89 protein-coding genes and 4 pseudogenes (1 of these 93 cut by a window edge) are annotated in these 47,532 nt (G+C 46.9%); 41 read left to right on the forward strand and 52 right to left on the reverse strand.

The window, feature by feature from the left end; all coding sequences use genetic code 11:
• The 3 genes in view from ahcY to JCM11216_RS18035 are tightly spaced (at most 59 nt apart) and all read left to right on the forward strand, a layout consistent with a single transcriptional unit that may run on beyond the window.
• Positions 1–502, forward strand: the end of a protein-coding gene (gene ahcY, locus JCM11216_RS08045; RefSeq protein ID WP_054853876.1) for an adenosylhomocysteinase. The gene continues 818 nt to the left of window position 1, outside the view; only the last 502 of its 1,320 coding nucleotides appear in the window; the start codon falls outside the window, past its left edge; its stop codon occupies positions 500–502.
• Positions 503–561: 59 nt separating this feature from the next.
• Positions 562–1,158 carry a hypothetical protein gene (locus JCM11216_RS08050; protein ID WP_243675771.1) on the forward strand — a complete coding sequence of 199 codons (597 nt, stop codon included), beginning with the start codon at positions 562–564 and terminating at the stop codon, positions 1,156–1,158.
• On the forward strand, positions 1,140–1,367 hold the full coding sequence (locus JCM11216_RS18035; RefSeq protein WP_243675772.1) for a helix-turn-helix domain-containing protein: 228 nt from the start codon (positions 1,140–1,142) through the stop codon (positions 1,365–1,367). The genes JCM11216_RS08050 and JCM11216_RS18035 overlap by 19 nt, the downstream gene beginning before the upstream one ends.
• On the opposite strand, the gene JCM11216_RS08055 is transcribed toward JCM11216_RS18035, so the two are convergent.
• Entirely contained in the window at positions 1,348–1,758 is a 411-nt protein-coding gene (locus JCM11216_RS08055) for a hypothetical protein (protein ID WP_243675773.1), read from the reverse strand. The two genes, JCM11216_RS18035 and JCM11216_RS08055, sit on opposite strands and share 20 nt — an antisense overlap.
• Positions 1,759–1,875: 117 nt before the next feature.
• On the opposite strand from JCM11216_RS08055, the gene JCM11216_RS08060 reads away from it, so the two are divergent.
• The 4 genes and pseudogenes from JCM11216_RS08060 to sucD all read left to right on the forward strand — a co-directional run bounded on the left by JCM11216_RS08060 (position 1,876) and on the right by sucD (position 4,204).
• Positions 1,876–2,112, forward strand: a complete 237-nt coding sequence (locus JCM11216_RS08060; RefSeq protein WP_054853877.1) for a hypothetical protein — start codon at positions 1,876–1,878, stop codon at positions 2,110–2,112.
• Between the two features lie 62 nt (positions 2,113–2,174).
• A pseudogene (locus tag JCM11216_RS18040) lies at positions 2,175–2,702 on the forward strand (ADP-forming succinate--CoA ligase subunit beta); the annotation flags it as partial.
• A 267-nt stretch (positions 2,703–2,969) separates the two neighbouring features.
• Complete coding sequence (locus tag JCM11216_RS18045; RefSeq protein WP_243675811.1) at positions 2,970–3,311, forward strand: hypothetical protein; 342 nt, start codon at positions 2,970–2,972, stop codon at positions 3,309–3,311.
• Between the two features lie 5 nt (positions 3,312–3,316).
• Positions 3,317–4,204: a succinate--CoA ligase subunit alpha gene (gene sucD / locus JCM11216_RS08070; RefSeq protein ID WP_054853933.1), complete on the forward strand. Its 888-nt coding sequence runs from the start codon at positions 3,317–3,319 to the stop codon at positions 4,202–4,204.
• A 28-nt stretch (positions 4,205–4,232) separates the two neighbouring features.
• Here sucD and JCM11216_RS18050 read toward each other — a convergent pair whose 3' ends face one another.
• From JCM11216_RS18050 to JCM11216_RS08125, 12 genes are all read right to left on the reverse strand, one after another.
• Positions 4,233–4,430 (reverse strand): hypothetical protein, encoded by a 198-nt coding sequence (locus tag JCM11216_RS18050; protein WP_243675774.1) that lies wholly within the window; start codon positions 4,428–4,430, stop codon positions 4,233–4,235.
• Positions 4,431–4,478: 48 nt separating this feature from the next.
• Positions 4,479–4,835, reverse strand: a complete 357-nt coding sequence (locus tag JCM11216_RS18055; RefSeq protein ID WP_243675775.1) for a helix-turn-helix domain-containing protein — start codon at positions 4,833–4,835, stop codon at positions 4,479–4,481.
• A 62-nt stretch (positions 4,836–4,897) separates the two neighbouring features.
• A complete protein-coding gene (locus tag JCM11216_RS08080; RefSeq protein ID WP_054853878.1) occupies positions 4,898–5,485 on the reverse strand; it encodes an NADH-quinone oxidoreductase subunit I in 588 nt (195 codons plus the stop codon).
• Positions 5,486–5,678: 193 nt separating this feature from the next.
• Positions 5,679–6,203, reverse strand: coding sequence for a hypothetical protein (locus JCM11216_RS08085; RefSeq protein WP_054853879.1), 525 nt, complete (start codon positions 6,201–6,203; stop codon positions 5,679–5,681).
• 63 nt (positions 6,204–6,266) lie between these two features.
• The gene (locus JCM11216_RS08090; RefSeq protein WP_054853880.1) at positions 6,267–6,677 is read right to left on the reverse strand and encodes a hypothetical protein; all 411 of its coding nucleotides are present in this window, start codon (positions 6,675–6,677) and stop codon (positions 6,267–6,269) included.
• A gap of 22 nt (positions 6,678–6,699) precedes the next feature.
• On the reverse strand, positions 6,700–7,020 hold the full coding sequence (locus JCM11216_RS08095) for a hypothetical protein (protein WP_054853881.1): 321 nt from the start codon (positions 7,018–7,020) through the stop codon (positions 6,700–6,702).
• A gap of 214 nt (positions 7,021–7,234) precedes the next feature.
• Positions 7,235–7,858 carry an ACT domain-containing protein gene (locus JCM11216_RS08100; protein ID WP_054853882.1) on the reverse strand — a complete coding sequence of 208 codons (624 nt, stop codon included), beginning with the start codon at positions 7,856–7,858 and terminating at the stop codon, positions 7,235–7,237.
• 171 nt (positions 7,859–8,029) lie between these two features.
• Complete coding sequence (locus JCM11216_RS08105; protein WP_054853883.1) at positions 8,030–8,938, reverse strand: hypothetical protein; 909 nt, start codon at positions 8,936–8,938, stop codon at positions 8,030–8,032.
• A 72-nt stretch (positions 8,939–9,010) separates the two neighbouring features.
• Entirely contained in the window at positions 9,011–9,448 is a 438-nt protein-coding gene (locus tag JCM11216_RS08110; protein ID WP_243675776.1) for a hypothetical protein, read from the reverse strand.
• Entirely contained in the window at positions 9,408–9,860 is a 453-nt protein-coding gene (locus JCM11216_RS08115; protein ID WP_054853885.1) for a hypothetical protein, read from the reverse strand. The genes JCM11216_RS08110 and JCM11216_RS08115 overlap by 41 nt, the downstream gene beginning before the upstream one ends.
• Before the next feature lie 54 nt (positions 9,861–9,914).
• Positions 9,915–10,385, reverse strand: coding sequence for a hypothetical protein (locus tag JCM11216_RS08120; protein WP_054853934.1), 471 nt, complete (start codon positions 10,383–10,385; stop codon positions 9,915–9,917).
• Positions 10,386–10,454: 69 nt separating this feature from the next.
• Positions 10,455–10,985, reverse strand: coding sequence for a hypothetical protein (locus JCM11216_RS08125; RefSeq protein WP_054853886.1), 531 nt, complete (start codon positions 10,983–10,985; stop codon positions 10,455–10,457).
• A gap of 774 nt (positions 10,986–11,759) precedes the next feature.
• Here JCM11216_RS08125 and JCM11216_RS08130 point away from each other — a divergent pair.
• The 3 genes and pseudogenes from JCM11216_RS08130 (at position 11,760) to JCM11216_RS08140 (ending at position 13,823) form a co-directional block, all read left to right on the forward strand.
• A pseudogene (locus JCM11216_RS08130) lies at positions 11,760–12,813 on the forward strand (type II/IV secretion system ATPase subunit).
• Between the two features lie 112 nt (positions 12,814–12,925).
• Positions 12,926–13,309: a hypothetical protein gene (locus JCM11216_RS08135; RefSeq protein ID WP_054853887.1), complete on the forward strand. Its 384-nt coding sequence runs from the start codon at positions 12,926–12,928 to the stop codon at positions 13,307–13,309.
• Positions 13,310–13,355: 46 nt separating this feature from the next.
• Positions 13,356–13,823 (forward strand): type II secretion system F family protein, encoded by a 468-nt coding sequence (locus tag JCM11216_RS08140; protein ID WP_054853888.1) that lies wholly within the window; start codon positions 13,356–13,358, stop codon positions 13,821–13,823.
• A gap of 160 nt (positions 13,824–13,983) precedes the next feature.
• On the opposite strand, the gene JCM11216_RS08145 is transcribed toward JCM11216_RS08140, so the two are convergent.
• Positions 13,984–14,310 carry a hypothetical protein gene (locus JCM11216_RS08145; RefSeq protein WP_054853889.1) on the reverse strand — a complete coding sequence of 109 codons (327 nt, stop codon included), beginning with the start codon at positions 14,308–14,310 and terminating at the stop codon, positions 13,984–13,986.
• Between the two features lie 259 nt (positions 14,311–14,569).
• Here JCM11216_RS08145 and JCM11216_RS08150 point away from each other — a divergent pair, with 259 nt between their 5' ends.
• The 15 genes from JCM11216_RS08150 to JCM11216_RS18080 all read left to right on the forward strand — a co-directional run bounded on the left by JCM11216_RS08150 (position 14,570) and on the right by JCM11216_RS18080 (position 21,958).
• Complete coding sequence (locus tag JCM11216_RS08150) at positions 14,570–15,169, forward strand: hypothetical protein (RefSeq protein WP_054853890.1); 600 nt, start codon at positions 14,570–14,572, stop codon at positions 15,167–15,169.
• Between the two features lie 16 nt (positions 15,170–15,185).
• A complete protein-coding gene (locus tag JCM11216_RS08155) occupies positions 15,186–15,515 on the forward strand; it encodes a hypothetical protein (protein ID WP_054853891.1) in 330 nt (109 codons plus the stop codon).
• The gene (locus JCM11216_RS08160; protein WP_243675777.1) at positions 15,472–15,981 is read left to right on the forward strand and encodes a hypothetical protein; all 510 of its coding nucleotides are present in this window, start codon (positions 15,472–15,474) and stop codon (positions 15,979–15,981) included. The genes JCM11216_RS08155 and JCM11216_RS08160 overlap by 44 nt, the downstream gene beginning before the upstream one ends.
• 3 nt (positions 15,982–15,984) lie before the next feature.
• Entirely contained in the window at positions 15,985–16,365 is a 381-nt protein-coding gene (locus tag JCM11216_RS08165; RefSeq protein WP_243675778.1) for a hypothetical protein, read from the forward strand.
• Positions 16,334–16,585 (forward strand): hypothetical protein, encoded by a 252-nt coding sequence (locus JCM11216_RS18060; RefSeq protein WP_243675779.1) that lies wholly within the window; start codon positions 16,334–16,336, stop codon positions 16,583–16,585. Before JCM11216_RS08165 ends, JCM11216_RS18060 begins: the two co-directional genes overlap by 32 nt.
• Positions 16,489–16,764, forward strand: a complete 276-nt coding sequence (locus JCM11216_RS08170; protein WP_054853894.1) for a hypothetical protein — start codon at positions 16,489–16,491, stop codon at positions 16,762–16,764. Before JCM11216_RS18060 ends, JCM11216_RS08170 begins: the two co-directional genes overlap by 97 nt.
• Entirely contained in the window at positions 16,751–17,185 is a 435-nt protein-coding gene (locus JCM11216_RS18065) for a hypothetical protein (protein ID WP_243675780.1), read from the forward strand. Before JCM11216_RS08170 ends, JCM11216_RS18065 begins: the two co-directional genes overlap by 14 nt.
• A gap of 141 nt (positions 17,186–17,326) precedes the next feature.
• The gene (locus tag JCM11216_RS08185) at positions 17,327–17,791 is read left to right on the forward strand and encodes a hypothetical protein (RefSeq protein ID WP_054853897.1); all 465 of its coding nucleotides are present in this window, start codon (positions 17,327–17,329) and stop codon (positions 17,789–17,791) included.
• Positions 17,792–17,992: 201 nt separating this feature from the next.
• Entirely contained in the window at positions 17,993–18,157 is a 165-nt protein-coding gene (locus JCM11216_RS18070; RefSeq protein ID WP_243675781.1) for a hypothetical protein, read from the forward strand.
• 869 nt (positions 18,158–19,026) lie between these two features.
• On the forward strand, positions 19,027–20,304 hold the full coding sequence (locus JCM11216_RS08190; protein WP_243675812.1) for a glycosyltransferase family 2 protein: 1,278 nt from the start codon (positions 19,027–19,029) through the stop codon (positions 20,302–20,304).
• Positions 20,274–20,522: a hypothetical protein gene (locus JCM11216_RS08195; protein WP_054853899.1), complete on the forward strand. Its 249-nt coding sequence runs from the start codon at positions 20,274–20,276 to the stop codon at positions 20,520–20,522. The genes JCM11216_RS08190 and JCM11216_RS08195 overlap by 31 nt, the downstream gene beginning before the upstream one ends.
• Before the next feature lie 157 nt (positions 20,523–20,679).
• Entirely contained in the window at positions 20,680–21,264 is a 585-nt protein-coding gene (locus JCM11216_RS08200) for a PaREP1 family protein (RefSeq protein ID WP_054853900.1), read from the forward strand.
• Positions 21,265–21,275: 11 nt separating this feature from the next.
• Positions 21,276–21,536 carry an AbrB/MazE/SpoVT family DNA-binding domain-containing protein gene (locus tag JCM11216_RS08205; RefSeq protein WP_054853901.1) on the forward strand — a complete coding sequence of 87 codons (261 nt, stop codon included), beginning with the start codon at positions 21,276–21,278 and terminating at the stop codon, positions 21,534–21,536.
• 22 nt (positions 21,537–21,558) lie between these two features.
• Complete coding sequence (locus JCM11216_RS18075; RefSeq protein ID WP_243675782.1) at positions 21,559–21,810, forward strand: hypothetical protein; 252 nt, start codon at positions 21,559–21,561, stop codon at positions 21,808–21,810.
• Positions 21,764–21,958: a hypothetical protein gene (locus tag JCM11216_RS18080; RefSeq protein WP_243675783.1), complete on the forward strand. Its 195-nt coding sequence runs from the start codon at positions 21,764–21,766 to the stop codon at positions 21,956–21,958. The genes JCM11216_RS18075 and JCM11216_RS18080 overlap by 47 nt, the downstream gene beginning before the upstream one ends.
• Before the next feature lie 36 nt (positions 21,959–21,994).
• Here JCM11216_RS18080 and JCM11216_RS08215 read toward each other — a convergent pair whose 3' ends face one another.
• The 7 genes from JCM11216_RS08215 to JCM11216_RS18090 form a co-directional block, all read right to left on the reverse strand.
• On the reverse strand, positions 21,995–22,195 hold the full coding sequence (locus JCM11216_RS08215) for a hypothetical protein (RefSeq protein WP_243675784.1): 201 nt from the start codon (positions 22,193–22,195) through the stop codon (positions 21,995–21,997).
• Between the two features lie 28 nt (positions 22,196–22,223).
• On the reverse strand, positions 22,224–22,967 hold the full coding sequence (locus JCM11216_RS08220; protein WP_243675785.1) for an ATP-binding protein: 744 nt from the start codon (positions 22,965–22,967) through the stop codon (positions 22,224–22,226).
• The gene (locus JCM11216_RS18085; RefSeq protein ID WP_243675786.1) at positions 22,901–23,239 is read right to left on the reverse strand and encodes a hypothetical protein; all 339 of its coding nucleotides are present in this window, start codon (positions 23,237–23,239) and stop codon (positions 22,901–22,903) included. Before JCM11216_RS18085 ends, JCM11216_RS08220 begins: the two co-directional genes overlap by 67 nt.
• Before the next feature lie 112 nt (positions 23,240–23,351).
• The gene (locus JCM11216_RS08225; RefSeq protein WP_054853902.1) at positions 23,352–24,206 is read right to left on the reverse strand and encodes an ATP-binding protein; all 855 of its coding nucleotides are present in this window, start codon (positions 24,204–24,206) and stop codon (positions 23,352–23,354) included.
• A complete protein-coding gene (locus JCM11216_RS08230; RefSeq protein WP_054853903.1) occupies positions 24,169–24,501 on the reverse strand; it encodes a hypothetical protein in 333 nt (110 codons plus the stop codon). The genes JCM11216_RS08225 and JCM11216_RS08230 overlap by 38 nt, the downstream gene beginning before the upstream one ends.
• 121 nt (positions 24,502–24,622) lie before the next feature.
• Positions 24,623–25,189: a hypothetical protein gene (locus tag JCM11216_RS08235; protein ID WP_243675787.1), complete on the reverse strand. Its 567-nt coding sequence runs from the start codon at positions 25,187–25,189 to the stop codon at positions 24,623–24,625.
• Between the two features lie 13 nt (positions 25,190–25,202).
• Entirely contained in the window at positions 25,203–25,385 is a 183-nt protein-coding gene (locus JCM11216_RS18090) for a hypothetical protein (protein ID WP_243675788.1), read from the reverse strand.
• Between the two features lie 91 nt (positions 25,386–25,476).
• Between JCM11216_RS18090 and JCM11216_RS08240 the strand changes: the two genes are divergently transcribed.
• Entirely contained in the window at positions 25,477–25,884 is a 408-nt protein-coding gene (locus JCM11216_RS08240; RefSeq protein WP_054853935.1) for a hypothetical protein, read from the forward strand.
• On the opposite strand, the gene JCM11216_RS18095 is transcribed toward JCM11216_RS08240, so the two are convergent.
• Positions 25,870–26,160, reverse strand: coding sequence for a hypothetical protein (locus tag JCM11216_RS18095; RefSeq protein ID WP_243675789.1), 291 nt, complete (start codon positions 26,158–26,160; stop codon positions 25,870–25,872). The genes JCM11216_RS08240 and JCM11216_RS18095 overlap by 15 nt on opposite strands.
• A complete protein-coding gene (locus JCM11216_RS18100) occupies positions 26,091–26,480 on the reverse strand; it encodes a hypothetical protein (RefSeq protein WP_243675790.1) in 390 nt (129 codons plus the stop codon). Before JCM11216_RS18100 ends, JCM11216_RS18095 begins: the two co-directional genes overlap by 70 nt.
• A gap of 119 nt (positions 26,481–26,599) precedes the next feature.
• On the opposite strand from JCM11216_RS18100, the gene JCM11216_RS08250 reads away from it, so the two are divergent.
• From JCM11216_RS08250 to JCM11216_RS08260, 3 genes and pseudogenes are all read left to right on the forward strand, one after another.
• Positions 26,600–26,914, forward strand: coding sequence for a hypothetical protein (locus JCM11216_RS08250; protein WP_243675791.1), 315 nt, complete (start codon positions 26,600–26,602; stop codon positions 26,912–26,914).
• A gap of 59 nt (positions 26,915–26,973) precedes the next feature.
• Positions 26,974–27,417 carry a hypothetical protein gene (locus tag JCM11216_RS08255; protein ID WP_054853905.1) on the forward strand — a complete coding sequence of 148 codons (444 nt, stop codon included), beginning with the start codon at positions 26,974–26,976 and terminating at the stop codon, positions 27,415–27,417.
• 72 nt (positions 27,418–27,489) lie between these two features.
• Positions 27,490–28,001 (forward strand): annotated as a pseudogene (locus tag JCM11216_RS08260) (nucleotidyltransferase family protein).
• On the opposite strand, the gene JCM11216_RS08265 reads toward JCM11216_RS08260, so the two are convergent.
• The gene (locus tag JCM11216_RS08265) at positions 27,960–28,415 is read right to left on the reverse strand and encodes a hypothetical protein (RefSeq protein WP_054853906.1); all 456 of its coding nucleotides are present in this window, start codon (positions 28,413–28,415) and stop codon (positions 27,960–27,962) included. The pseudogene JCM11216_RS08260 and the gene JCM11216_RS08265 overlap by 42 nt on opposite strands.
• Positions 28,416–28,520: 105 nt before the next feature.
• On the opposite strand from JCM11216_RS08265, the gene JCM11216_RS08270 reads away from it, so the two are divergent.
• Positions 28,521–28,754, forward strand: a complete 234-nt coding sequence (locus JCM11216_RS08270; RefSeq protein WP_054853907.1) for a retropepsin-like aspartic protease — start codon at positions 28,521–28,523, stop codon at positions 28,752–28,754.
• Between the two features lie 656 nt (positions 28,755–29,410).
• Here JCM11216_RS08270 and JCM11216_RS18105 read toward each other — a convergent pair.
• The 13 genes from JCM11216_RS18105 to JCM11216_RS18150 form a co-directional block, all read right to left on the reverse strand.
• The gene (locus JCM11216_RS18105) at positions 29,411–29,515 is read right to left on the reverse strand and encodes a hypothetical protein (protein ID WP_243675813.1); all 105 of its coding nucleotides are present in this window, start codon (positions 29,513–29,515) and stop codon (positions 29,411–29,413) included.
• A 20-nt stretch (positions 29,516–29,535) separates the two neighbouring features.
• Positions 29,536–29,742: a hypothetical protein gene (locus JCM11216_RS18110; RefSeq protein ID WP_243675792.1), complete on the reverse strand. Its 207-nt coding sequence runs from the start codon at positions 29,740–29,742 to the stop codon at positions 29,536–29,538.
• Positions 29,711–30,235 carry a hypothetical protein gene (locus JCM11216_RS18115; protein WP_243675793.1) on the reverse strand — a complete coding sequence of 175 codons (525 nt, stop codon included), beginning with the start codon at positions 30,233–30,235 and terminating at the stop codon, positions 29,711–29,713. Before JCM11216_RS18115 ends, JCM11216_RS18110 begins: the two co-directional genes overlap by 32 nt.
• Positions 30,211–30,375, reverse strand: coding sequence for a hypothetical protein (locus tag JCM11216_RS18120; protein WP_243675794.1), 165 nt, complete (start codon positions 30,373–30,375; stop codon positions 30,211–30,213). The genes JCM11216_RS18115 and JCM11216_RS18120 overlap by 25 nt, the downstream gene beginning before the upstream one ends.
• 151 nt (positions 30,376–30,526) lie before the next feature.
• Positions 30,527–31,042 carry a hypothetical protein gene (locus JCM11216_RS08280; protein ID WP_054853908.1) on the reverse strand — a complete coding sequence of 172 codons (516 nt, stop codon included), beginning with the start codon at positions 31,040–31,042 and terminating at the stop codon, positions 30,527–30,529.
• 115 nt (positions 31,043–31,157) lie between these two features.
• The gene (locus tag JCM11216_RS08285; RefSeq protein WP_054853909.1) at positions 31,158–31,499 is read right to left on the reverse strand and encodes a hypothetical protein; all 342 of its coding nucleotides are present in this window, start codon (positions 31,497–31,499) and stop codon (positions 31,158–31,160) included.
• A gap of 2 nt (positions 31,500–31,501) precedes the next feature.
• On the reverse strand, positions 31,502–31,804 hold the full coding sequence (locus JCM11216_RS08290) for a winged helix-turn-helix domain-containing protein (protein ID WP_054853910.1): 303 nt from the start codon (positions 31,802–31,804) through the stop codon (positions 31,502–31,504).
• A gap of 8 nt (positions 31,805–31,812) precedes the next feature.
• On the reverse strand, positions 31,813–31,989 hold the full coding sequence (locus tag JCM11216_RS18125; RefSeq protein ID WP_243675795.1) for a hypothetical protein: 177 nt from the start codon (positions 31,987–31,989) through the stop codon (positions 31,813–31,815).
• Positions 31,983–32,153: a hypothetical protein gene (locus JCM11216_RS18130; RefSeq protein WP_243675796.1), complete on the reverse strand. Its 171-nt coding sequence runs from the start codon at positions 32,151–32,153 to the stop codon at positions 31,983–31,985. Before JCM11216_RS18130 ends, JCM11216_RS18125 begins: the two co-directional genes overlap by 7 nt.
• Before the next feature lie 11 nt (positions 32,154–32,164).
• A complete protein-coding gene (locus tag JCM11216_RS18135) occupies positions 32,165–32,554 on the reverse strand; it encodes a hypothetical protein (protein ID WP_243675797.1) in 390 nt (129 codons plus the stop codon).
• Positions 32,541–33,041, reverse strand: coding sequence for an AAA family ATPase (locus tag JCM11216_RS18140; protein ID WP_243675814.1), 501 nt, complete (start codon positions 33,039–33,041; stop codon positions 32,541–32,543). Before JCM11216_RS18140 ends, JCM11216_RS18135 begins: the two co-directional genes overlap by 14 nt.
• Positions 33,001–33,165 (reverse strand): hypothetical protein, encoded by a 165-nt coding sequence (locus tag JCM11216_RS18145; protein WP_243675798.1) that lies wholly within the window; start codon positions 33,163–33,165, stop codon positions 33,001–33,003. Before JCM11216_RS18145 ends, JCM11216_RS18140 begins: the two co-directional genes overlap by 41 nt.
• A complete protein-coding gene (locus JCM11216_RS18150) occupies positions 33,162–33,404 on the reverse strand; it encodes an ATP-binding cassette domain-containing protein (RefSeq protein WP_243675799.1) in 243 nt (80 codons plus the stop codon). Before JCM11216_RS18150 ends, JCM11216_RS18145 begins: the two co-directional genes overlap by 4 nt.
• A 152-nt stretch (positions 33,405–33,556) precedes the next feature.
• Between JCM11216_RS18150 and JCM11216_RS18155 the strand changes: the two are divergent.
• Positions 33,557–34,200, forward strand: a pseudogene (locus JCM11216_RS18155) (adenosylcobinamide amidohydrolase).
• Here the strand turns inward: JCM11216_RS18155 and JCM11216_RS08315 are convergent.
• On the reverse strand, positions 34,162–34,923 hold the full coding sequence (locus JCM11216_RS08315; protein ID WP_243675800.1) for a transposase: 762 nt from the start codon (positions 34,921–34,923) through the stop codon (positions 34,162–34,164). The pseudogene JCM11216_RS18155 and the gene JCM11216_RS08315 sit on opposite strands and share 39 nt — an antisense overlap.
• A gap of 81 nt (positions 34,924–35,004) precedes the next feature.
• On the opposite strand from JCM11216_RS08315, the gene JCM11216_RS08320 reads away from it, so the two are divergent.
• From JCM11216_RS08320 to JCM11216_RS08335, 4 genes are all read left to right on the forward strand, one after another.
• Positions 35,005–35,655: a hypothetical protein gene (locus JCM11216_RS08320; RefSeq protein WP_243675801.1), complete on the forward strand. Its 651-nt coding sequence runs from the start codon at positions 35,005–35,007 to the stop codon at positions 35,653–35,655.
• A gap of 32 nt (positions 35,656–35,687) precedes the next feature.
• On the forward strand, positions 35,688–36,209 hold the full coding sequence (locus JCM11216_RS08325; RefSeq protein WP_054853915.1) for a hypothetical protein: 522 nt from the start codon (positions 35,688–35,690) through the stop codon (positions 36,207–36,209).
• A gap of 308 nt (positions 36,210–36,517) precedes the next feature.
• Entirely contained in the window at positions 36,518–36,796 is a 279-nt protein-coding gene (locus tag JCM11216_RS18160; RefSeq protein ID WP_243675802.1) for a hypothetical protein, read from the forward strand.
• Positions 36,797–36,894: 98 nt separating this feature from the next.
• A complete protein-coding gene (locus JCM11216_RS08335; protein WP_054853917.1) occupies positions 36,895–37,233 on the forward strand; it encodes a hypothetical protein in 339 nt (112 codons plus the stop codon).
• Between the two features lie 142 nt (positions 37,234–37,375).
• Here the strand turns inward: JCM11216_RS08335 and JCM11216_RS08340 are convergent, their stop codons facing one another.
• The 9 genes from JCM11216_RS08340 to JCM11216_RS08380 all read right to left on the reverse strand — a co-directional run bounded on the left by JCM11216_RS08340 (position 37,376) and on the right by JCM11216_RS08380 (position 41,473).
• On the reverse strand, positions 37,376–37,699 hold the full coding sequence (locus JCM11216_RS08340; RefSeq protein ID WP_054853918.1) for a hypothetical protein: 324 nt from the start codon (positions 37,697–37,699) through the stop codon (positions 37,376–37,378).
• Positions 37,700–37,751: 52 nt separating this feature from the next.
• Complete coding sequence (locus tag JCM11216_RS08345; protein WP_054853919.1) at positions 37,752–38,018, reverse strand: hypothetical protein; 267 nt, start codon at positions 38,016–38,018, stop codon at positions 37,752–37,754.
• Positions 38,019–38,050: 32 nt separating this feature from the next.
• Positions 38,051–38,557, reverse strand: a complete 507-nt coding sequence (locus tag JCM11216_RS08350; RefSeq protein ID WP_054853920.1) for a hypothetical protein — start codon at positions 38,555–38,557, stop codon at positions 38,051–38,053.
• A gap of 152 nt (positions 38,558–38,709) precedes the next feature.
• Positions 38,710–39,372 carry a DNA-processing protein DprA gene (locus tag JCM11216_RS08355; protein WP_243675803.1) on the reverse strand — a complete coding sequence of 221 codons (663 nt, stop codon included), beginning with the start codon at positions 39,370–39,372 and terminating at the stop codon, positions 38,710–38,712.
• Positions 39,332–39,967 carry a hypothetical protein gene (locus JCM11216_RS08360; RefSeq protein WP_054853922.1) on the reverse strand — a complete coding sequence of 212 codons (636 nt, stop codon included), beginning with the start codon at positions 39,965–39,967 and terminating at the stop codon, positions 39,332–39,334. The genes JCM11216_RS08355 and JCM11216_RS08360 overlap by 41 nt, the downstream gene beginning before the upstream one ends.
• Positions 39,967–40,491 (reverse strand): hypothetical protein, encoded by a 525-nt coding sequence (locus JCM11216_RS08365; RefSeq protein ID WP_054853923.1) that lies wholly within the window; start codon positions 40,489–40,491, stop codon positions 39,967–39,969. Before JCM11216_RS08365 ends, JCM11216_RS08360 begins: the two co-directional genes overlap by 1 nt.
• 76 nt (positions 40,492–40,567) lie before the next feature.
• A complete protein-coding gene (locus tag JCM11216_RS08370) occupies positions 40,568–40,807 on the reverse strand; it encodes a hypothetical protein (RefSeq protein ID WP_054853924.1) in 240 nt (79 codons plus the stop codon).
• Between the two features lie 2 nt (positions 40,808–40,809).
• A complete protein-coding gene (locus tag JCM11216_RS08375; RefSeq protein WP_054853925.1) occupies positions 40,810–41,151 on the reverse strand; it encodes a hypothetical protein in 342 nt (113 codons plus the stop codon).
• Positions 41,141–41,473 carry a ribbon-helix-helix protein, CopG family gene (locus JCM11216_RS08380; RefSeq protein ID WP_054853926.1) on the reverse strand — a complete coding sequence of 111 codons (333 nt, stop codon included), beginning with the start codon at positions 41,471–41,473 and terminating at the stop codon, positions 41,141–41,143. Before JCM11216_RS08380 ends, JCM11216_RS08375 begins: the two co-directional genes overlap by 11 nt.
• Before the next feature lie 580 nt (positions 41,474–42,053).
• Between JCM11216_RS08380 and JCM11216_RS08385 the strand changes: the two genes are divergently transcribed.
• From JCM11216_RS08385 to JCM11216_RS18170, 3 genes are read left to right on the forward strand one after another with little or no spacing between them, the layout of a single operon-like run.
• Positions 42,054–42,482, forward strand: coding sequence for a hypothetical protein (locus tag JCM11216_RS08385; protein ID WP_243675804.1), 429 nt, complete (start codon positions 42,054–42,056; stop codon positions 42,480–42,482).
• A 47-nt stretch (positions 42,483–42,529) separates the two neighbouring features.
• Entirely contained in the window at positions 42,530–42,949 is a 420-nt protein-coding gene (locus JCM11216_RS18165; protein WP_243675805.1) for a hypothetical protein, read from the forward strand.
• Positions 42,895–43,134 (forward strand): hypothetical protein, encoded by a 240-nt coding sequence (locus JCM11216_RS18170; protein ID WP_243675806.1) that lies wholly within the window; start codon positions 42,895–42,897, stop codon positions 43,132–43,134. Before JCM11216_RS18165 ends, JCM11216_RS18170 begins: the two co-directional genes overlap by 55 nt.
• Positions 43,135–43,284: 150 nt before the next feature.
• Here JCM11216_RS18170 and JCM11216_RS08395 read toward each other — a convergent pair whose 3' ends face one another.
• From JCM11216_RS08395 to JCM11216_RS18175, 5 genes are all read right to left on the reverse strand, one after another.
• Positions 43,285–43,704 (reverse strand): hypothetical protein, encoded by a 420-nt coding sequence (locus tag JCM11216_RS08395; protein WP_243675807.1) that lies wholly within the window; start codon positions 43,702–43,704, stop codon positions 43,285–43,287.
• A gap of 237 nt (positions 43,705–43,941) precedes the next feature.
• The gene (locus JCM11216_RS08400) at positions 43,942–44,331 is read right to left on the reverse strand and encodes a hypothetical protein (RefSeq protein WP_054853927.1); all 390 of its coding nucleotides are present in this window, start codon (positions 44,329–44,331) and stop codon (positions 43,942–43,944) included.
• A gap of 33 nt (positions 44,332–44,364) precedes the next feature.
• Positions 44,365–44,721, reverse strand: a complete 357-nt coding sequence (locus JCM11216_RS08405) for a hypothetical protein (RefSeq protein WP_054853928.1) — start codon at positions 44,719–44,721, stop codon at positions 44,365–44,367.
• A gap of 157 nt (positions 44,722–44,878) precedes the next feature.
• Positions 44,879–45,715 (reverse strand): ATPase domain-containing protein, encoded by an 837-nt coding sequence (locus JCM11216_RS08410; RefSeq protein WP_243675808.1) that lies wholly within the window; start codon positions 45,713–45,715, stop codon positions 44,879–44,881.
• Positions 45,676–45,873 (reverse strand): hypothetical protein, encoded by a 198-nt coding sequence (locus tag JCM11216_RS18175; RefSeq protein WP_243675809.1) that lies wholly within the window; start codon positions 45,871–45,873, stop codon positions 45,676–45,678. The genes JCM11216_RS08410 and JCM11216_RS18175 overlap by 40 nt, the downstream gene beginning before the upstream one ends.
• 48 nt (positions 45,874–45,921) lie before the next feature.
• Between JCM11216_RS18175 and JCM11216_RS08415 the strand changes: the two genes are divergently transcribed.
• From JCM11216_RS08415 to JCM11216_RS08425, 3 genes are read left to right on the forward strand one after another with little or no spacing between them, the layout of a single operon-like run.
• Complete coding sequence (locus tag JCM11216_RS08415) at positions 45,922–46,788, forward strand: hypothetical protein (protein ID WP_054853929.1); 867 nt, start codon at positions 45,922–45,924, stop codon at positions 46,786–46,788.
• The gene (locus JCM11216_RS08420; RefSeq protein WP_054853930.1) at positions 46,758–47,147 is read left to right on the forward strand and encodes a hypothetical protein; all 390 of its coding nucleotides are present in this window, start codon (positions 46,758–46,760) and stop codon (positions 47,145–47,147) included. The genes JCM11216_RS08415 and JCM11216_RS08420 overlap by 31 nt, the downstream gene beginning before the upstream one ends.
• Positions 47,093–47,503: a hypothetical protein gene (locus JCM11216_RS08425; protein WP_243675810.1), complete on the forward strand. Its 411-nt coding sequence runs from the start codon at positions 47,093–47,095 to the stop codon at positions 47,501–47,503. The genes JCM11216_RS08420 and JCM11216_RS08425 overlap by 55 nt, the downstream gene beginning before the upstream one ends.
• The last annotated feature ends 29 nt before the right edge of the window (positions 47,504–47,532 follow it).

Here is a 47,532-nt window from a genome sequence, read left to right on the forward strand (position 1 = left end):
CATGCCGATGAGCGAGGCCGCGGAGGTCGGTGACATATTCATAACGGCCACTGGCGACATAAACGCAATAACCCTGGACCACATACTCAAGATGAGGGATGGGGCTGTCCTGGCCAATGCAGGTCACTTCAATGTGGAGATTGACGTGGCGGGCCTCGAGAGGGTTGCGGCTGAGAAGAGGAGGATTAGGGATTACGTGGTTGAGTATAGGTTACCAAACGGTAAGAGGGTCTACCTACTTGCTGAGGGTAGGCTCGTTAACCTAGTGGCCGCTGAGGGCCATCCGAGCGAGGTCATGGACATGTCCTTCAGCAACCAAGCACTTGCCGCCGAGTACATAGTAAGGAATAGGGGTAAGTTACAACTCGGTGTTCATAAGCTACCTGATGAACTCGACATGGAGGTTGCAAGGCTTAAGCTTGAGACCATGGGCATAAGGATTGACCAACTGACCGAGGAACAGAGACGTTACATAACCAGTTGGGGGGGTCTTGGCACTTAATCATTATCGCTACCAAGGAAAATCTTTTAGAGTAGTAAATTCTGTAGTATAAAACTACTATGGTAATGCCATTAATGCTCATCTGGATAATAACGCTATATAGTAATGGTACATCGGTTGTGAACTTAAACACAACCTTAGTCGGCGAGTTCGTGACGCTGCAATTACCCGTTCAGCCTCAATCATACGTTATGGTCCTTGTCAATGGCTCAGCAACGGCATACATGATAAACGGTACATCAATAATAATACCTGTACTGGGAACCGCCAATGTGTCGGTAGAATACGTACCAAAGGTATTCGTAAAGAACAACTTCGTTGGGATAAACGTTAGTAACTCCACGGTAGAGATTATTGTCCCAAGCAATATACTAATTGCAAACATGACACTATCAATAATCAACATGAACATGACGAATAACGAATTAATAATAACTGCTAGGGGGGGACCTGGCGAGTTTCTATACACCATAATGCCGACACCAATATCGACACCGCCAAAGCACGCGCCAATAGTAACAACTCATTTGTATAATTACGGAATCATCATAGCGATCATCATAGCAATTATAGCGATTTCATCCATATTCTATGCACTAATGAGAAAACGTGAAGGGGGGGAGAGGGGGGGGAGGTCGTGTCCACGGCTGCCTTGAATCTTAACGAATACGAAAAGGCCATACTGAATTATTTGAGGTCCAGGGGGGGTGGTTCTGCCTTTGAGATCGATATCTCCAAGGATCTTGGCATACCGAGGACGACCGTGTGGAGGAGCGTCAGGAGACTTGAGGGCCTAGGCCTTGTTAAGATCACTAAGGTTGAGGGTAAGAACATGGTTATGTTAATCAAGGATTCACAATACTAATTAACCTGGCAATTTCAAGGAATGAAGAGACGATTTCCTTAATGAAGCCATTGTCGATTCCTTGAGTGGTCTCACTGAATTCGTTAATCCACGATGTAAATCCCTTAATGAGCAGGGCTGCTGCCGTAGTTAATGATAGCGTTAGGCTTGATAAATCTCCATCACTCACCGCATTCCTTAATAAATCAGTGGGATTGTCATTCACTGGCTCGTTGCTCATTAACTTAATTAGACCAAGGCTTACGCAGTAAAGTGCGTGGAGCTTTGACGCCCGCCTTAGCGTATCCCCGGTTAATTCCGTAGATTCGGACACGGTGTACATGAACTCCTCATGCAGCAGCTCCGCGGTTGATAATACATAGTCCCTATTACCGGCCTTGAATGCCGCCATTAAGGCATTAACAATATCATTAATTTTAATTCCCTAATTAACTCATTCATTGTGGTCATTAAAAATAATCCTCATTGGCAGTAAATAAAAATTAAGGCGCTCTAATAATTGGCTGGGATGGAAAAGCTTGAGGATAAGATAAGGGCGTACATAATTAGGTATATGGACCCAAGCAGGTTTGGAGGTAGGGTTATTCTTATTCACGGTAACGATACTAGGGAATTCCCAGATATAAGTAAGGCAAGGGCTGTAGCCTTCTCCATGCCCGGAATATCGATAATAATCGCTGTACCTAGGAAGGAAGAGGCCGATGAAGCATTCATAAGATTCATAATGCTCAATAAGGAGACTTAGTAGTCCTTAATCACTTTATATAGTGCAAATACTTAAATTAAGGTTAGTTTGCGTAAATTAGCGTGAGGCTCCTCGAATACAAAGGCAAGGAGTTGCTGAATAGGTATGGCGTTAAGATACCCAGGGGGGGCGCCATAGTCAAGAGTCTCGACGACATTAAGGTACTCAACACCCTTAAGTTCCCATTGTTTGCAAAGTCCCAAGTACCCTTTGCAGGTAGGGCCAAGATGGGCCTAGTGAGGAGGGTCGACACCATTAAGGATGCGGAGAACGCGGCCAGGGATTACTTGGGTAAGGTTATTCAGGACTACCCGATTAGGAAGGTGCTGTTTGAGGAGGGGGGGTTAACGTGGCCAAGGAACTTTACGTATCCATAACCCTGGACAGGGAGAACAGGGGGGGTTACCTAATGCTGGCGTCCACGGAGGGCGGCATCGATATAGAGGAAGTCGCGAAGAAAAGCCCTGAGAAGATAATTAGGCTTTACATAGATGATTACGAGGGACTAAGGGACTACATGATCAGGGGGAGTAGCCCAAAAACTCGGCCTAGAGGGATCTGCGGCGCAGGACTTCGTGACCGTGGCCAAGGCCATGTATAGGGTATTCACCGAATACGATGCAGAGCTTGTGGAGATAAACCCACTGGCGCTCACAACCGATGGCCAGTTAATAGCCCTTGATGTTAAGGTCATGATAGATGACAACTCACTGTTTAGGCATCCAGACATCAGTGTTGAGGATAGTGATTACACAATGGAGGAGCTCGAGGCCAGGAAGTACGGACTACACTACGTGGAGTTGACGGGCTATGTGGGGGGGATCATGGCCAACGGCGCGGGCCTGACGATGGCGACCATGGATTTAGTCAAGGAGTATGGTCATGAGCCGGCCGATTTCCTCGACGTTGGCGGCGGTGCAAGTAAGGATTCGGTTAAGGAGGGATTGAAAATGCTATTAACTGATGATAGGATAAAGGCTGTTTTAATAAACATATTCGGTGGAATAACGAGGTGCGACGAGGTTGCCAGGGGCGTTGTTGAGGCACTGAATGAAGTCAAGACCAATAAGCCAATCTTCATTAGGCTAAAGGGCACTAATGAGGAGGAGGGCAGGAAGATACTGGCTGAGGTAGGACTTAAAACCTATGAGACTGCGGAGGAGGCAATGGAGGCGTTATCAAAGGCTATAAAGAGGTGATGGGCATGGCAATACTCGTTAATGAGAACACGAAGGTCCTGGTCCAGGGAATAACGGGTAGGGAGGGATCAAGGCATACGGAGTATATGCTTCAATACGGTACAAAGGTGGTGGCTGGAGTCACGCCGGGTAGGGGTGGTCAGACCGTTCATGGCGTACCTGTATTCGATACAGTCGAGGAGGCACTTAGGAAGTTCCCTGACATAAATACGTCAATAATCTTCGTGCCAGCCCAATTTGCGGCTGACTCGGTATACGAAGCAATCGATGCAGGCATCAAGCTAATAGTAATAATCACAGAGCATATACCAATACACGACGCCCTAAGGTTCGTGAACTACGCAAAGAGGAAGGGCGTGACCATAATAGGCCCCCCCAACTGCCCAGGAGTTGTAAGCCCACTGAGGTCTAAGGTCGGCATATTACCAAACCACATATACACCAAGTCGGGGGGGCCGGTCGGTATTGTGTCCAGGAGTGGAACATTAACCTACGAAATATCTTACCACCTAACCCAGGCAGGGATTGGGCAGTCAACGGTCGTGGGCATTGGCGGTGACCCAATAATCGGCACAGACACACTCGAGGTAGTGAAGATGTTTGAGGAGGACCCAGAGACGAAGTACATAGTGGTCATCGGCGAGATAGGCGGGACAATGGAGGAGAGATTGGCTAAGTACATAGGGTCTGGGAAGGTCACGAAACCCGTGGTGGCCTACATATCGGGCAGGACAGCACCGCCAGGTAAGAGGATGGGGGGGCATGCTGGAGCCATTGTTAGCATGGGAATGGGCTCCTACGAAAGCAAGGTTAAGGCATTCCAAGAGGTTAATGTGCCCGTGGCCAGAACACCCACCGAGGTTGTTAAACTAATCAAGCAGTACATACGTTAAAATCATAATAAACAAACTTCAATAAAAATCATGCTGAATCACTATTATTTACGTGAAGATCAATATAATCATTAAGGAGGATCTTAACTAGGCCCTCATTAATTATCGTACTAATCAACTCGAGGTAAGCATCGGCAGGCGTCACGGACTTGATCGTAACACCAAGAGACCTACTAATACTCCTAATATTACTGGTGCACTCCTGAAGCATTGGGCACTCGGGCAAGCCCTCGGTGACTCCTTACCATTAATAATCACAAGACCAGCCCTCTGATCAACAATTGCCCCCCTTATCATTGAGAACCTCGAGAACCGCATAATCACCGAACTCCCTAACCCTATAAACAAGGAATATTGTAGCGGCCAGGTAATAACCACCATCCTTCCTAACCAACCAACCACGCCTAATGAGGGCGTTTAAGTACCTGAAGACCTTGGCCCTGGGCATGTTCAACCTCCTAATAAGCTCCGTAGGACTAGCCACACCAAAGGCAATGAGCTTGAGGAGCTTAGCCCTATCAAGCTGAACACCAAAGTCAAAGTTATACTCACTAAGTATGCGAATACCACCACTAATGACGCTGGGGGGGAACTTGGGAACCCTAATACCAACCCTAACCTTAATACTCATCAATAGAAGAAGGCAAAACCAAAGTATTAACCATTACCCCCAGGTATAAATCAAGGCACTGATTATGCCGATGATTCGGCCGTGGCGGTAGCACCGCCAGACTGCTCAATAACCTTATCAAGCTCCTCGAGCCTCTTCTTGATCTCATCCTTGGGAAGGGCTATCTTCAGTAACTTACCATCCTTAATCTCATACTTAATAACCCTCTCAGACTCATCAAAGACGTACTCAGGGGGCCTAGCCATGTCCTCGGGCTTGAACTTAACTTCATCAAAGTCAACATAGGCGATGTCATGAATAGGCGTGGGGATCAAGGCACCGACTGGGCACGCATCAACACAGAAGTGGCACAGTATGCACTCGGTATACCTAATACCTGGGTAGAACTTACCATTGGGAGCCCTATACATTTGGATGGCATTCACGGGACAGGCCCAGGCACACTGGAAACAGCTTATGCACTTCTTAATATCCAGCATTATCCAACCCCCCCTAAACCTCTCAGGAACCCACCTGACCTCGCGTGGGTACTGTATCGTGAGTCTATTTGGCTCCACGACCTCCTTAAACCCCGTGATTAATGCCTTCGCGTGGTAAATAATGTCTTCGGCAAGGGTTCCCCCCCTTGGTTGTTTTATCTTTATGACCACGTTGCCTTATTACGCCCTTAAGTATTTTAAGCTTTATGGTGAATCCTATTATATAGACCCTGACTATTACAGTGCGCTAATGAATTATGATTATTTTTAATTACCATGAAGAAATTAATTAAAATATCTCGGTAGAACTTAAATAATATACTAAAAACTAATGGTTTTTATTTTTAAGTTTATAATTCATGCCTTAGCCCGTCGATACATTGATTACTATTTGTGTTGAGTTAACAATACAGATGTATGGCGTTATCTGAACTATGTCAATTGGCCTACCCTCGAGCAGTAAATCCACCCACTTATACACGGGCAGTCCACAAATGCTGAAGGTGTAGAAGGCATTGGGTGGCAGTAGGACTGGGTATACTAGTACCATGTGCGCATAGCCAATGGGTAGGTACCTAAAGAAGTTATTCGGAGCGAATTGCCTCAGCACTCCGGTGTAGTAAAGTAGGACTTGTTGATACTCACTGGGTGTGTAGCCTAGGAATAGGGTGCCCATGACTAGGTCCTCCTGCATTTCATAAAGTGCGAACGTGGCGTTCTTACCAATTGTTTGAAACTCATACTCAAGGCCAAGTAATGGTTCGCCCGTCTCATTAATAATTTCGCGTGCACCAGGAGGCGCTAATTCAAGGTAGCCCCCAGCTCTGTTCTGTGGTTTGGAAGGTGAAGTGTGGGTTGATTGTTGATGTGAGGCCAGGCCCTGAGTCATCAATTACAATCAAGTGTGAATCATTGAATATCTGTATTGCGTAGTATGACAGCAGTATTGTACCTACGCCACCGGCACTAGACCCTGCAAGGACCACCTGCTTCCAGGGTCCCTGGCTGCCGCCCACCTCATCGCCATTATTGCATCGACAAAACCAACGTGGTAAGTCGTCACGCAATCCATCATGCCGTTAATGCCAATGCCGCAGTACTCCATGACCCTATCCCCAGAGAACACATCGCCTGTGTCGTATGGTATGAACACGTATGTCCAGTTCCTAAAGGGATTTAATGGGTTGCTCCTGTTGAATATTCCTGTATATGCGAAGAGGTCGACCCAGATGTTTGGGTATGTGGCGTTCATGGTTAATACGGTACTGACACCAAGCACCGGGTACCAACAGGTGTAGTAGTCTGTGCATGCACCACCGGGTTCCAGGAAGACGAGGAGTTTGTCCTCAGTGCCCCTACTCACGAGTATGTAAGTCCTACTACCATTACCAGCTGGCTGGGTATGGGAGCCAAATCAAGGTCCACTGGGTTCCCTGGCTTGGGTAATTGATGGGTAGGCTACTCAGGCTTGGCATGCCGGCTAATGACGCATTGAATGGGTTTGCATAGTATGGTATTAGGATTATCCTAAGATCTGTTGTGCAGTTGAGAGGCATGTAGTTGCATTCGTAGGGGGGGGTTATGGTTAAGGATTGGAGCGTGTAGATTGATTGAAGTGCGTGGGCGCCATGGGCTTGAGCAATTATTATCATTATTGCTAGTATTGATAACACAGTGAGAGCCCTATAGATTCTGTAGTACATCATAAGTGTTAATTCACGCTTTGTCTTTTAAACTTTATCTATATTTATCCTAAATAGTAGGTAATTAATAAAAGATCTATTCCTCATGGGTAAATATTATTGCCTAGCAATCCATATCAAAGTCACTAGAGTGCATGTTAACGTGGTTATCGAAATAACTACATAAATTATGTATATAGGCTAGGCAATAAGCATGCCGTGAATAAACGCCGATCAATTATGCAAGCTCAATGCTCTCAACAGGTCTTGCCACAGCCCTATATACATTATTAACCCTCTCAATACCAATATAATGTAATTTCGCTAGCGCTGTATTAATTAGTCCGTGTATGTAGCCCTCTGTGAAGGCTGTGTTGAGTTCTTCGTCGAATGGGTTTGTAAATTCGATCCTTATCTCACCTCTCGTTATCTCCATGTTTTTGTATATTAATCTATTGTATGCCGTGGCTGTGTATAGGTAGGTTTCTATTGTTGTTATTGGGTCTCCAATCGGTATATCCGTAACTACGGCCTTTGCGTATTCATAGCCGAGTCTGTAGAGCATTCTTTCTACTTCTTTGGTACCCATCTGTTGTAATACTGCCTTGAGCGACATGAGGAAATGTCTTTGTGAGAATGCGAGTGGTGTTATTGATCCGTTGAGTACCTCCAGCGGTTCTACGTCCCTGACCGTGCTCAGGTCATGTATTATCTCATTTATGTGATCCTCTATGTTTATCATTAGGGTGTATGAGTTTCCGATTATGTTCCTTATGTTAATGCCATGTTTTAGTAATAATGCCGCTATTTCATTAAGTATTCCGGGCCTGTCCCTGATCACCTTTATTAATAGCCAAGGCATTATTTCTACTTGTTATCTTCCTAGATATAAACCTTAGTATAATATTATTAAAAATACCTACACATGCATTAGCCAACGTTATTTATTATTTATACTTTTAACCGGGCGTTATTATTATCAAAAGTAAAAGGGAAGAGAGCACACCAGCCCCCCCACGCTGTGTGGGTCCTACTACCCAATGCATATGTAATCCCAGTATGCCTGCCCCTGGGATTGAGGAGTATTTGGCAGGTATATTCCGAAGCCCACGTATTGGTAATCCGTATTACCACCAACGTAATTAGCCACATTAAGTGAGTAGCCAGTCCACGCGCCCGTGGGTATTTGACCCCCAAAAATGTTGTATAATTTATAATATTGATTGCCTCCACTTGACACCGTCAGGCTCTCCACCGCACTATCTATATTACCTACGGCCGAGGAGCTGGGGGGGCTTTGCGTCCCCACTTGCCAGTAGACGACTACTGCGTAGTGGTTGTTCGTTATCACGAAGAAGAAGGGTATGGCGCCTGTGGTGAATTGTTCAGGGTATACATAGACCGATGCGTCTGGGTAATTACCAACCTTAATACTCATCAGGTGGAATACGTTGTAGTAGTACATGATTGTGTACCCATTTGGTGGTGTAGCTGTTGCCATGGCATAGGTGTATATTGGGTTGGGAAGACCATCTATCATGCTATTCTGAAGCGCCTCATCGCCGTAACTAAGCCCTAGACCAGCTCTAGGATAAACATAGCTCTGTAGCCAGTTTGTTGTTGCGTTTCCTATGTACCCGAACGCCATGTTCTGGCACGTGGTTGGTAATGATGATGTGGTTGTGGATGTTGGTGATTGCTGCACGCTTATTTGTACCGTGGGTACGGTCTCCGTATAATTATTCACAAGTACTGTCACTGGTATTGATATGGTTCCAGTACTCGTTATACTGACCGGGATTGATATTGCCGCTACACCGCTTGGCGGCATTATTGTGCTATTGACCATGGTATTCCCATTCACGTTTGCCATTACCGTGGCGTTCACCCACCCTGTGGAATTATTCGTAAGTAAAACAATGACATTAACGGTACTTGACACCCCCCTGATAAACGATGGATGGCGCTATTACACTGACCTCTATTGGTCCTCTGTAGAGGTTTATGCCCGGCGTTAAGCCGCGCTCGTTGGTACTAGCACCACTAGGTTACCCACCCCCCCTCCATTTACTAACGTGCTCGGTACCGTTACGTACACCACGCCATCATTAATCACGTAACTGCAGTACTGCATGTACTGTACACCGCCTATGTCATACTTACATATGGCCTCTGCATTACTAAGTGGCGCAGCGCCGCTTAGCTTCATGGTGATTACGTAATTACCACCCACAGTATTGAAGCCGTTCAATGAGGCACTCACCTCGGTACCTCTAAGGGATTGCAATGACTCTTTCTCCTCAGCCACGTACTTACTGAAGCCGTTGAGTACGGAGTAGATTACGGCAAGTGATACAATGATTATCATGATTATTATGGCCATTACGTAAAGCTCCCCCCCCAAGCCCCCCCTACTGCCCAAGCCCCCCCTCCTCGGCCGTGAACCCATCACAGGAGACCACCTTAACCAAGTAATTAGTATTATATGGGATATTTAAGTTTGAGTAATTGAGCATAAGCACCTGGCCAGGGCCCAGCCTAGCCAGTGGGTTCGTTATGCAGTTGCTTGCCACGGCCACTTGGTACGCAGTCGATTCATTAAGTATGTACACGCCGGATATCCCGCATTGCTTGTCACCGTAATTGTATAGGGCTATGCTTATTGATGTTATTGAGGAGCCCGTGGTGTTAAATGCCGTGCTCATTATCGAGAACTCGCAGGAACTACTAAACATATTCGCAAGTGAGTAACCGAGGGATTCCAAGTAACCGTAGAAGTACCCGAAGATCAATAGGCTCAGGGCCACGGCTATGACCAGCAGTATTGTTGCGCCCACGACCTCACTAATGCCGAGGGAGGCCATGGGAGATCACTTATGGCGTGATTTTGATTTAAAGTGCTTAATGTATTCACTTGACTATGATGATGCCACCACGGATGTCGTGTACTTAGTGCCTTCTGACGTGACAAATAGTAATTCATAAGTTGTTCCAGAACTTATGCTGCATCCTGTTGTTGAGGTTATTGTTACCTCCCTCGTTGTTCCAGGGCTTATTTGAACGGGGGTAAATCCTGTTGAGTTTACCAATTCACATATCAAACCGCCATTTGTCGAATTTAATAGGTAAATGCCCGTTATTGTTACTGTTACTGAGCCTGTGTTTTGGACGTAGGCCGTTAATCCACTAGTTGCTGATAGGCTTGCTGCGACTACCTGGAATTGTTCTGGTGTTGCCATTGAGCTTACCTTACTTGTTGTTGCGGATAAGTACCCACTGAACCACATGTAGAGTAGTACTGCAGCTACCACGGTAATGACTATCAACAGTATGGCTGCGACGATTGGCTCTATACCCACGCTCTTCCTATTATTTCTATTTCTGGCCATCAATTCCCTATTTATTTTCAATCTTTTATAAATCTTTCTCTTAATTATGGTTATACGTTTACTTAAGTTTCATGTCATGCCTAGGTATATTGTTAAGTACATTATGTAATTCATCAATGTGAGTGTTATTATCAATATGGACGCATGCAGCAAGCCAACAATTGATCTTCCATAGACGATCCTCCCAACTATCACGCCGGCAATTATGGATTGGATTACACCGCTCATTACTATTATTGATGAGAATAGCTGGGTGTCGATGGTGGATATTGTTGGCGCTGTGATTGTGCCCGTCGATGTGGTTATCGTTATCCTGCTTATGCTCGGCATCATTAGGTAGATAATTATTCCAGCGAGTACTATGTATATTGCCATGACCACGTAAATCAGGGCTAGGTAGGGCTTAACCTGGTTTGCCCTTTCTAGGTAATAACTTACTAGGTCTTCAAAGGATTTGTAAGCCGTATCTAGCGTTTCCTGAAGTTTCGCCCCCCCTGATTTTACAGCGGTGTCGAGTATTACGGCCAACATTGCCAGATAGTTATTACCGAGTTCTTTAGATGCCCTGGTTAGGTCCTCCCTCATCGTTGTTATGCCCATGCTCTCCTTCCTAATGGACTCGGCTATTATCCTGCCAAGCCTACCTTACCAGCCCTGGCGAGCGTTTCAGCAATGCCGCTTAGGGGGGGTTGGCCCGAGCTTAAGCCATCCCTTAGCACCCTGATTACGGCGGGCATGTCCATGAGTATCTCGTTATTTACTCGCCACAGCCTATACTCGGTGATCGATAGTGGCAGTAACTCGATGGCGATGGCTATGGCAGTTAACGTGACCCCCCCAGTATGCCGTAGGGTATTGGAACGCTTAGTGCTAATTTACCGATGCTGACTTGGACGTAGGTCTTTGGTAATAACACGTATGATAATGCAATCGTGATGGCCACAACCCCTATAGTTACTAACCGCAGTGTTACTTCCTTACGCATATTAATGCCTTCCAGGAATGCATTTGCTTCAAATTATAAAACTAAACTTTTAAAATTTAAAAATTTATAGCCTAAAGTTTAGGAATTATACTGTGGATAATAAGGGTGCTGAATTAATTGATGAATATGAGATTGTTAAGGGATTGATTGGTGTACTCATTGTTAGGGACAGAATTACTGGGCTCTATTTATATAACGTGGTTGAGCCGGTACTTAGCGATGGTGCAGGCAGAGTGCTTGCGAGGGCCAGGGAATTGCTCAGGATGAGTAGTTCATTACCTGGTGATGATAGTGTCGAGAGTTATTTGAAATCACTGGTTGACGAGGCAATGAGTAGATTAAGGGTTAGGTTAAGTGATGATGAGTTGAGGAACGTCATGTATTACCTAATGCGGGATACGGTGGGTTATGGTAAAATTGACCCATTGGTTAGGGATGACTATATTGAGGATGTTAATATTAATGGTCCAAATAAGCCCGTCTATGTGTGGCATAGTAGGTATGAGCACTTAAGGACTAATATTGTCCTTAGCAATGAGGAGTTGAATAGCCTCGTTGTGAAGATTAGCCAGAGGGTTGGTAAGAACGTTAGCTCCGCATACCCAATACTAGAGGGATTACTACCCGAGGGCCTCAGGGTTGAGCTTGGGCTTAGGGATGTCTCGCCCCACGGGCCCATAGTGACCATTAGGAAGTTTAGGGCTAATCCCATAACCATCATTGACTTAGTAACTGACGGTGTCATTAGAGCCGAGGCCTTAGCGACCCTATGGTTTATGCTTGAGAATGGCATTAGCATGGTCATCATTGGACCAACAGGTGCGGGTAAGACCACATTACTCAATGCGTTGCTGTTCCTCATAAGGCCTGAGGCTAGGATAGTGACGATTGAGGACACCAGGGAGATTAACATACCCCCATGAGCAGTGGGTACCACTGGTTGTTAGGGAGTCTGAGACGCCCAATGTGCAGAGTGTCACGGCATATGACCTAGTCAAGGTCTCAATGAGGATTAGGCCTGATTACCTGGTCGTCGGTGAGTTGAGGGGTGAGGAGGCCTACGTCTTCTTCCAGGGACTGGCCAGTGGGCATACCGGCCTTGCCACGATACATGCCAGCTCATTAAACGCGGCCGTGAGGAGGCTGTTGTCTAAGCCCATGAGTGTTCCTCCAGCCCTGATACCCCCCCTGGCCAACATATTCATATTAATTAATAGGGTGAGGGTTGGCGATAGGATTGCCAGGCGTGTCATGGATATCAGTGAGCTATTGGATGTGATGAAGGGCGGCCTAAGGGTTAACACCCTGTTTAGGTGGAGCAGGGATAAGGATGAACTTGTCAGGTTAGGTGATAGTGCCTTGATCGCTGATCTCGTGAGGATGGGTAGGATACCCCCCAGGAGGAGGTTGATAAGGAGCTTAGGAGGAGGACCGAGATTGTGACTGCCATGGCTAAGTACGGGTTTAGGTCACCCGACGCAGTGTTTAGGGTCACTAGGAATTACTACGTGGATCCAGAGAGGACCTATAGGACCGTGATTAGTGGTGAATTGCCTTGATTAATCCGTTGGCTGCCTATAGGCGTTGGGTGTATGATTACGTCAATAGGCTTTATTTGCTTAGCGGTTACGACTTCAATAGGGACTTCACGGTTGCGGTAGTCATGTACGCGCCGATGATTATTGTTACGTTAATTGCGGCCTTCGTACTCGCACCAATAAGTGTGGTAAGGAGCCTACTGCTCCTTGCAGTAATTGTATTACTCGTTGATTACTTATCAGTGCTTATTTACGCTAATGCAAAGGTCTATGTAAGGTCAAGCCATTTCGAGAGGTATCTATCAAATACACTTATGGTTATGATACCACTAATAGCCAGTGGTTTAACGCTCGAGGAATTAATAAGTACCCTGCCAATATTGAGAGAGACCCATACATAGCCAGGGAGTTTAGGTTAATACTCAGGGATACCAGGGAGGGGGGGGTATGGACGTACTAACCGCGCTTAGGGTGAGCCTTAACAGGGTGCCGTCAAGGACCTACAGCGAGATCTTCAGCCTTATAGCCGAGACCTACCTAATCAGCGCTAACTTAGCCGATATACTGATGCTCAAGCTCGAGTACCTAGTCAGGAATAAGTACAATAGGTTGAGGAGCGCGACCCAGGCGCTTGGTCTGTTCATGGAGATTTACCTGGTCATAGCACTGCTCCTACCAATACTGCTCGTGCTCATTGTAATTACCCTATCACCGTTAGGACCCATATACCTAGGGCCAATAACCCTAAGCCCAACACTCGCCCTACTAATAATGACACTCATATACTCGCCAGTGATGGGGGTACGTAATGTACATACTAATCGACTCCACGATATCCTCAATAGAATAACTAAACAGCCTTTACCTGATCGGACCCTATATAAATTAAATAAAATTAAGATAATACTATATTGACTATATTGAATATGATATCCCACTTCCAAAATGTTATAAATAATGAATCAAAAAGAGTTGTCAATTCATTAATAATGTAAAATGATCAATACATTGGTAATAAAATGTAAAACATTATTTTAAGGTTAAATTTCAATCTCTCTTAATACGGCATATAAAATCATGCTGAGTTAACAAGTTCGGTTTCAGACGCCCTCACAGTCCTCGGCCTTATCTGAAGTATCTCAATTTGATCCATGGGCCTAATTCCGTATAACTCCCTGACCCTCCTTGGTATCGTAAACTGCCTACTAACCGTATGCCTAGTCCTAAGCAACAATACATTCCTCAACTCAATAACAAATCCATTGAATGAAATCACTATATCCGCGTACTTAGCCCTCTCAATGCCGAGGGCCCTAACTAAACTTGCGGGAATGAGGACTTGATTATTCATGTAAATCCTGGCCCTGTAGGGAAGATTATTAATAGGTAATCCTCTACTCATATAATTAAATTCAACTCCAAAAATAAAAAGAATTACGCTAAAATCATTAAAAGAGAGTATGATCGAAATGATGAATTGAAAAATATAAAATATATAGATATACGATATAAATATATAAATTAAATTTAATCCCGGGCTAAAGTATACATAATAAATAGTCACGAAAAATCTCTTTTTACACAACTCAACTAAATAGCATTAATATCAACCTTAAAATGAAAGAAGGGTTTTTAACTCCATACTAAAAGTCGATGAAGGTATGAGCACCACTGCTACGGGAGGTAACGAAAGAAGGAAAGTACTAACACTGGTGGCAATAGCACTGGTTGCGGTTGCCACCATAGCGCTTGCTGACGTGATATACGTGTATACAGGCACAATAAATGCCGTGCCGTATACCACCACACCGCTCCAATTCTCCACAGGCCCGAACGCTGGCCCGTCAGATACGGCGGCTGAACCATTCATAAACTTCACAGGAACTAACACCGGCTTTACAGCATCAATAGCCCTAACAAACTCCAGCGCTGCGTACTTCTACCAAGCCGGTACTTTAACCGTCAACACAGCAGGTAGTATATACGTAACGAGCATCACCCCCCCATCAGGCCCGTCAATGATTAATACAATGACCATATACATCATGAGCAGTAGCGGTTCGACGGTGTGCTCATTCACCGTGCTCAGTGGTGGTAGCCCAACCACAACGCCTAGCTCAACATGCTCATTGGGCACCGGCACGTATTACATAAACCTCTACGTTGTACCGAACACTCCAGTAACAAGTACGGAGAGCGAGACCGTTACCGTCAACTTCGGCTACAACGTAGTCAGCTCTACGTCGATATCAGTGCCATAACAAGGGTGATGCCCTTGTGGCTTCAATATCACTCAAAATATTTCTCCTTATCTCTATCCCACTCATCCTCCTGGCCATAATTGCTATTTGGGGGGGCAGTGCCCTACTCGCCCCATCCATTGTTAGGCAGGCGTCATTAAGTAATGTACCGTATGTAAAGGTCTCATCAATAAATGTGACGAGTGCTGGCGTTTTCGTAAAGTTAACAATTATTAAGCAGGGTTCACTTAGCTTTACGCCATTAGGTGGTTGGATCGAGGTTGTGGATACTGGGCAATCAAGTAACGTCAGTAGTAACTTAGTTGCCGTGTTTCCCCCTGACCCCGCAGTATGTTGGTTTAAGTAGTGTTGGTGTTAAGGGTATTATCTATGGGTACTTAAATGGTAGTACGGCCTACATAGCCTTTTTCGATATAGTGCCCATACACGTGGTTAACTCCATAGGCATTATCAACTTCACATACAGTAATTGCCTACTGACCGTTTACCTGAATGCCTCACTCGTGGTACCCGCAGTCATTAACTACGCCATTAATGTCTCATTATTCACGACATACACGCACACCTACGTCTTCAGTACGGTGAATCAACCATTCAACATCAGCCTAATCATACCGCCCGGTAATCACGTCATTAAGCTCGAGATACCTATTAAACCGACTAATGAGGGTTATACCTACGTATATGGATGCGACATAGAACCTGGAACATACTACACACTTTATATGCCCATGGAAATAACGTACGTATACCCCCCCATGGGAAACACAACCCAATTCACAATATTTATAAAGATGGCCAAGGGTGGTTAAGGCGTGAGACCTGAGGTGTTAGTGCTTCTTGGCTTGGTCCTTGCCTTCGTGGTTTCCTGGCTATTCATACCCGCCTGGGGGGGTATTTCCGGCAGTAATTACCGCCTGAGGTTGATGCCCTGGGGGGGTTTCGTGGTCACGTTCTTTGGGGGGGTGACCTACGTAGTGCCACCGCCCACGGTATTCCTAGTGCCTTCTTCGCCCTGGACTCAGCCTGATCCCCCCCATTATCTGGAGGAGGAGCGTCTACGCGCTCTATTTATCGGCCTTATTAGCCGTACTCTCACTAACCATGCTCATAGACACAGTACTATTCCAGCAGAGGTACCTACAGGTGAGGAGCTTTATAATAGTGCCCACGCCAAACGGTTACGCCTACATTGAACTGCCGCATAACTCATTCATTGGCTTACCAACCTACCTACTGATTATGGCTACGGCAATAGCCCTACTCAATATGTTAACCAGGGCCAGGTGGTTAAGGCTTAGGGGGGGTGGTCGCTTGCCGTGGCCGTTAAGGAACACGGCGTACTCACGGCGATTGAACAGGCACTTAACAGACTCGGTATTCCATACACGAAGACTCCGGACGGTATTACCGTAGGTGACCTACTCATTAGGCCTATGGGTGATGAAGTCCTGCTATTATCGAAAGCTAGAGGCGAGGTCACGCTCAATGAAAGCCTTAAAGTCAATGCTGAGGCCGTGGCCTACGTGATTTATGAGGCTATTAAGGAGGCCTTGAAAGGTAATGTCGAGGTGGTTGAGTATGCCGAGGAGTAACCATCACCTAATGTCTATTATCATGTTGTTATTTACAGTGTTATTGCCAGCATTGATTATTTCAACAATTGTGTTTGCTGACGTAATTATACTATACGATGGCTCCGCACGTGCAATTCCCATAAAATCTCCAATAACGGCCTTAAGTGGTTCATGCCCATGCGGCTGTGCCTCGTGGAGCCCAACGTTAAGTGGGTTCTCCTCGACAATTACTGCGTATACCATGAGTACAACGAGTGGTTATGTACTAACCACACCGCTCGTCGTATTGAGCACGAGCACTGCGGGTACCATAACCATGACCCTAAGCACAAACGCCGTCATGAGCTACGACTACATTAATGGCACACAGATATACCCAGGTCAGGGAAGCATGAGCCTAAGCAGGTACAAACCTGCTAATGCAGAAGTTAGTACTTAATGGCCCAGTAACGAGTACCATTACATTCAACGGCCAGTACGGCTACTCACCAACCACTGGAGTAACGTACTACTACGGCTTCACGGAAACCATAAACCCACCTTCATCAGACGTAATGAATCTGTTAAATGGCTTGCAAGCGTGGTATGTACCCATGTTTACCAGGGTGACTTTGGCAACCCATTCACTGGGTATTATCCTACAAATTCCTGGCCTGTCTACTACGGTCCCTCGAACTCGCCGAGTAATTACTGGTATTACATATCGACGAGCATTAATCAGCCCATCCTTAAGATGGTTAGCTCCGCATATGGTTGGTCCTCAGGCGCCATGTTCTGGCAGGAAAGCTACAGTGGCGGTACCGTCACTATAACAATAATAGGCGTGTACTCCAACGATGGGACACCCCAGACCTCGCCGGCATACCCCTACGTTGGTGACGGCTACATAATTTACCTATTCCTAAAACCCACTCGGTGGCAAATCAGTAACAGTTACAATTACTCAATACCCTACGTCTCATCCAATGAATACACATCCGTAATCTCACCCGTACAGGGTGACGTGATGTTCCCACAAAGCCCCCTCAAACTACCTAGTCATTGAGTGGAACCCGCTCTGGCAATATGCATACACTACCAATGGTGCACCGGGTCAGTGGAATGTCTGGATAGTATCGAATCGTAAAGGATCTTCTGCGAATGTTGGGCCAAGCCCATCCCCGAATCTGGGCAGCCCTTACTCCGGTTGGGATGGAATTGGTAATGGGTATTTCCAGCCCAACCTGGTGATTACATATGCATTACCGTGAGTTATAATCCTAGCACCAATACGTTAACTGGTACTGCATATGACCTAAACACGGGACAGTCGGCCGGCTTCACACTGAGCTTAAATGGTTACTTTACACCACCGGGTAGTGGTACCTACGTATTTGGTGCGGCGGGGGACAAATGGCGCTGGACAAGCTAATTGGGGCATCGTCTATGTTAACTACCAGGGTTAATCCAGGATTTATCGTTACTCAAGTGCTTCCTCTGAGATTATTATCTTGGCTTATTGTTTTCTCAGCAATTGACTTTACGTGATTTGGAGTTTCTATTGTTCGTGAACTTACTTTTGCTATTGTCGTCCTTATGTTGCTGTAGTCTTGGTATTGTCGTGACTTTAGGACTTAATGGTGCATTGCTGAATTTATCGTTAAATTACGACTCAAAGCCTGAGCCCTATAAAATTATTGCAGTGGTTACCCTGTATTAAATTATGGTTAGTAATATGTTATGGTAAGGTTTAAATTAAGCCAATGAAACACTTGCCTTAAATGAGACTTGTTAATGTACTTATTGCGTTTTTGCCGTTTATCATCGCGCTTGTTATTACCTACTTTATTGGTGTTAGGGGGGGTTTGGGGTATTGTCTTGGCTTATTTCGTGGTGCTTATGATGGTCGTCTCCTTCCAGTCTATGGGCTTGTTCATTACTTATTGGCTTAGGGGGGGGTAGGGATTATGAGGGAGCCGTGCTCAGTAGGGCCTGGAGGGTTGGCGGTGCGGGTAATTATAGGATTGCCGTGGTTATACCAGTATTTAATGAGCCTCCGGGGGGGCTCGTTGCCGAGACTGCCACAATATCCAAGGCGGCGGTTGGTGAGTTGGGGGGGGATGTCTATGTGCTTGATGACTCGACTAGGGAGGACGTGAGGAGAGGGCTTGATTACTATGCGGAGGAGCTTGGCTTCAAGGTCTTCAGGAGGGGGGGTAGTAGGAGGGGGGGGTTTAAGCTGGCGCCGTTAATGATTGGCTTAGGGCCTTTGGTGGGGGGGATTACGACTACGTGGTCATTATGGATGCTGATCAGAGACTTTTGCCTGGTGTCTTTGAGCATGTTATGCAGTTCTTCGATGACCCGAGGGTCGCCTTTGTGCAGGTTCCGCAGTACTACTCGGGGGGGCTTGACACGGCGATCGCACTCTCCGCCTGGATACAGCAAATACCCTTCCTGAGGGTCATAATGAGGGGGGGTAGGCACATGAGGAACTCGGCGTTTAGCCTGGGCAGTAGTACTATTTACAGGGTTAGGCATTTGTTATCGATTGGCGGCCTCTATGAGGGCAGTGTGACTGAGGACATATACACATCAGTGATGCTTCATGAGAGGGGGTTCAGGAGTGTCTATGTTGACTTACCATTCGTGTGGGGGGGCGGCGAGGCCCCCAAGGACCTGCCGAGCTATATGACACAGCAGAGTAGGTGGGCCCTTGGCACCTTCCAATTGATTGGGAAGTTACTCAACGCTAGGTTGGGTGTTTCGCAGTTGTTGGATTACATTAATGGCGCTTATTACTGGTTCTTCGTGAGCATCCTGACCATAGCGGGTATCCTGGCGCCAAGCATATTCCTCATGTTCAGGGTATTCTTCCTAAGCATAAACCCAATACTCTACCTGGTCACGTATATCCCTGTGTTCCTACTCTCATTGATGTTTTACCTAGCCATAATGGGTAGGTATGGTTATGGACTTAGGGAGTTCATGTATCACCAAGGCATTCAATTCGTAGTATCCCTACCGGTCACCATAGCATTCATCTGGTGGGTCCTGAGGAGGAAGGGGTTTAGGGTCACGCCGAAGGGCGTTGGCGCGTCACACTTCACCATTTACCACACGTACTACCTAGCCATCATTGCCTTCTTAACGGCGGCTATAGTCATTGGCATGTTTAATGCGATCCACACAAGCGGTGCTTTATTCTATGCCTACGTGATTAACCTGTTCTGGGCCGGCTGGTGGTTGGTTATGGCGTTGCTTGGTTTTTACATTAGCCTCGCCCTCCCCCCCGCACCGGAGAATGCCGTTATGAGGGTCTCCCAGTCTTACGATGGGCTTGAACACCATGCACTGCAGCTGCTCACTTGTGGTATACAGCTGGAGAGGGTCATTGCTGCTCATTACTTCAGACTTGCAGAGGTGCATAGAGAGTACTCGGAGGTGCTTAGGAGGATTGCTGAGGACTCGGTGAGACATGCCGAGATTTACTCAAGGCTCCTTGGGTCGCTTAGGCGCTTGAGGGGGGGGTTGCACGTGGAGGGGGGGTGTATTGTGGGTGGACTAGGCCCCATGTAATTAACGTAATTAGGGCCAGGGATTATGGCAGGGACTTGGGTAGGCTTATATTCATTGCTGAGGAGGTTATGATGAGGGTTTATGCGAAGCTTGTGATTGAGACCTGCAGTAAGTTGGGTCTGGGTATTGAGGAGGTTAGGGGGGGTATAGTGAAGGATGAGGAGGTGCACGAGGAATTACTGAAGAACATACTCAGTAATGTTACTGCTGCTCACTAATTCATGCTGCGCTCTTAGGTTTCCAGGCTTGTATGCTCGTTGATGGTTCATGCAATACGATGGTGATTAAACAAAGGTTGTCCTTGATTACGTGCATTAGGGTGTTTAGGGTAGAATTTCTAAAAAGCGTTATTAAGTGATTCGAGGCGCCTTTAATGTGGAGATTGGTTACTTGGATTATAGGAAGGACCCTGGGACTTATGTCTACGCCAAGGTCCTTGATGGATTAACCGAGGCTAGGTTAGCCCTGGAGATGCTGGGTAGGGGCTTGGTTCAAAATGCCTCGGCTAGGGCGTTCATGAGTGTTAGGTCCATAGTCAGCGCATTAATCGTTAAGAATTTTGCTAAAATCATAGAGGGTGTGGATGAAAGGAGGAGGGCTTGGTATGAGGACGTGGGCTATTCAGCGCCAACCACTGGGTTAATAGGTATTTCTAAGGACTTGAAGAAGCTGGGCATAGATGTGGAAGCCGTCGTGAAAACGGCGTTGCTGCTTCATAGATTCTCCTATAATGGCTTTGATCTAAACCTAGTCGATTATAGGGACCTTGATGAGGTTAAGGATGACATCACTGAGGTCGTTAACTGGGTCTTAACGATTAAGGAGTTATTCCTAGACGTCTGGGACGAGAGGCTAGAACGGGAGGTTGGTGAGTTAAGGAGGTTGCTTGGGCGGTACAGGCTTAATGAGTATCTGAGACTTAATTATTTCTCAGAAATATTTATAGGCTTAGATTATTAATAGCTTAAGGTATGCTGGAGGTTAGGGTTAGGGTTTCTAAGAAGAATACTATTTACATACCTAAGGCAATTTCTGAGGCGGTGGGTATTTCTGAGGGTGATTACGTTGTTTTAAGGGTTGATGGTGGTAGGATAATCATTGAGCGTGTTGAGGATCCATTTGAGTATGCGTTGAAGGTTAAAAAGTTCGCTGAGGTGACCTTTGAGGAGTTCGAGAGAGAGTCTGAGGAGATGCAGAATGAATACTGGGGCGAGAGTTCGAATACTTCTTGACACAACATACCTTTTACCTATTGTGGGTATTAATGTTAAGGGTTTAGATGATGTATTAATCGCATTATCAAGGGTTAGGAAGAGGTTTAGGGCTGAGTTCTATTATACGCAGTATAATATTATTGAAATCTTGGGTAAGCTCTCCAGGCTTAATTACGATGAGGATACCGTGGTGAGGGGGTTAAAAATCATAAATGATGAGTTCATACTCACTGAACCAACAATTGATGGTTACATTAAGGCCCTCAGGCTTAAGCGCAGGGGGATTCAATGACTTAATAGACCTGCTTCTATACGCCACAGCCGTCACCAGGGATTTAAAGTTATTAACCAGGGATAAAGGTCTCATACAATTCCTAATGCGTGAGGGTGAACCAATCAATAACGTTCTCTCCGAGGAGGACTTCCTAAGTAATGCCTAAATTAGATGGTGATAACCCTAGCACTCACGTAAATCATCATACAAAGAGCATGTAGTACTCCGTCTTCTCAATTTTACCAGTCACTGGGTCGACCCTGAGCCCAAGGGTCTCCAAGGTATCAACGCCGATCACGGGCATTGCGCCACTGAACGCGAGTATCCTGACCGGACCCCTCCTACCCTCAATCTCAGCCTCAGCAATGAACACCCTAGCTCTCGCCACCCTAACATCACCCACTCACATCATTGCGAATTTAAAAATAAACTTAGTAATTGGGGACGCTTAATCTCATGGCCGCCTCCCTATACATTGGGTCAAGGAATTCATAATCCTTGATTACGCCTAGCCTCTCCAGGGTCCTTATTATATTACTCAGTGATGTCGGTGACACCGTTACACCCTCAGAATCCTCCACGCACTTGACCACCTTAGACCACGTATTACTACCACTGGCGATGCACCTAAGTACTAGGGCCGTCCTCCTAGCGTTAATGGCTGAATAATTCGCCTTAGTCCTTATGAGTCTTTCAAGCTCGTTTAAGGCCTCATTAATTGCGGCCTCCCTAATCATGGATAGGTCCCCAACACCCCTAATGTAGGCGTTGGCCGCATAAACAAGCCAACCAGGTATACCGTCAAACGCATTCACGATTTCCTCAATAATACTCATAGGAACATCAATGTCTAACTCCCTAAATCCCCTCCTCAGGAAATCAATGGACTCATCACGGGTGAACCTATCAATCCTCACCTCATGGAAATACCTACCAAACAATGGTGAGTTTGGATCCTCAACACCGATGAAGTCATAAAGCAAGCCAACCTCGGAACCCGTGAGTATAAACGTTATGTTCCTATCAAAGTCATAGGCGTGGGCTAGGGCATTAAGCACCTCACCTGACAACGGACCCCCCCTTAACCTCTGGGCCTCATCAAATGCTATCACAATCCTTCTCTCATCAAGCCTATCAAATAACTCAGCAAGGTTGATCTGCTCCCTACCCTCCACCTAATCTCGACGGCATTACCCATGATTGAAATACCCCCCCTAATCCTTCTTAGAATATCAATAAGTTTATCAAGACTCGATGATAGGGCATTGGATATTAATCGATAAAGATCAGATCTGCCATAATTATCCCTCAATGATCTACAATCAATTAATACATAGGGTATGCCCAATTCATTCAACGCCACATTAATCACCGATGTCTTACCAATCCTCCTAATACCAGTAACCACAATCAAGGGCTTACCAATGTTGCTTAGGATATCATTCAATTCCTCATCCCTATCATAGAGATCTGCCTACTCGTCTTCGGCCTCTCATCAAGGAGCATGACTACAACCCCTTTGGTTAACTACAACCCCCCCTCCAGCCATAAAAACCCTTCTAACCGATGCGGGCATCCATAACGGCCCTGGCAACGACTGGGTCAGGTATGACGTACGTATCGTTGACCTTACTCAGGTAGCCATACCTAATGAGATTCTTCATGAGCCTACTAAGCACTGCATCAGAGACTTCACCCGTCCTAACCTCAACATACCTCCTAATCTCACTCCACGTACTTAACCCACGAGCCACAGCATTAAGTATGGCCAGGTACCTAGCCCTTGATGGCTTAATAACGGCATCAAGCTCACTGAGTACCAGCTTAACACCATCACTGAAAACCCTGTCCAGGGCCTCCCTGTGACTCAACTTATCAATACCCCCCCTTAAGTAACCGTATAACGTCAACCAACCAACAATACCGTCCAACTTCTCATAAACCTCATCCAACTCACCCTCGTTAACGTCAATTCCCAACTCAGCAAAGCCCCCCCTCCTCAGGAAGTCTAGGCTCACCTCCCTACTAAACCTGTCCACGTAAATCTCCCTGATGTACCTACCATAAAGTGGCGCCTCTGGATCATCGATTCTCAGGAAATCCCTCAAAACACCAACCTCACTCCCAGTCACTATAAACGTAATATTACTTAAGTTGTCATAAGCCCATGCCAACACACCATCATACCTAACGTTTGAAAACCTCATGTACTGAGCCTCATCAAACACCAGTATAAACCTCGTGGAATTACGCCAACACCACTCATCAATTGCGTTAAACAACCCCGCCAGGTCTATTCTCGACCTCCTGGTAAGCCTAACCTCAATACCACCTGCACCAACTCTAACCCAGCTTATGCCCCCCCTCAACGCGTCTTTAAGACTCTCCCAAAGCCTCTCGCCCCCCCTTCCCACGAATTCCCCTAAACCCATTAAAGATATGCCTAACCAGGTTACCAACATTAACATTACCATCAATGAAATATATCTGCCTCACATCGACAAGTACGTATGGTTGAGGGAGATCACTTAAGAAAGCCCTGACTAGGCTCGTCTTACCAATCCTCCTAATACCATAAACAGCGATGAGTTTATCACCCCCCCTAAGCACGCTATTCCTTAGTTCATCGAGTTCAATCTCCCTATCATAAAGATCCCTTCTAGTTGTCTTAGGCTCCACGCTGAATAGCATGACTAACTCCCCCCCCATTAGTTACTAACCCCCCCCGGGTTAGTTATTAAGCCTTTAATCAAGCGGTAATGAGCATGGAGCAATTAAGTTCAACGTGCAGGTTAAGGCGCTTATGTAGGTCATAGCAGCGAGGATAGAATTACTCCTGCCCCCCCTGACCAAGCACCTCACCGACTATCCTCTCTATCGACTTAATCAACCTCCTATCAGCACCGCCACCACCCAGGGAGTTAATGAAGGAGTTCAGGACCTCGAGGTCCACGCCATACCTGCCGTAGTAACTCGGTAGGTAGTGGAGGACTACGTTCTCGTCATACCTAAGCACCTGGAGAACCTTCATTAGCTTTAGGAAGTCTATCGAGCCCTCGAATATGGGCAAACCAAAGGAACCACCCCCCCGCTTATTACTGAAGTAAATAGCCTTAACATAACCACTCAACTCAACAAACCTCCTAACGAAATCCCTCAAACCCCCCCTCTCCCTAGCCACGTGAAGGGCGAGACCAAGCCTATGCGGTGAAACCTCATTAGCAAGCTCAGTAACCTCACCAGGACTCCTCAGGAAATCCCCCCCAACACCAAACTCCCAAATAACCCTGACACCATACATCGAAGCCTCATCGAGCAATTCCGCTAGGGTATTGACATCATTAATCCCTGGTCTAGCCACCATAAAATCCGCATTAAGGTAATCGAGCAACGCCATGAATCTCTCCGCATCACCCCCTCCTCCTTAGGTAACCAACCCTAACCTGGCCAACCCTAAGCCCAAGATCCTCAAGCTCCACCGCTAGGGCCGGCAGGAACTTATCAACGTCTGGGAAGCCCCTAATATCGAGCTCTGCCTGCGTATTCAATTTGGGCAGGTCCCTAATGGGCTTAACACTAATGAGTAGCTCCACAACATCGACAATGTGGAATTAATTAATAAAACTATCGACAATGAACAAGGAACCAAGCTTTTTAAGCCCAATAAATAATTATAAATACACCATGAGCGAGAACATCGATGAAATCGAGAGGAGGAAAATAATGATGAAAATGATGATGGAAATCATTAACAAGGCCCAACAGAAAACAGGCACTAAGCGTGAACTAACCCGTGAGGAGGTTATCCAATTAATTAGGCAAATAACGAAGGGAGAGAGGGCTGGCGAGATAATAGATAACGCCCTGCAGTTATATGGCGACACTGCGGTTCAAGTATTCAGACAATTAGTTGAGCTCCATCTGGGCGGTAAGCTGGGTGAGCTCCAGGATTACGAACTCTACCAAATACTCGAGAGGGTTGGGCTCCACGTGCCATTAAGGACCAGGGTAAGGATTGTTAGGCACGGCAGGAGGAGAGCATTGGAACATCAGGCGAGTAACGGCTGCAATAACAAGTTATACCTCGGCTGAATCACCATACCCCGGCTTTACACGAAGTCTCAGCACTATGTACACTACTATTACAATCGCCACCACAACGGCAACAACGTACAAATACCTATCGATTAATCCTATGATTAACGACCACTGAGCAGCGAATGCATAACCAATATACACGAGGATCGAGTCCCAGATCAAATGCCCAAGGAATGTAACGGCAATGAAACTCGCAATCCTCATAGCAGCCAGGCCCGCCGGGAATGATATGAGCGCCCTAAAGCCAGGCAGAAACCTAAAGCCAAACACGGCCACCGCACCATACCTACTGAACCACCTACCAATGAATTAAGTCTCCTCCTGTCAAGGCCAAATAACCCGCCATACCTAAGTAGGAACGGTATCCCGAGGTAGTAAGCAATGTAATAATCAATTAATGAACCAATGAGACTACCGAACGTGCCGATTAACACACCGAGCACGGGATCTATGAAACCCAGCGACGCGTAATAACCAACCAGAGGCATAACGACCTCGCTGGGTATTGGTAGCGACATACCCTCAAGAACCATCAGTACAAATACCAGGGCATAACCGTATAGTCCCTTAAACGCGTACTCAAACATCATTAACGAGACTAGCAAGGCCCTAATAAGGGTTGTGCGGAGTATGCTGGGTATTATTCGAGCGTACAAAGTTTCAATTAAGCTAACGGGGGGGTATTTCACGGGAAACCTCTATTTGTGGCATGTCTGCATGTGTCGTGACCAGCATGGGACCAATAAGATACATGATCACGGCCGCGATACTCGCCATGGCAATAGCGGTACTGGCGGTAATGGCTCAGTCACAATACGGCAATGCCCAGCTAACCATAAATGCGCATAATGCGACTAATACCATGCAGATAGTTAATTGCACGCAACATGGTGAGTTCCAGGGAGAGTTTCAATGTGGTGACCAGGTTGGTGTTCAGGCTAATGTAACGGTCCATAACGTGACTAACGGATTGCCCTATCAGTATGAGGATGAGGTTGAGTACGAGGCATCAATGGAGGATTGATGAGCGGGTTCATTATAAGAACTCTTAAAAATCACCATGTTATTTCTCTTCCATTAATTATGAACAAGCATTACATAGTTGGCAAGGGGGGGAAATGCCCTAAGTGTGGGATGGAGGGCACGGTAATACTCAGGGTTAGTGGTTCAAGACCCTACGTCTATGTCAGGCATGGCAGGGTCTGGCACTACATAGGTACTCTGGACAGGGTTAACCTAGAATCAATAATGAATAGAGAATCCCGCCCAGTAACCATTAATCAACACCCCCCCAATACCCTTTATCTTAAAGCCATGATCATCGCCATGCTTGCAACGGTTGTCGTTATGGTTGTCATGGGCATGTTTACGAAATACCTAACGCCTAATAACAATGTTAATGTAAATACTGAGGGTGTGGGTAACACCGCCATGGTTAATTACGGTGATTTTGACATAAATGATGGGTTCATAAACGTTAGTTATGGTGAAACTAATATTTGCCCTCTCACTAATGATATTGATTAAATAATGAGGATCGGCGCCATAGTACTTGCTGCCGGCGAGAGCAGGAGATTTGGCGGTAATAAATTATTGGTTATGGTCGGTGGTGAGCCAGTCATACTGAGGGTTTTGAGGGCGTTAAGTGGGTTTGAGAGGGTCGTCGTTGTTGGGGGGCCTACGCCAGTGAGTTAATGCCTTACCTATCCAATGAGGTCGTCATCTATAATCCACATTATAAGGATGGTATGAGCACATCAATAAGGCTCGGCCTACGCTTCTTTCAGGACTACGACGCGGTACTCATAGTACTTGCGGACATGCCCCCCCTAATAACCAACGAGATAATATCAAAGATAGTGAGCGCGTACCACGAGGGATGCAGTGCCGTTGTACCAACGCACAATGGCGTCAGGGGAAATCCAGTGCTGATTCATAGGACCCTATTCCCAGAATTAATGAGGTTAAGCGGTGATGTCGGTGCGAGGGAGGTATTGAGGAGTAGGGCTGACGTGTGCACTGTAGAGTGCGGACCTGAGGTCTTAATCGACATAGACACATCAAGTGACTTAGTCAGAGTCCTCAATATGGTTAAGGCTAATCGCCAGTAATAAACTCCCAATAAACGTGATGATAGGCACCGCATTAAGCACGGCACCAATCTTAATGAGTAAGTCCCGCTGCATCGTTTTCCAGAAGAACATGGATATTGAAACATCACCCAGGAACGCAATTCCCATGCTTATCACAGTGATTACGTAGGTCTGTGGTGTGAAATGCGCCATTAGTAATAACGACGAACCAAGCACTAATAACAACGCACCAATAGACCCAATACTCAAAGACTTTGAATACCCATTGAAGCCCAGGTACATAATCACCGATGATACCATGTATGTTAATACGATTAGTAGGATGAGAGGGGGGGAGTAGAAATACTCTGGATATAGAATAACTATGAAGTATAGAAACTCGGCTATGAACTCCAGAATAAGCCCAAACCTAATAAGTCCACGGTTAAGCATAACAGTAATTACCTGCGCCGGGTTAAAAAGCATAGGGAATAGAAAAAGCCAAAAAGAAACAACAACATGAAGGCTTATATTTAACTTACACCAATAACATTTGATATGGGCCACGTATACGTTGACGTAACAATCAAGGGCAGGGCAGGTTCGAGGACCCTTAGGATGCTCGTAGATACAGGCTCAACGTACATAGTCCTAGACCCAGACCTAGCCAGGGAACTCGGCCTAGTTGAAACGCCATACACCGTGGAATTAATAATGGCTAATGGCACTAGGGAGGGGGGGCGAGAATATACGTGGGCGAAGCCAAGGTCAAGGGCAGAAGAGGGCCAGTGATGATAGCTGCCCTAAAGACGCCAACACCATTACTCGGCGTATACGCCCTAGAATCACTTGGGTTTAAGGTGAATCCAAGGACTGGAGAGCTCGAGGAAATAGGGCCAGAGGGAGGCTACCTACTTTAATACATACCTACATTTAGACATAGCGAATCCCTAGTACTAATCAGCCTGCCTCTCACTACTATCAGGCACTCACGTCTTTACGATAGGCCCTCAATCATTAATTAACAACCTGATAGAACCGAAAGTGCCGTCAAGTACGATCAATCTCGTTAATCCTAACGAACTATCCTTTACGCCTAATGGTTCGATTATAATAATTAATTAAAACTATGCAAGTAAGACACTATATATGAATAGTAATGATCCAGCAAGGATGCTGAAAATCCCGATGAGTAAGAACGACCTAGTGATCATAATCAACGAAAACTCAAATAAAACATTCATGCTCGAGAAAGCCATAGCTGTGACTTAAAGCATTAAATGCTACGGCCTCCATGAGAATACTTTTAGTAGCGTCGTTTACTTCATACTCGAGCACCAACCGGGCACGCCCTGGACCGTCAAAACCATCAATTAACTACCCCCTCAGGTGGCACGTACAACGCGATATACGGCACCAGCAAGTGCCCATGAGCCACATAACCACTCCTACCTAAAAACACCCCCCCTAAACTCAACCTCAACACCCCCCCTCCTCTCCCTAACAGCCCTATCATAGATCAACTTGGCGAGCACCAAATCCTCCACAGCAATGCCCAGGGACTTGAAGATGGTTACAGAGTCATCACCCTGCCTACCCTAGCCCTACCAACCACGATGTCGGCCAGCGGGACAACCCTGGACCAGGCGGCATCGCCAGCCATTATCAAATCACCGGCCTCCTCCCTGGCCTGGCTCACGTCATCAACCGCAATAACGTCTGCCCTAAGCACCGCGTCGGGCGCCAACTCAGCTATTGGCCCAATTACTGCCGATGGCATTAATGTGCATCCCAGACCTCAGGTATGAACCACGTATGAATGGGTCCCTCGAATTGGTGGCCGTGACCAAGACATCGACATCCCTACAAACCTCCTCATAATCACTGGCAACCACAGCGTCAATGCCCCTAGACATTATGAAACTGGCGAACTCCTCGGCATGCCCACGAGTCCTACTAAAGACCTTAACCAACCTAAGGTTCAAGACCCTACTCAAGGCCTCAAACTGGGCCCTAGCCTGGGTACCAGCACCAACAATGCCGAGCACGGACGAGCCCCCCCTCCTCGCCATATACTTGGTGGCCACGGCAGACGCAGCCCCAGTCCTAAGCTGCCCAAGCCTATCAGCCTCAATGACAGCCAACAACTCACCACTATCGAGACTAAACAAGACAACCACAAACCTAGTACCATGCCTCGTACTCAGGTATGTCTTAAGCCCAGCAACCCTATAATCCCCCCCAAGAACTATGCCCTGAAGTACGTGAAGCACGGCGCCACTAACGATGGCCCTACGCTAGGCAGGTTAACCGCACCACCACTACCCAACAACCTAAAGCCGTCCTCCACAGCCCTTATGGCGTCATCAAACGAAACTAACTCATTGACCTCAAATTCTCTGATCAGGAGCACAGGGCATTAATGGCAAAACCCCCCCTTTAAAGAAGTGCCCCCCCAACAACAAAACGAGTGAAGAGGTCAGAGTTAGCTGAGGAAGTGATGACCCATTCATGAACAGATAACACCTAGGAAATCGGGTTTAACCTCACGCCCCCCTTCAAACCTACCTCCTACTTACGCTCTTTATGTCCGTGTTCACGGCCCTGTAAAACTCCTCATAAACAAGCCTATTTATGTCACAATTCACAAACTCACCACGCCTAGCAACGACCTCATCGGCATCCGTATTAACCATGGTGACCTCCTCACCCTCAACACGCCCAACATTACAATTGACAAACCTAACATGCCTACCAACCACCCTCTTCACATCCACATTTATTAACGTCACATCCTCGCCCTCAACCGCCTCAAGACCTGCATCCTGAACCTTAACGCGCTTACCCTTAATCACCCTAACCTCCTCAGGCGGACTCACCAGGTCTATTTGATCACCCTCAACCACATTACCCTCAATCACGACTCGCCTCGTCTTCACCCTTCCCGGGATGAACCTTAATTCCGTGACCCTCCTATCCAGGTCTATCGATATTAAACCAAGCCTTATCCTCCTCGGTTTAAGGCCTGCCCTAGTCCTATTAACGAAGTACTCGTAATACCTATCGAACTTCTCAGCCATCACTCCACCCTCAGCATGTCCCTAATCTCACTGAGCAACTGCTTCATCTCCCTAATCCTCTCCATGATCATCCTCATGACCTCCTCATCACTAACCTCCGCGTACTTCAACTCACTCATGCCTCACCACCAACCCTCCTCAACTCATCCCTAATATCCCTAAGTATTGCATTCACATAATCAAGCTCCTCCAACAAACTCCTTATGAACGCCCTATAGACGTTTAATTGATTATTCATGGCCCTCAACTGCTCATCAACATTATCGAGTATGGGCACGAAGGAGAGTATGGCCAACACGGCGCCCCCCCAGAATATGGCGAAGACGCTGATTATAGTTGCGGCCACCAGGAATGGCCATGTACCGACTTTAAACGCCATGTAGAACACGGCTATTGGAACGCCTGCACCCATTACCAAGCCTGCCAGGAGCATCACGGATATCGATGCATACGGCATCCTCAGCCCAGGGACTCCGCCAACCGCTCCAGCAACTGCCTGTCTATGACTAGCCTGAAGTCCCTCACCCTGTAAACCTTCCTTAGGTGTGGCTTTGGCTTCTCCTCCACCACGTAAGTACCCTCCACCAACCCAGCCTCCTCCAAAACCCTCAGGTGTAGGTGGGCCAGGGCGTATGGTATGTGGAGCCTTTGGGCCACGTCCTGAATAAACGTCGGGTTCCTCACCAGCATTAGGAGTATCCTCACCCTTAATGGGTTTGACAACGCCCTCCCAATCTTCACCAAGTCCTCCGGAGACTCCACTTTTAAAATCAGCCATTCACCTCACCCCTAACTATAGCATACCTAACTATTAAAATTGACGCCAAGGAATAAACAAATATACCTCCCAAGCCCACCAACAACTCATTTAAGTTCAGGTTCAGCGAACCATTAATGGCCAGGGCCATGTATGTTGTCGGGAGGGCTAAACTAACGTACCTCAACACCGGGGGGGTAAAACAGTGATTGGGTAGTAAACCGGCGCTAAAAGCAATAGGGGGGGCCATGGAATCACTTGAGAGGCTTGGTTAACAACCCTATAGTTCCTAACCCCAATACCCAGGGCATAGCCCAGTAGGGCCGAGGCTAGGGATACGGCTATAGCCACCACCGTGGTTAAGGCTATCTCGTGATCCCATAGGACTCACCAACTATGAATATTGCCAGCACCAGTAAGGCTACTATTGAGGGCATGCCTAATAACACTAATTGCATTATATAGCCCAGGGCTATATCCCAATGGTCAGCACCATTGGCGAACATTAGGCTATATATAGTCTCCCTCCTGAACGATGAGATGTCCTGGGCAGTAGCTATGAAGGGTATTACGAAGCTTGTATTGACCACGGTACCGGTTATGAAGTAGTCCATGTAGGCTGGGTTACCCACTATCCTGAGTAGGAGTAGCCAAAGTATGGGGAACATCAGAGTGAGACCTAGGAATACGTAGATCCAGGCCCTGTTACTTAGGATCATGTACTTAGCCACGGTGTAGACGTTACTCAGCCTCATGGTTGAGCACCTCCATGAAGACGTCCTCGAGGGATGGCTCCCTAACCTCAAACCTAACCCTCCTCCTAACCAGGTCGTTAATCACATTAACCGCCTCATCCCAAGTCACCCTAATTGACTTGTCACCATCGTCACTCCTAACCTCAACCCACGGCAATTTCCTCCTCAACTCACCTGGAGAGCCCTCCATGAGTATCCTCCTATTCATAAGGTAAACCCTATCACTGAGCTCCTCAGCCTCATGAAGGTAGTGCGTAGTCAATATCACCGCGGACCCACCATCCCTAGCACCCCCCCTAATCACATCCCAAATCCTCCTCCTATTCTGCGCGTCAATACCAACCGTCGGCTCATCAAGGATTATCAACCTAGGCCCACAGGCAATCGCCGAAGCCACCAGAACCAGCCTCTTCATACCTCCCGACAACTCATCAATGAGACTATTCCTATAATCCCCCCCCAAGCCCAACAACATCAATAGCCTCATCAACACACCGCCTAACCATGCCCCCCCCAGGCACACCCCCCCTAAGCCTAACAAGCATCTCCACATGCTCCACAACCCTAAGCAAACTAAACGGCACAGCCTCCTGAGGAACAACACCCATCACACCACTGCCCCCCCTGGCCTTCCCAGGCTCATACCCATCACCAAGACCCTACCCCCCCTATCAGGCCTCAACTCACCATAGACCTGCCTAAGCAACGTAGTCTTACCAGCACCATTAGGACCAAGCACCGAGACAACCTCACCATAATCAACGTGGATACTAACATCCTCATTAACAACCAACGAACCAAAGGACTTCCACAAACCCTCAACCCAAACTACAGCACCTCCCGACTTCATTATCAAATAAAATTTATACTGAATAATTTTTAAATTTTACTGAACACGAAACCCAGGCAAACCACACAAATAAGTAAACACCATGAATAAATGCACGAACACGGCCCAAGACCACAACCTTAATTTACTAACCCACGCCCCCCCTAAACAACGTGATTAACGACATAAAGTACCTAAACGGAAACATAATAATCACACTAAACCAGGAAACAACGGCACTAGCAAACACCGTAGACGGAGGACTAAGGAACGGCATCAAATACATAATACACCACCAAGTCCCCCCCAGGAACTTCAATAACGACCCAATTAAGGAAGCAATTAAAACGCACAGGGAATTAACGATAGATAGCAACGAGGCAATAACCTTCCTAACAGCCACAGAGTTGCCAAGAAACCACACAATACACAGGGAGACAATTTACGGCGTAGAAATCGAGGTATCAGTTACTATAGGATTAATAAATTACTACAAAATAAACAGGGGGTGATATAGAGACGTGGGGGCTTTCACGAATCGACAATAAACATGGCGATAATCATAAGTAAGCCATTGACGTTACAGGCAATGATAGACGCCATTGCGCTGAGCTCGCAGGTAAAGGCGTTAACGTTGGCAGAGCTAACTGGAGATAGGATGCACGGAACAACATCAGACGCGGTGGCAATAATAACACCAACCAAGGGCAATAAGGAACCATACGCAGGGCCAGCAACAACGATAGGCAAAGCCATAACCCACGCAATATACAACGCACTAATAAGGGCATACGGAACATATACACAGGGCACGTAAAAAGAGAAGCCCAACCTGGCAGTGGGCCAGTCCCAAGGCTATCGGGCCACCTTGATTATTACCCTTCCTAGCGCACTCCACGAGAATTAAAAAACTCCTCAAGGCTATATTGATGGCGCCAATGACGTCCCTATCACCCTCAAATCCACAGTAGTTACAGGTTATTTTACCTTTAGCCCTACCTAGGTAATTGCCGCATCTTGGGCACGCACTGCTAGTGTACTCAGGCCCAACAAGCACTAAGGGTATTGAATCCCTAATGGGCATCAATACTTCACCTGAATAACTTATCCAGAACCAGGAAACCTCAACGGCAGAGCACTTACTCACAACTTCGCCAAACCTATTAACCATAAATTCCCAAACCGCCCTAGCCCTGGCCAGGTCACGCTTACGCTTATTAAATAACCTAAGGTCCTCAAACGCCAAGCCAACCAACGCATTATGAACCCTTTGAACACTGTGGGCAGCCCTAACCACGGCACCCAATGCCTTATTAACTATGTTACTTGTTAACTCATTACCCCGATAGTTATTAACTCCTGGGTACCTAACCTCAACCACATACGCCCTAGTCATGGCATCATAAACACCCAACGGCACTAACGAAACACCATTCTGCCTAGCATATATCACGGCCAAATCATTAAGCAACCTAGCCCATGCACCAACAAAAGCCACGACAGAACGCCTAGCACCAACATCAACACCGGCAACCGTCACATCCACGGCAGGCAGGCTTGTGATGTGTGGATTGGTAGTTGGGTATTAAGAATTATTAAGATGGGTGTGAGGTGTTGGTTGATGGGTGGTGTCAAGCCAGTATTTGCTGGTTTTGTTGGTGCTTTGGTTTTCCTGTTCCTTTACCTGCTTTTTGTTTGGTTTCAGTTTTATTTGCTTGGTGATTCCTGGTTCCTGCATTGCCTAGGCCCATACTCACCACTCGTCATTCGTATCGGCCGCATTGGGATTAACCTAATGCCGATAATGATTGACGCCGTTGTCTTAGCAATACTCACCCTAGCAAACCTCAACTCATTAAACGCATTGGGTAAAGCCCTGGGTTTGACGGCAATCGCCTCCTTAACAATCGCATCAACAGCCTCACTCGCCTACTCACTCATTGTTCACGGCTTAAGTGGTTTGACAATCTACGAATTCAACTCACTCACGATACTCGTGGCGTTGGTGATTGATGTAGTGGCGATAACGGCAGTATGCATGCTGATTAGGGCCAGGGAGTGCTTAAGGACAAGGGCTTTCGCTCTGGTCACATACACCAACGCATTAATCATAGACTACCTAATCGACTCAGTGAACTCGGTGGTTATTGCTGTTGTGAAGGAGCTGGAGCCGGTGATTGGTGCCTTAGGGCCAGCTGATGGATTGGTAATTGATCCACTACTAATCACGTTGATGGCATTTCTAACACTCCAATTAAGCCGTAAACAATAGCCTTAAGTACCCATGACACAACGCATGGGGGGGTGTGGTCACCACCGATTAATGTAGTTGCTACAGCGATAATTCAATGGCCCCTCAACACCACAACAAGCCTAAACTGCACAGAAACACTCACAGAAATGAAGATCCAAAACCCCCCCTCAGTATTTACTTTAACCCTATTTTACGTGAACTTTGCTTTGTGGGCCATACTTTTACTTGGCTATTATTACTATGGCTATTATAGGGTAAGTGGAACATACGAGTTGGGGGGGAGGTACTACGCGCACTACGTGCTCTATAGATCAATAACTTATAGAGGTAGGGGAGTTCCATGGGCAGGAGCCCTACATCTCGGCCTAGTGAACTTCCTACTAGTATTCAACCTACTGTACACTGAGCTATGCTACGCAAGCATAAAGGGACTAACCACATGGCCCTTAACATGGCCCTTAATAATATTACTAATATTATTAATAATGATAGTCTCGACACTAATTATGTTCCAAAAACCGGTAGTTAAGAACGCCCCCCAGGCATCTGGCGATGTATATTCTTGGCGGTAATTCTCACATTATCAGGAATACCATTTTTAATGTACATAGGGAGAATAGGGATAATACTGATGATAATATTATTCATAATAATCATAATCATTATCATTTGTATTTATTTCTTGCGAATAAGGAGGGGTGATTTACGTGAATACTCGGTCTCATTTATTATGGGCGCTATGGCCATACCCTTACTTATAATTATCTTATTGATCCTCTCATTATTCGTACGATTTTCATTAATAATTACTGCATTACTATCTACTTTTTTCCTCATACCGTTCCTCTCCTGGGCTTTGATACCCAGTAGGTTCTTGCGCATGGTTCTTATTAGTGTCGAGTTTCTTGGTGTTGGCGTTACCTTCTACGTCGCCGACCTACTCCCCCCCTCGGCTGCCTTTGGTGCGTTGGTTGCTGGCCTCGTCACTGCCGTCACCTTCATGTTCAGTAGCTACATTAGGGCACCTAGACTCTACACGCTAACCATATCCCGACTGGTATTTGGAAACGATGAAGTCTTTGGACGTGTACTGAGGTTCTACTTAAGGGTTGCAAGGCCTAAATTGGCTGATGTGCCTAAGGAGGCAAATGCAGGGTAATCATTTATAGGGAGCGAGACCTTCAGGAACTCCACAACGGCTACCACCCATGGGCCGACATTGCGCAGGCGTATAGGGTTTCAATCAATCCGCTCTATATGCATAACCAGTTGGTTGTTAGGGATATTGAGACGTTCGCGGATCTAGCCCTATTCGAGGTTGTTGAGGTTAATGGGTGCAGGTTCCTATGCGTCTTCTCCGGAGATAGGCCAGTCGGCGCATTGAGGTGTGCCAGGGCATTCGCGATAGATGATGAATGTAAACAAACACCATGTAGTGGGGGGGGTGTCCTCAGAGTACCTTATGGTCTCGCCAGCCTATCCATACCATGCGAAGGCCTCAGCGATGACGTGCTCATGAGGATTGACGTAGGCTTTAGTGGTGGTAGCCTTGAGCTGGGCCCGGTAGGCTACGGCAATTTATCACGTATTTACTAAACGCCTTCAGTAACTGCGGGGGGGATAACTGCATGATGACAATACCGGAATTAATAAATAGGGCAAACAATGAAGGATTAAGGATGGAACTAGGCACACTCATAGAGCTACCATCATAGCACCAGCCCACTAACTACCTCAATCAAACCTCCTCAATCCTCGTGCTACCCCACTCATCGCCTATTGTGAGCCTTAGCCTCACCGGCTCAGCCCTACCATTCTCGCAAGTCACCCTAACCTCGATTTCGTAGACACACCTCGTTAGGCAGTCCTGAGGTCTATTCAGGCATCCATTTAGCATAACCGGCCTATTATCCCGCATGACGAAAACAACATTCATAACATCCGGCCTAGCGAACCACGCATAGGGTGGTGAACCGCCGCACGCCATCGCCATGCTTGAGTTGCCGGCGAAGAATGGCCTATTATTACCATCGAGGGGGGGCATCACGACTAGGTTAAACACCCTAACATCACTGGGGGGTTAATATCGACCTTAATCACATTACCAGCCCAGGTTAGGTCAACCCAATAATTATACTCAGGCTAGGCCCACCCCCCCTACACTCGCCAGAGCCATCAATTGACAACCTCCTCAAAACCCTAACCTGAGCCACGCAATTCCTGGCAATGCCAGGTCCAGAGTTCTTAGCATGGAGCCTTAAATAACCGATGGAATTCGTGATAAATTCACGGCCTGTGCCACAGAAGTCTGGGTATGTGTTAAAGATCGGCTTATCCTCCACAACCTCAATATTTACTACGGCCCACTTAAAGTATTCCAAAGACCCATTGGATATCAAGATCAGCCCAGCGCTTATGAGGGGGGGCTCGCCGCAGCAGCATAGCTAATCGAGTACGTAATTAATGTAAACCCAGCCGCGAATGCGTACACACCAACACTCAGTATAATGACAGGCAAGACATAATACCTATACAACAAATAAATCGCAAAAATCAAGAAGGAGATACTAACTATGGCAATTAATAAAAAAGCGGTTAATTCACTGCTGTGCAGTAATGCATAACCTAACCAGACACCATTCAAGAGCGATAGGGATAAACCAATAGTAACAACGCCAATATACCTGGCATTAGCATATATTGAATACAAAAGACCACGCAACATAAGATAAAGTAACACATAACTAAGGATGAGGAGGAAAATTAATATACATACGATTAGAACAGCCTTGTTTTCCAATAGTAATTCGAATTGTTGCGGTACGTGGTATTGCTGTAGGAATTTAATAAGTAGTTGCAGTAAGAATGATGTATATATGAGGATGGCAATGAGGAGAAACTCAAGAAACCCAATAAGCACGGGAAGAGCGATAATAAGTAATATTTTAATGGCTGACCATTTTTGTTCTGAAGTATTGGAATCCCTCGATCCCATAGGTTAGATTAAGCCCTATAGCATTTAAGGGTTTAATTAATGTGCCGATGCTCCTTATCTCTCAGGGTTGACCCTGCTTAGGCTAGCCAATGCCTTATGCCATCACCCACTCCACCTTTACTCCTTCTCCTTTCTTTCAATTTTTTAAACTCATCCTCAATAATCCTCAACACGTCGTCAACGCTCTCCACGCTCTTGGCGCCCATCCTAATGAAGTATTCGTATCCACCCTTAATCCCTGCATCATTAACCCTCGGCTTCATTACTATCACGGTCCTACCCATTTCAATTCCATACTCAACATGCCTCCTCGTACCCCCCCAACCCTTACCGCCACCCCCCCTCCTCTTCCTAGTCTCCGGAATAACTACTGCAATGCTCATGCCGTCGGTAATCCTATTCCTAATCGCCAACCAACTCCTAATTTCATTTTCGGAATTAGGCTTTACTAGGTGCTCGGAGATGATGGTTATGTTGTCGTAAGCCTCCAATGCCTTGGAGGTTATTCCTTCAAACCCATATAATGTCGCGTCCTTGCTTTGCTTAATCTCAAGTATGTACGGCCTAACGCCAATCACGTGGCCGCCGGCATCCACGGCGCCATTAAACGCCTCCTCATCAACGCCAGAGGCAAGGCCCGTAATTATCGGCAACCCCCCCAGCTCCTTAACAATCCTCCTGGCAACCTCACGAGCCAACCTACGCCCCCCCTCCCCCCCACTTGTCCCTAGACCCGGCAATCGCCACCGCGACTAAGTCACGGCGCAGTGGTTTACCAACCCTATAAAGTATCGGTGGTGGATAGACATTACCCTTACCATAGTTTAATAGTAATTCAGGGTATTCAAGGCTATCCATCGGTACTGGCGTAATGCCGACCTTCCTAAAGTCATACCCACCAAGCTTTTCTCCGTACTCCTCAATGGCGATCCTACGAACCTCGCCCATATTAACTAAACCTTCAATAATTTGGCCAAGGCGCTTCCCACTAAGAACCTGCTTGGCGGCGGTTATTGAACTAGCCATTTTAACCTTAACCTCATCCCAATGATCCGTAATTGCATAGTATTTACCTGGTTCATTAAATAACTGCTCATAATTATCATAGTACTGGTAATACTCATGACCCTCTAAATGCCTGGGATTAATACGTAAGTAATTCCTAACCGCATCCCTACCAAGAACTGCGGCGTAAACCCTCCCAAAGCCTGCATCCTTAAGGGCCTTTGCCACGGCATCCAATGTGGCGCCCGTAGTCCTAACATCATCAATTATTAAAGCACCCCCAGCATCTAACTTGCGCAGCCTACCCTTGTTAATGCTTATTATCCTCATTAATTCACTAAGTACGCAGTTGTAGAGGTCGCCACCATCGCCAACCCCCCCTCACGGCACCTCCTCCTAATATCACTCGTTGGTGTTGGCTCACTTTTAATCACTAGGTCCTCAACCACCTTAAGGCCAAGCCTATTCCCAACCTCCCTAGCCAGAGCCGCGGCTTGGTTATAACCACCCTTCTCCTCTGGGTGTTTAGGCGATGGCACAATTATGATGTTATTCAAATCATGCCACCTCAACTTAATGACCTCTGCCAGGGCGCAGCCCAATGGTTCAATGACGTGATTACTCCTCTCCTCCCTCTTAAGGTCTAGTATCCACGCCGTGAGGAGGTTTGGTGGTTGTTCACCGAATTCCTTGCTATAGTATAGGCCCAGCGATAGGAATTCATCAACGTACCTTAAGGTTCGCTCCCTCATTATAACGAATGGGTGGGCAAACCCATCATCAATCCAGTAAGTGCCACGGGCGAGAATGAGCTCCTCAACATCAACCTTCACATGCACGAAACCCCCAATCACAAACCCAACAATCGGTCACACCAAACCACTAAACATAAGCATTGCTAAATAATTAATAAGGTTACCTCGAGATAAATCAACCCCTCATTACCAACTCGACTAAGTACCTCATTGCCTTGCTTAGGGCTATCTCTTGCTCGTTTATTTCATCACCGCATGCGTACCTAACCTTGACGGTTTTTGGTCTTTCGCTCACTATTACGTATGTGAGTTTGTACCTCGGCTTAAGGACGTCGTTACTCAGTGCCTTCACCTGCTTAATGACTTTGACTTCCTTGTCCGTGATCTCGAGGTAATAATCTCCTTCGCACTCCATGGTTATGACCGCGGCGTATATTGGCTGTAGTAGCTTGAGTACTCCCTGTGGAGTATGACTGCGGCTATGTGGGTGCATATTTCGCTTTTCCTACGTATTCCCCCCCAACTGGTCTCAAAGCACGAGCAGAAGTACCTACCGTCCTTGAACCTAACCACGTAGCTTGGGTACTCATCACCAAGCCTTGGGTCTCCACTCACCACCCAGGCATTCTCGTTTACCTGCCTAACCGAGCCAGACTCAAACCTCCTCAAAGCCCTCCTGATCCACGAGCTCGATTTACCGGGGAACTTAGACCTCAACCTCTCGATGGCGAGATCCTCAATGTCTTTCTCAATCCTCACTGTTAATCACCACCGACTTAGACCTAATTATCTGAACCCACGGATTATCCTCAATGCTAATCAAGGAATCACTAATTAATTCCTTAGGAGCCTCCTTAATCGAGTTCCTAATGGACTCGGTTTTGGCTGTGCCAAGGCTTGCATTGGCGTTGGCGATTGATTGACTCAGGCATTGCCTTAGCATTTCCCTAATCTCGTTTATGGCTAGGTACGCAGTTAGTAATTGGCGTATTAGGTCGCTCATTGTTGCGTTGCTGACCTCGGATAGTCTCCTCAAAGCCTCATACACATCCTCCCTAACGCTTATGCACCTAAACCTCATCCAACAATCAACAGCACAGACTTAAAAGGCGTGAAGCAACGAACCAATGCATTACGGTTAATGATCCAATTCATTATGAAGACTGCGGAAGCCACGGTCGAAAGCCACAAACAATGCATTACGAGAAGCCGAATCCGTAATAACGAAGCAACGAATTAAAGAGGCGGCAAGCAATTAATGCATTGACACTCCGAAAAACACGGGCGAAAACCACTAACAATGCATCAACGAAAGACTGTAAACAAAAGAGCCATTAAACAATGGGCAGTAACCTCTAGAATAAACTGTGCTTTATTCTATTTACCTCAAGAACTCACTGGAGATTATTCCTCGTTACTCGAGGAATTTTGTTCCGATTAATTTCTGGTATGAATTGGATTTTGCTCACTCATTCCTAGGGTTTGTTAATCATTGTTTAATGGCTTTTGCTCAAGCCCCTTTAAAGCCTTGGTTGTTGGTTTTTGATGCTTGTTTTTAGGGTTGGGCTTGTTAGGAAAAGGGACTTGTTCATCTATGCTTCGCCTCGCCGAGCAAGCCAGTCACTGTTGGCCCTGGCTCAGTTGCCCTGGTCCTGAGGGGCTTGGTAATCGTGGCTTCGGCAACGCCTAGGGAGTTCGGTGTGAGGGAGTTGCAGATAAGCCCAGGCGATGTGTTGATTAGGGGTAGGGTTAGGAGGCAGTTCTGCTGGGACAAAAACTTCATCTGGCCACCAGAGAACGCCGAGTCACTCATTGCCTTGGTTGACTCTGGTTATGCGCTCGTAATCGAGCGATTGAGCGAGGCTCCGAACATCGTTAGGATGTACCGTAGGCTCGTAAACCAAGGCTTAATTAGAGCCGACACGATACTGAATATCCAAGCGTCAGTATCAACAACGCCAACGCTGATCGGGATAATCGAGGTTAGGGAAATAGGCAGAGGAAAGCCGTTTTGGAAACTGCCGAGGCCATGCTTGGCTGGTCAGTACATAAACAACGCCCTGATTAGGCTAGGCGTTAGGGTTGTTTGATTTGCGGTGGCGCAATGCTTAATTCACCCACACAGAGGCAATAGGCAATGAGTAGGGTAGTCATCATTGGTGTTGTGGTTGCCGTTGTGATCATTGTTGTTGCCGTGGTGGCCTTCCTACTCCCAGCGCAGATCAAGCCAAAGCCCACCATTCAGTACCTAACAATCAACGCACCCTACGTATTCCTAACGCCCAGTAATGGGTTGTTTGAGTTGTTTTACTATGACTCGAGTGGTAACCTCCATGTAGTTGGCACGTACAATGTCTCCAGCAGCACGCTTTATCAGGCAATCAACGTGATCAACACCTTCAATCAGAAATACATGGGGGGGACAACAATCAACGGCCAACAATTCATACCGTTGAGCTATGAAGTAGTTATTGGTAACTCGACGGGAACAGTCTACATACCGTGCAGGGAAACACAATACTACTGGATAAGGTTAATCCAGGATACTGGACAGTAGTAGTGAGTGATCCAAGTGATTTAAACAAACTAGCATACGCACTGGATGTAGGATACAAAGAGGCAGCAACAGTATCAGGAACATCAAACCTATGGTACACACAACCAACAGGAACAATACTACAAGAAACGATGAACCTACAACACTACGCACAAAACCCATATTTTGTAGGGGGGGAGAAATAGTAGTAATGAATAATGGAACATTAATACCCTGGGGGGATATCTAATTGGTACTACGCAATATGGTTATGGAGGAAGTTTAAACTTCATATTACAAGCAGGCCAACCTTATTCAGGTTAGTAGCATAATGCCTTTTTAGGCCTTCTTTAATGCTAAGGTACAGATAATTCATAAGGAACTCCAAAGGTAACAATAATCCAGTTTAAATACATATAACCATTACCTCCACCAGAACCAGTAGATACAAACAAATAAGGAGAAGTTTGATAATTATCTAAATTTTCAATCAAATAATATATTGGAGGATAGTCTCCGTATTCTTCATAATATCCAAAAGTTCCATTAATAAATCCTGGATAGTTATTTAGTCTATTAGCATTAATTCCTTGATAATTATTCAATGCTCTTCCACTTTCTGCTTCAAATGCTGTTTGGTATGCGTTTTGGTAGCTTATTGCTAGGTATGTTGATGGTGGTAAAGGTTCTAATGCATATGCATTTAAATTATTCACGGGTTCCTGTGGTAATTGATTATTGTAAATGTTTCCATTAACCATGAAGTAAACATCCAATTCACCTGGATTACTCGTATCATTACTAAACCAATAATATGTATGAAATACTCCATAGTACATGTAATTTTTATTCTTTTGTTGATCTAATGGAGTAAATGGAATATAGTTAGTACTGGTTGCATAACCAACCCGAGTTGTTCACTTAGTGAGTGTGATTAAGTAAGTGGTGTAGAGCGCCTCCACACCACTTAGTGCGTTGGTTGTTTAGCTTAGATCGGTATGGAGGGGGGGCACTCACTTGCCTTGGCTCGCCCCCCCAAGCCCAGTCTCCCTCAGCTCCCTTAGTAGTTCCACTGCTTGTTCCTCGCCCACGTCCCTCAGCAACTCCCTCGTCCTCTCAATACCCAGTGCCTTGGCTATTACACCGGCTATTGCGGCCTTGATTAGGCTCCTCCTATACACCTGCCTACCCAATGCCCTAGCCAACGCACTCAACTCCTGATACTCAGAGTAAACATCATCAACACTGACCACGTCACTGAGGAACCAGCGGTTGAGCATTGTAATTACCTGGGCCCTAACAACCGCGTTTGGACCTAGGGACTGGCTGAAGACGCCCTCGAAGGCATCCTCAACGAGCCTCCTAAGCCCAGGTCCATACTCATCGCACTCGGGGGGGTCCAATACGCAGTCAAGAACCTAACGGCGACCGAAGGCTTAACACCAAGCCCCCAGCAGTTTCTCAGCCAAGGCCTCACACTGACTCCCACGGCATTGAATACCGTGCCTACCAAGCACGCCCACTATGGCCTCAGCCAAACTCCTCACAAGCCTCAACCTAGCCTCAACACCATCCCCCCCAACACCAACAACCATGTCAGCCCCCCCAAACCTCCTAACCAACTCGGCTATTTGAGATTTGGGTGAAACTTTCGGCCTTGTATTTATTTGTGTATTATCCCTGGCCCTTGGGTCTGTCTTGACTGGCCTCTCCTCGGTGCCTTCGATTACGTAATCCCTAAGCACAAGTCCGCTGAGGGCATCCACTGGGAACCCATCATCATTAACAACCACAAAGCCCCCTCAGCCCAACATCACCGGCTTGACTCATTTAACCACTAACCCCCCACTGGACCTAATAAGGCACTGATTTTCATCAATTAATAATTATAAATTGTTGAAAATCGGCAAAGTCAATACGTTGAGTTAATCAATCCATTCAATCCCAAGCTCAATGCAGACCATCATCACCTATTGAGTACTTGACCTCGAAGCCCGGGGCCAGGCCTGGTACGTCCAGCGCCTTCATTACCCCCCCCTCGCCCTTGCTCTTACTAGCCCTCGTCATTAGCCACCTCGCGTTCACTGTGTGGGCTAGCACATTGCCTCCAACCGGCATCTTAACCTCTATGTACCCCCCCGTTGGGCTGGTCATGACCTGGTTAGTGTAAACAACCAAAACACCCAACCTAATGGTTAGGCGTCTAAGCCAGTCGAGTACGTAGTGTAGGCGTTGCTGCCTCTCGGCCAACTTCTCCCTACCACGGAACTGAGCCCTGTATAGGGCTGTGATGGAATCGACAATGACTACCCTGGCGTTGTTGTTTATGACTAGGTCTGTGAGCCTAAGCTTAATGAAGTCCTCTAGGTCATCAACCGTGGCTGGGTTAAAGACGAGTAGGTAGTCATTGATTGCCTGGTCGTAATCAACGTTGAACCTACTGCACATGTTCCTGAGTAACTGACTCGATAGGTACTGGTCAATCGTCTTCTCAGTGTCTATGTAAACCACCCTAAAGCCGAACTGCGAAATGCTGGCAATCGCCACCTGCAGGGCCATTATCGTCTTCCCAGCACCAAACTCACCGGCGAATTCATGACTCGCGCCGAAGCGTAGACCACCAATGGCTTGGTCCAAGCCCTCGACGCCAGTCCCCCCCAGTACCGGCATTTTGCTGATTGCCTCAATCCTCTCCCTAGCCGAGACTGCGGATGGGGACTCGGCCAGCAACTCCCTAGCAGTGTTGATTAATCGCCTAGGCAAATCGGTGTCAGGACTGCCAAGCAACTCCTGAAGCTCCTCAGCATTGAACAGTAGAATGTGCCTAAGCTCCTAACGCCGACATTGATTAACCTATCAACAGTCTGCCTACTAAAGCCGAGCTCAACTAATCTCTCGATTTCATTACCACCCTCACCCACTGACTCCCTCCTTTTCCCAGGCACGTTATTTATTGTGGCAGGTCTTTTAAGGGGCCTATTTACTCTCTAGTGATGGCTATTGAGGCTATAGAGCTTGGGTCGCTGGACATAGATGTTAAGGGTAGGGAGGAGGTTACGCTTAGGGAGTTCCGCAGTAGGTTTAGGATACCTCCCTGGCACCCATGCCCGTGTGGTGAGGGTGATGTTGGTAGGCTCCTCGATGACTCATACCTAAATAGGCTACTCGACAGTAGGCAGAGGCGTGCACTACTGCCAGTCCTAGTCATCGGCAATTACGTACTAACGAGCACATGCCTATACAGGGCAGCGGCATCCATGGAACACCCAGCACTGGATAGGGTTAGGGTGATGGTGTGGAGCCTGGGGGGGGATTACGATGAGTCCGAGAGGTTTGCGGTGATGGCTTTAACCGCCGAGTTATGCCATGTTCATGAGGATAGGGGGGGTGATAGGGACATTAAGCTGGACTTCGCCAGGGAGCTCATTAAGAACTACGTGATAGACCAGGCAGTGCGTAGCCCAGGTGAGGCGCTCAAGCTAATTGATGAGTTGGGTAGGGGGGGATTCCACACTACGGAACTCGCCAAGGTATTCAGCAAGTACATAAGAGCCAGCGTACGAACAAGCGAAAATTACATAAGGGCATTGATACTCAATAACGACTTCATCAATGAGCTCAGGAATATCGTGGAAAAACTTCTGAGCAATAACGGCGAGAATGTTGGAAGCAATGCAGTTCACGACGAAAACAGTCGTGAGCGCTTTCGTCGTGACTTCGTGAGCCCTCCCGAAAACGTTGATCATGAAGGCGTGGAACAAGGTTCTGCGGGTGGGGGGTTGGTGATGAGATTACCAAGAGGCTCAGGGTTCTCAGGATTAGTGGTTTGTTGGGTGGTGATGTTGGTTCCATTGAGTTGAGGGCCTTGTTTAAGCTTGGCATCCGCGACCTAGAGGTGTTGGTGAGGAGGCTTCAGGAGGTGCCCCCTGAATCCCGCGTTGGCCTTATTAGGAGGGTTGTGGCGTTGATTAATGAGGGTAAGCTTGGTGACGCCAAGCTCCTCATCCACACAGGCAATGCGCAGTTCAGTGACTCGGGAGTTGGTAATGTGGCTGAGGGTGTGGCTGACAGCGAGGCTGGGAGTGCGAGGTTGGGCGTGGTGTGTTGTTTAGGAGGAGTTTCGAGTTTGCTTGTGATGAGGACACGTGCACACACATTAGGGAGTTGTCCGAGGCCTCCAGGGATTGGAGGGTTGACTCCATGGCCAGGGCATCGATAATGCTAGCCGCAAGGCTCGTTAGCGAGGCCGGTAATGAGGCCCTCTCAGAGGCCCTAAACTCACTGGTTAATCACTTAGGCGATTCCGAACTGGCGAGGGTGTTGCTGGCCCTGGTTAGGGCTTATGAGGGGGGGGATAGGGCGGTGATCAAGCACCTAGGCAAACTACTGAGTGGTGAGGCCCTAGGCATACTACGCGCAGTTGGGGGGGGTGACGTGGATGCGTTACTCAATGCCTCTAGGGAGGGCGGTGTGGGTGAGGTTTGTGAGGCAATTCAGTACCTAATCGCCGACCTAATGAGGGCGTTGCCGAGGGTGGTTGGGGACTCGGTGAGCGTGAGGGTTAGCTGCGCCTAACAACCCCCCCTTATTAAGGGTTAATCAAC

Source organism: Vulcanisaeta distributa JCM 11216 (assembly GCF_001315985.1).
GTDB classification, from domain to species: domain Archaea; phylum Thermoproteota; class Thermoprotei; order Thermoproteales; family Thermocladiaceae; genus Vulcanisaeta; species Vulcanisaeta distributa_E.

Bases quoted from the DNA above. Each gene is read 5' to 3' on its own strand.
- JCM11216_RS08060 (WP_054853877.1), top strand. From the start codon at position 1,876: ATGGAAAAGCTTGAGGATAAGATAAGGGCGTACATAATTAGGTATATG.
- sucD (WP_054853933.1), top strand. From the start codon at position 3,317: ATGGCAATACTCGTTAATGAGAACACGAAGGTCCTGGTCCAGGGAATA.
- JCM11216_RS18140 (WP_243675814.1), bottom strand. From the start codon at position 33,041: ATGAGGCTATTGATGTTGTTGGGCTTGGGGGGGGATTATAGGAATAGT.
- JCM11216_RS08370 (WP_054853924.1), bottom strand. From the start codon at position 40,807: ATGGAGTGCGAAGGAGATTATTACCTCGAGATCACGGACAAGGAAGTC.
- JCM11216_RS08415 (WP_054853929.1), top strand. From the start codon at position 45,922: ATGGCTATTGAGGCTATAGAGCTTGGGTCGCTGGACATAGATGTTAAG.
- JCM11216_RS18100 (WP_243675790.1), bottom strand. From the start codon at position 26,480: ATGATGTTTGAGTACGCGTTTAAGGGACTATACGGTTATGCCCTGGTA.
- JCM11216_RS08205 (WP_054853901.1), top strand. From the start codon at position 21,276: ATGCTGGAGGTTAGGGTTAGGGTTTCTAAGAAGAATACTATTTACATA.
- JCM11216_RS18080 (WP_243675783.1), top strand. From the start codon at position 21,764: ATGGTTACATTAAGGCCCTCAGGCTTAAGCGCAGGGGGATTCAATGAC.
- JCM11216_RS18110 (WP_243675792.1), bottom strand. From the start codon at position 29,742: ATGCCATCGGCAGTAATTGGGCCAATAGCTGAGTTGGCGCCCGACGCG.
- JCM11216_RS08320 (WP_243675801.1), top strand. From the start codon at position 35,005: ATGGGTGGTGTCAAGCCAGTATTTGCTGGTTTTGTTGGTGCTTTGGTT.
- JCM11216_RS18055 (WP_243675775.1), bottom strand. From the start codon at position 4,835: ATGAGTATTAAGGTTAGGGTTGGTATTAGGGTTCCCAAGTTCCCCCCC.
- JCM11216_RS08125 (WP_054853886.1), bottom strand. From the start codon at position 10,985: ATGGGCATAACAACGATGAGGGAGGACCTAACCAGGGCATCTAAAGAA.
- JCM11216_RS08250 (WP_243675791.1), top strand. From the start codon at position 26,600: ATGTCTGCATGTGTCGTGACCAGCATGGGACCAATAAGATACATGATC.
- JCM11216_RS08270 (WP_054853907.1), top strand. From the start codon at position 28,521: ATGGGCCACGTATACGTTGACGTAACAATCAAGGGCAGGGCAGGTTCG.
- JCM11216_RS08140 (WP_054853888.1), top strand. From the start codon at position 13,356: ATGGACGTACTAACCGCGCTTAGGGTGAGCCTTAACAGGGTGCCGTCA.
- JCM11216_RS08240 (WP_054853935.1), top strand. From the start codon at position 25,477: ATGAGCGAGAACATCGATGAAATCGAGAGGAGGAAAATAATGATGAAA.
- JCM11216_RS18045 (WP_243675811.1), top strand. From the start codon at position 2,970: ATGGATTTAGTCAAGGAGTATGGTCATGAGCCGGCCGATTTCCTCGAC.
- JCM11216_RS08050 (WP_243675771.1), top strand. From the start codon at position 562: ATGGTAATGCCATTAATGCTCATCTGGATAATAACGCTATATAGTAAT.
- JCM11216_RS08380 (WP_054853926.1), bottom strand. From the start codon at position 41,473: ATGAGGTTTAGGTGCATAAGCGTTAGGGAGGATGTGTATGAGGCTTTG.
- JCM11216_RS08150 (WP_054853890.1), top strand. From the start codon at position 14,570: ATGAGCACCACTGCTACGGGAGGTAACGAAAGAAGGAAAGTACTAACA.
- JCM11216_RS08115 (WP_054853885.1), bottom strand. From the start codon at position 9,860: ATGGCCTCCCTCGGCATTAGTGAGGTCGTGGGCGCAACAATACTGCTG.
- JCM11216_RS18160 (WP_243675802.1), top strand. From the start codon at position 36,518: ATGGTTCTTATTAGTGTCGAGTTTCTTGGTGTTGGCGTTACCTTCTAC.
- JCM11216_RS08230 (WP_054853903.1), bottom strand. From the start codon at position 24,501: ATGGGGGGGGAGTTAGTCATGCTATTCAGCGTGGAGCCTAAGACAACT.
- JCM11216_RS08360 (WP_054853922.1), bottom strand. From the start codon at position 39,967: ATGAGGATAATAAGCATTAACAAGGGTAGGCTGCGCAAGTTAGATGCT.
- JCM11216_RS18150 (WP_243675799.1), bottom strand. From the start codon at position 33,404: ATGAAGTCGGGAGGTGCTGTAGTTTGGGTTGAGGGTTTGTGGAAGTCC.
- JCM11216_RS08190 (WP_243675812.1), top strand. From the start codon at position 19,027: ATGGATGCTGATCAGAGACTTTTGCCTGGTGTCTTTGAGCATGTTATG.
- JCM11216_RS08145 (WP_054853889.1), bottom strand. From the start codon at position 14,310: ATGAGTAGAGGATTACCTATTAATAATCTTCCCTACAGGGCCAGGATT.
- JCM11216_RS08120 (WP_054853934.1), bottom strand. From the start codon at position 10,385: ATGGCCAGAAATAGAAATAATAGGAAGAGCGTGGGTATAGAGCCAATC.
- JCM11216_RS08285 (WP_054853909.1), bottom strand. From the start codon at position 31,499: ATGCCGTATGCATCGATATCCGTGATGCTCCTGGCAGGCTTGGTAATG.
- JCM11216_RS08095 (WP_054853881.1), bottom strand. From the start codon at position 7,020: ATGATGTACTACAGAATCTATAGGGCTCTCACTGTGTTATCAATACTA.
- JCM11216_RS08100 (WP_054853882.1), bottom strand. From the start codon at position 7,858: ATGCCTTGGCTATTAATAAAGGTGATCAGGGACAGGCCCGGAATACTT.
- JCM11216_RS08055 (WP_243675773.1), bottom strand. From the start codon at position 1,758: ATGGCGGCATTCAAGGCCGGTAATAGGGACTATGTATTATCAACCGCG.
- JCM11216_RS08255 (WP_054853905.1), top strand. From the start codon at position 26,974: ATGAACAAGCATTACATAGTTGGCAAGGGGGGGAAATGCCCTAAGTGT.
- JCM11216_RS08085 (WP_054853879.1), bottom strand. From the start codon at position 6,203: ATGACTCAGGGCCTGGCCTCACATCAACAATCAACCCACACTTCACCT.
- JCM11216_RS18065 (WP_243675780.1), top strand. From the start codon at position 16,751: ATGCCGAGGAGTAACCATCACCTAATGTCTATTATCATGTTGTTATTT.
- JCM11216_RS08265 (WP_054853906.1), bottom strand. From the start codon at position 28,415: ATGCTTAACCGTGGACTTATTAGGTTTGGGCTTATTCTGGAGTTCATA.
- JCM11216_RS08280 (WP_054853908.1), bottom strand. From the start codon at position 31,042: ATGGCTGAGAAGTTCGATAGGTATTACGAGTACTTCGTTAATAGGACT.
- JCM11216_RS18165 (WP_243675805.1), top strand. From the start codon at position 42,530: ATGAGTAGGGTAGTCATCATTGGTGTTGTGGTTGCCGTTGTGATCATT.
- JCM11216_RS18135 (WP_243675797.1), bottom strand. From the start codon at position 32,554: ATGAGGCTGAGTAACGTCTACACCGTGGCTAAGTACATGATCCTAAGT.
- JCM11216_RS08335 (WP_054853917.1), top strand. From the start codon at position 36,895: ATGCATAACCAGTTGGTTGTTAGGGATATTGAGACGTTCGCGGATCTA.
- JCM11216_RS08235 (WP_243675787.1), bottom strand. From the start codon at position 25,189: ATGGCGTTGCTCGATTACCTTAATGCGGATTTTATGGTGGCTAGACCA.